Genomic DNA, 57,671 nt, shown 5'->3' on the forward strand with positions numbered 1-57,671 from the left:
TGGATTATCATCAACGAGTGCCCACACAGATTGATAGGTTTATATTGTTAAAGAGCGTTCTTCTTTGTGACTCACATCACTTCGGAAGAGGCGGTCATTTTAGCGATTTAAAGTTTAGTGTCAACCACTTTTTTCAAACTTTTTTTCAAGCAACTTGCTTGGCTAAAACACCTTACTGACTCTGCTCTGGACTCTTTCGAACCGTTGCCGTGTCAGTGAGGTCGCATTATAGAGATCGACATCACATTGGCAAGCCCTTTTTATGCTTTTTTTTGATTTTTTTATCATTTGGGTATTTTCTAATCACTAATGCCTATTTCTTCAACTCTTCTTGGCAAAAACACGGCTATATTAGGCGGTAAACATTTATTAAGGAGCAAAAATGTCTTCATTACGTAGCTACAAGGGAATCGCTCCATCAATTGGAGAGCGCGTCTATATAGATAGCAGTTCGGTATTGGTGGGTGATATTACCATTGGCAATGATTCTAGTATTTGGCCTTTAGTTGCCGCGCGTGGAGATGTGAACCACATTCATATCGGTGAACGCTCAAATGTTCAAGATGGCTCTGTTTTGCATGTGACGCATAAAAACCAACAAAACCCTGAGGGCTACCCTCTTGTTATTGGTAATGATGTAACTATTGGTCATAAAGTAATGTTGCATGGCTGCATTATTAAAGATCGTGTTTTAGTGGGGATGGGGGCGATTGTTCTCGACGGTGTAGTAATAGAAGAGGAAGTAATGATTGGTGCAGGCAGTTTAGTTCCACCTGGAAAAGTTTTGCAGAGTGGTTACCTCTATGTCGGTAGCCCAGTCAAACAAGCACGTCCTTTAAATGATAAAGAGCGTGCCTTTTTGCTGAAGTCTGCTGCCAATTATGTACAGAATAAAGAAGACTACTTACACCAGGTCGAAGATATCATCCAATAAGCTCAATCATTCCTTGAGCGTTATACTCTTCATCTTCTATTAGTTGTTCAGCCTGCTCTTCTATTTCGAATCGATTCTGTTCGAATACATCAAGAGCTTGCTGAGCGCCATTAATCGCTTGCTCGCTCAATTGACTTAAATAACTGACGCTAGCGACGCACTCAATTAAAGCACCAGACTGCTGAGCCGGAAACGTCACTGCATTAAGTTCTTCGTTCCAAGTTTGGATATCGGGAAAGAGAATCGACTGATTCATTACATACCTTCTAAATTTTTTCTAAGCTCGCGGAGAATTTGCTTTGTACCCGGTCTTAATCCACGCCACAACATAAAACTCTCAGATGCTTGCCCAACCAACATACCTAAACCATCGAATGCTTGAGTGACACCTTGTTGCTGCGCCCATTGGTTGAAAACGGTTTTCCCTTTGCCATACATCATGTCATACACACAGGTATGAGCAGCAAACACGCTCGATGAGATAGCTGGTAGTTCGCCACTTAAGCTTGCCGAGGTAGAATTAATAATAACGTCAAACGCTCCTTCAACCTCTTCCAAGGCAACAGCCTTAATCGCGCCAAACGGTTGAAACATCGTTTCTAGTTGCTGAGCTTTGCTCAAGGTTCGGTTAGTGATGAGTAGTTGTTGTGTTTTTTGGTCAAGCAGCGGCTTGAGTACGCCACGAGCTGCTCCACCCGCACCAATAACCAAAATACGAGCGTTTTCTAGTGGCACTTGATATTGCAAAAGATCTTGAACAAGTCCGGCACCATCGGTGTTGTCACCCAAAATAATACCATCATCAAGTTTCTTCAGTGTATTGACCGCACCAGCCAGTTCAGCTCGCTCAGTTAAGCGATCTGCAAATTGATAAGCCTCTTCTTTAAAAGGCACGGTGACATTACAGCCTCGTCCACCTTCTGCAAAAAAAGCAGCTGCTGCTTGATTAAAGCCATCAACGGGGGCCAGTTCAGCGGTATAGCTCATTGGTTGATTGGTTTGACGAGCAAACAGAGTATGAATAAATGGAGATTTGCTGTGTCCTATGGGGTTACCGAAAACAGCATAACGATCAATTTGTTGTGTCATATCCTTATCACCAAAAACAAAATAGGGTCTACATTGACCCTATCACTATCTATATAAGGAGGAAAGCGTTACCACTCTCTAGGTTTGAGGTAGTGCTCATAGAGTTTTGCTTCGGCTGATCCTGCCTCGGGTTGGTAACCATATTCCCAACGCGCCATCGGTGGCATTGACATTAAGATCGACTCTGTGCGCCCACCACTTTGTAAACCGAATAGTGTGCCTCGGTCAAAAACAAGGTTGAACTCGACGTAACGTCCACGTCTATACAGCTGGAACTGCCTTTCACGCATCCCGTAAGGCGTTGTCTTACGGCGATCAACGATTGGTAAGTATGCTTGTGTGTATCCTGCACCCACCGCTTTTATATAAGCAAAACATTGATCGAACTCCCATTGGTTTAAATCATCAAAGAACAAACCACCCACCCCACGGGTTTCATCACGATGCGGTAAATAGAAGTATTTATCACACCATGCTTTGTGCTCGCTATATACCTCTTCGCCAAAAGGAGAGCAGATCTCTTTGGCGGTGCTATGCCAATAGATGCAATCTTCTTCAAATGGGTAAAATGGCGTTAGGTCAAAACCACCACCAAACCACCAAATCGGTTCTTCACCTTCTTTTTCAGCAATAAAGAAACGCACATTGGCATGAGACGTCGGTACGTAGGGGTTATGCGGATGCATCACCAATGAAACCCCCATGGCTTCAAAGCTTCGTCCCGCCAACTCAGGGCGATGTGCCGTGGCTGACGCTGGCATTTCTTTTCCGCTGACATGGGAAAAATTCACTCCACCTTGCTCAAATACTGCCCCATTCGTCATCACGCGTGTTCTTCCGCCACCAGCCAATCGTTCACCGGGTTGACGTTGCCAAGCATCTTGTTCAAAACGGGCTTTTCCATCAGCCTGTTCTAATTGGGTACAAATATCGTCTTGTAACGACATTAAGAATTGCTTTACGGCTTGCTTATCGATTGCAACTGACATGGTTGGCTTCCTTTTATTGTTATCCTTGTCTAAGCACTTTTAGCGTCTTCGCATCGCGAATCTCACTCGGCTTATCTCGACCACTGGTTTCACCGTGTAAAATGGCAACCAATTTCCCACCGAGCTGCGCTTCAACTTCTTCTGTCGTCATGCAAGGTGGTAATCCGGTCAAATTGGCACTGGTAGAGGTCAGCGGTTTGGCAAACGCCAAACACATTTTTTGCACCAATGGATGATCGGTGACACGCACGGCGATGGTATCAAACTGACCGGATACCCAATGAGAGACTTTCTCACTCGCTGGCATGATCCATGTGTATGGACCCGGCCAAGATGCTTTAACCGTTTCAAGCTGCTCAGCAGTAAGTTGCGATTCATCAATATAAGGCAGCAGTTGTTGGTAACTGGCTGCTATCAAAATCAACCCTTTCTCTACCGGGCGCTGTTTAAGGGTTAGTAATTTTTGAATGGCTTGCGGGCTATCTGGATCACATCCAACACCGAATACCCCTTCTGTCGGGTAGGCAATAACCTCGCCTTGTTGTAATGCACTCAGAGCTTGCTCAAAGTTATCCACTCAAGTTTCCTTTCTGATTTCTATTAACATTTTGACTCAGTGTACTAACAATCTAGCGCGCTGACTAAAGCAATTTTTTTATAAATTGTATCAATTCAATTTTTCACCCGCGCAAACGTTTGCTTGAGGTCGAAATACTCGTATAATGCGGTCAAATTTACTTGCTAACCCCACAGGCAGCTTGAAGGAGTTTAAAATGAAAGTCGGAATTATCATGGGTTCAAAATCAGATTGGCCAACCATGAAACTTGCAGCAGAAATGCTCGACACATTTGGCGTGAGCTACGAAACCAAAGTAGTGTCTGCCCACCGAACCCCTCAACTGCTGGCTGACTACGCAACCTCTGCCAAAGAACGCGGACTGAAAGTCATTATCGCTGGTGCCGGTGGCGCAGCCCACTTACCAGGAATGGCCGCGGCTTTCACTAGCTTGCCAGTCTTAGGTGTGCCAGTTCAGTCGCGCGCTTTAAAAGGCATGGACTCGCTACTTTCTATTGTACAGATGCCAAAAGGTATTGCGGTAGGCACGTTAGCCATTGGTGAAGCTGGCGCCGCGAATGCGGGTATTCTTGCCGCGCAAATCATCGGTACTCACGATGAAGAAGTGATGGCAAAAGTCGAAGCATTTCGCGCTCAACAAACAGAAACCGTACTGGCAAACTCAAACCCAGCTGAGGAGTAATCCATGCATGTTTTGGTGTTAGGTGCAGGTCAACTGGCACGCATGATGTCGCTGGCAGGTGCACCACTGAATATTCAGTTATCAGCGTATGATGTGGGCAGCGGTAACATTGTTCATCCACTCACCCAAACGGTTTTGGGGCACGGTTTAGACAATGCGATTGCACAAGCGGATGTGATCACGGCTGAATTTGAACATATTCCGCACTCTATTCTCGATATCTGTCAGCAAAGCGGTAAGTTTTTTCCTGCAACAGAAGCCATTAAAGCCGGTGGCGATCGCCGTATTGAGAAGGCATTGCTCGATAATGCTGGCGTACGTAATGCGAAGTACGCGGTGATTAAAACCCGTGAAGATTTTGACTATGCCATAGAAAAAGTCGGCATTCCGATGGTGCTAAAAAGCGCCCTAGGCGGTTACGATGGCAAAGGACAGTGGCGTTTAAAAAATCGCGCTGACATCGACACGATCTGGCAAGAAATGGCAGAGTGCATCACCAGTAGCGATACCCAAGCGATTGTTGCTGAAGAGTTTGTGCCTTTCCAGCGCGAAGTCTCTCTTGTTGGTGCCCGAGCGAAGAATGGCACCATTGCGGTTTATCCTCTTGCTGAAAACGTTCATACCGATGGTGTACTTAGCCTATCAACAGCAATTGCCGACCAAAATCTACAGCAACAAGCTGAGCAGATGTTTAGCGCTGTGGCACAAAGCTTAGATTATGTAGGTGTACTTGCTCTGGAGTTTTTCGATGTCGACGGTGCTTTGTTGGTTAATGAGATTGCGCCACGAGTACACAATTCAGGGCACTGGACACAGCAAGGCGCTGAAACATGTCAATTTGAAAACCACTTACGCGCCGTATGTGGCTTACCGCTAGGTAGCACTAAGCTGGTTCGTGAAACGGCAATGATCAATATTCTTGGTGAAGATACATTACCGAAAGAACTACTGGAAATGGCAGGCTGTCATATTCATTGGTATGGCAAAGAAAAACGCGCCGGACGAAAAATGGGGCACATTAATGTCTGTGGTGATTACAGTGGTGAATTACAACGCCGACTCTGCGCACTTGCCAAAGTACTAGACGCACAAGCTTTCCCCGCCGTCGATGATTTTGCCAAAGGGTTTTCGGTGTAATGCCGCGAATTCACGCCAGCAGATAACAAAAAGCGACGTTAATAACGTCGCTTTTTTGATTCAATCACTGTTATTGAGATTGTGTATGGTGACATTTTCTATCTGCACATTGGCGCTTAGTACCACTCGCCAATGTTTTTTCCACTAACAACGGAAAATGGCAAACCTCGCACTGCCCAACAATAGGAGGTTGGTTAACAGCAAATTTGCATTTTGGGTAGTTATCGCAAGCATAGAACAACTTACCAAAACGGGTTTTCCGCTCAACCAAATGACCAGTCCGGCATTCAGGGCAAAGCACGTGCTCACTCTGTTGCGGCTCATTCTGCTCTAGTGACTCAATATGATGACACTGCGGATAATGGCTACAGCCAATAAACATACCGTAGCGACCTTGGCGCAACACCAACTCATTGCCACATTGTGGGCAAGGTACACCTAACTCTTTGATGATATGACCATCATTTTGGTGCAGTGGTTTAATGTAATCACACTCAGGATAGAGGCTACAGCCTAGAAATGGACCATGTTTGCCATGACGAAGCTGCAACTCACCCTCGCGCTGCTCATCCTGACATTTCGGGCAGGTTTGATGCTCAAGCGCGTGTTCATGGGCAGAAAACAGTTGTTGGTCTATTTTATTACTCATAGCACTTAATGAAGAAGACCTTGTTCATGGGTATATAACAGCTCTTCCATAAGCGTATAAGCGTTTTCATTACCTGGTACATTGAATAGCACCATCAATACAATCCATTTAAGATCTTCGAGTTCAAACTCACTGGTCTCTAAACCCATCACTCGATCAATCACCATTTCACGTGTTTCCGTTGTCAGTACACTGACTTGCTCCAAAAACATCAGAAAACCGCGGCATTCTAGATCAAGACGACGCATTTCTTGGGTTGTATAAATACGTGTCGACGCCGAGCTACTCACAGAAATTGCAGATTCAAGTTCACCTTGCTGCAATGCTGCCAGCTCTTCTAACCAGACAAGGGCTTTATAAATATCTTTTTGGTCAAACCCCGCTCGAAGCAATTCATCTTCAAGCTCATCTTGATTGACCTGTAACTCTGCATCGCTATGGATGTACGTTTCAAATAGATACATTAGGATATCCATCATCATAGCTAGCCCCTCCCCTTACGAATATAGCCACCGGAAACTGCAACAACATGCCCTAAAAGCTCAAGCTCTAAGAGCTGCATCATGACATCTTGCACTGGGATATGGGTCCTCTGTGCCAAAATATCAACAGGTGTCACTTCACTGCCTACGTTAGCTAGAAGCTTGGCAAATGGCAATTGTTCTTTCGGCTCATTTTCAAGCAGGCTTTCATTTTCTTGTTTGGGTCTTTGTCTATTAGACCAGCGCAGCAAGTTATCTATTTCATTAGTAATGTCTTCTATGCTTTGTACTAAACATGCTCCTTGCTGGATCAATTGATTACACCCCCTCGCTTGAGGTGAATGTATGGAACCAGGCAGAGCAAATACATCTCGTCCTTGCTCTGCTGCATAACGGGCGGTAATAAGAGAGCCACTTTTCTCTGTCGCCTCAACCACTAATACCCCTAAAGAGAGACCGCTTATAATTCGATTGCGACGCGGAAAATTGCTCGCTTTCGGCAATATTGCCGGATGAAACTCCGACACCAACGCCCCTTGCCGCTCAATTCGCCCAGCGAGCATTTTATGCCGAGCCGGATAAACCGTATTTAAGCCACACCCCAGCACTGCGACTGTACTGCCGTTCGCATTAAGGGCGCCATCATGGGCATAGCCATCAACCCCTAGGGCTAAACCACTAGTGACTACAATCTCCTGCTCTGCCAACGCCGCAGCGAACCGCTTGGCACTATTAAGCCCATCAATCGTGGCATGACGGCTACCGACAATGGCAACTTGCGGATAACTCAACGGGGCGAGATCGCCATTAACAAACAATACCGGTGGTGGGGAAACGACTTGTTTCAATAGCGGCGGGTAAGAACTGTCTTGCAGAGTAATAATATGATGAGTGGGCTTAGCCGCTTGCCATTCAAAACATTGCTCTATATAGGTTTGGTTCGATAGTTGATGGATAAAGCTTATCTGCTTTGGCGTGAGCCCATGTGCCTGTAAACGCAACTCATCCCACAGTACTATCTGTTCAGGAGTGGCTTTGCTCAGTAGCTTGTTCAGCCCTTTCACGCCTAATCTCGGAGTAAAATAGAGCGTTAGCCACGCACTTAATTGTTTGTTGTTCATGGACTTACGGGGGCTTGAACAATGGCATCTAACCCAACTGGCTGCTGGCTTTCGGTGATCAGCGCTAAGCTAAAATATTGATAGGGGCGTATCACCATCAAACTGCCAATACGAAAGTTCGGTAATTGAAGGTTATTTTCCTTTGCTTGTTGAATGAGTTGTGAATCACCCTCGAAAGCGGTGATCGGGCTCGCTTGTTGATAAAGCTCAAAGGTGCTGCCTTGAACTAACGCATCATCTGTACCTTGGTCAATCACAACCACTTGGTCCTTAGCCAAATATTGCCCGCCATCGACTGCACCCAGAATCTGTGCAGTCATTTCTGGCGGCGATGGCTGGGGGTAGAAGCGCGAATTTAATGGTGATGAAGCGGGATCGATGATAGGTAGAGCAATATCATCACGTAGAATCTCTTGTACTTGCTTCGTCACTTGTAAGCCGGAGATCTGCTGATCGCTAGAGTGCAACGTCGCCCAAGCCACTTGCTTTAATAGCACCACCTGATGCTCACCACGAGTATAAGTTTCGGTAGGATGGAAAATACCCCATTTCGATTGGTGTTGCTCACCCGTAATGTATAGCAGCTCATCACTGGCAAAAAAATGTTTACCATGGCTAGAACCAAGCACCCTTGCCTCCTGATCTAACTGTGTGCGAGTCATTAAACGATCAAATTCCAAGTAAGGCAGTAACAAGGAATCACGCACTACTGGCACGGCTTGTTTATCTAATACCCGCACCTTAGGGCTGAGCTTAACCATCGGCTTTAACGTCAATATTGGCTGACCATCTCGCCAAACTAAATTGAGCTTATCACCTGGGTAAATCAGGTGTGGGTTTTCAATGTACTCGTTGACCTGCCATAACCGTGGCCACAACCAAGGGCTGGCAAGGTACATCGCTGAGATATCCCAAAGGGTGTCACCTTTAACAACAATATAGGATTGCGGCGCACTTTTTTTGATATCGAGCGGAGAGTTAGCAAAAGAAATCAGAGGCAAAACAAGTACAAATAACGAGAGCATTGACTTAGGCAATATCCGATACATAACTCAATCCTTATGTTCATTTCTCGGAAAACCAGAGAGGAAAGGCGGTCACTTTATCGACAGAAAAGCGCGTCAAAAAGCGTATTGATGCTGTCATTTGAAGTATAAAATGTCTAGAATTGAGCCAACGAGGATTATCTCGATTCGGCACAAATCAATATTTCGAGTGTATATGTCTGTATTACAAGTATTAACATTCCCAGATGATCGCCTTCGCACTGTGGCAAAGCCCGTAGAAGCCGTGACTCCTGAGATTCAAAAAATCGTCGATGACATGATTGAAACCATGTATGACGAAGAAGGTATCGGTCTTGCTGCAACGCAAGTAGATGTTCACCAACGTATCGTGGTGATCGACATTTCAGAGACTCGTAATGAGCCTATGGTACTAATTAACCCTGAAATTATCGAAAAACGCGGCGAAGATGGCATTGAAGAAGGCTGTCTTTCTGTACCTGGTGCTCGCGCTCTTGTGCCACGCGCAGCAGAAGTGTCTGTGAAAGCGCTTAACCGTGACGGTGAAGCCTTCTCGTTTGAAGCCGATGACCTACTAGCTATCTGTGTTCAGCACGAGCTTGATCACCTAGAAGGTAAACTGTTTGTTGATTACCTATCGCCACTGAAGCGTAAGCGTATCCAAGACAAACTAGCTAAAATCAAACGTTTTAACGAGAAACAGTAAACTCAAAAGGAAGCGACCTTGAGCAAACCTTTACGTATTGTATTTGCAGGTACTCCGGACTTCGCCGCCCTTCATTTGGCGGCGTTGTTGTCTTCAGAGCACGAAGTTATTGCTGCATACACTAACCCTGATCGCCCTGCGGGTCGTGGGAAAAAACTCACTGCCAGTGCCGTTAAAAACCTAGCGGTTGAGCATAACGTTCCTGTTTATCAGCCAGAAAACTTTAAGTCTGATGAAGCAAAACAAGAACTTGCTGCGCTTAATGCAGACATCATGGTGGTGGTTGCCTACGGTCTACTATTGCCTCAAGTGGTACTCGACACCCCAAAACTGGGCTGCATCAATGTGCACGGCTCTATTTTACCTCGCTGGCGCGGCGCGGCACCGATTCAACGCTCAGTCTGGGCGGGTGATGCAGAAACGGGCGTCACTATCATGCAGATGGATATCGGTCTAGATACCGGTGATATGTTAAAAGTCGCCACTCTGCCAATCGAAGCGACCGATACGAGCACCTCAATGTATGCAAAACTGGCGGAACTTGGTCCTGTTGCGTTAGTTGAATGCCTTAATGACATCGCCGCTGGTACTGCGGTTGCCATTAAGCAAGATGACGAGCTAGCAAATTACGCAAAAAAACTCAGTAAAGAAGAAGCTCGCATTGAATGGAATGATGACGCAGCACACATTGAACGTTGTGTTCGTGCATTCAACCCATGGCCAATGAGTCATTTTGAAGTAGCTGAAAACAGCATCAAAGTATGGCAAAGCCGTGTCGCCGAGCAAAGCTGTGACAAGCCTGCCGGTACGATTATCCAAGCGGATAAAACCGGTATCTACGTTGCCACTGGTAACGGCGTATTGGTACTGGAACAACTGCAAGTTCCCGGTAAAAAAGCCATGTCAGTTCAAGATATTCTGAACTCACGTGCATCGTGGTTTGAAGTGGGTAGCCAGTTAAGTTAATTAACTCGTTGCAACACCATGACCAACGAATAATCACAGTCGATATGACTGTCAGTACATTTTAGGGGGCAGAGATGCTCCCATTTAATTTAAGGTATTCACCATGAATGTTCGCGCTGCTGCTGCAAACGTCCTATTCCAAGTGGTAGACAAAGGTCAGTCACTATCACACGCACTTCCTGCGGCTCAAAAAACTATTCGCCCACGCGATCACGCACTGCTTCAAGAGATTTGCTATGGCGCTCTGCGCTATCTGCCTCGTCTTGAGTCGATTGCTAATGAGTTGATGGAGAACCCCCTCAAGGGTAAGAAGCGTGTTTTCCACCACTTGATCTTAGTCGGCATTTACCAACTCAGCTTCATGCGCATTCCTTCACATGCTGCGGTAGCAGAAACGGTAGAGGGTACAGAAACTTTACGTGGTCCTAGCCTACGCGGTTTAATTAATGCGGTATTGCGTAACTACCTTCGCAACCAAGAAGAGTTGGACGCGTTTTCAGTCAGCCACAATGCTGGTAAGTATGGTCACCCAAGCTGGTTACTCAAGTTGCTGCAAGAGCACTACCCAGAGCAATGGGAAGACATTGTTGAAGCCAACAACAGCAAGGCACCAATGTGGTTGCGTGTTAACCGCCAACACCACACGCGCGACGAATACCTGGCACTTATGCAAGCCGCAGATATTGGTTGCAGCATACACGCTTATGCCGCCGATGCGATCAAGCTTGATTCACCTTGCGATGTCACTTTGCTACCAGGTTTTGATAAGGGTTGGGTATCAGTACAAGATGCCGCGGCACAGTTATCCGTTGATTACCTTACCCCTAAAGATGGCGAACTGATCTTAGATTGCTGCGCCGCTCCGGGTGGCAAAACCGCGCATATTTTAGAACACACCAGCGACACTGAGGTGGTTGCGATTGATAGTGACCCAACTCGTCTAAACCGTGTTCACGATAACCTTGAGCGCTTACAACTTAGAGCGGATGTCATTTGCGGTGACGCGCGTTACCCACAAGAGTGGTGGCAAGGCGAGCAATTTGATCGCATTCTACTGGATGCACCTTGTTCAGCGACTGGCGTTATTCGTCGTCACCCTGATATTAAATGGCTGCGTCGAGCGAATGACATTGAAGCACTAGCGGCACTACAAAGCGAAATTCTTGATGCGATGTGGCAACAGCTAAAACCAGGCGGTACGCTGGTTTACGCAACGTGCTCTATCACTCCTCAAGAGAACAAAATGCAAGTAATTGCCTTCCTTGAGCGCACCAAAGATGCACAGCTACAAGGCTCGGATATCGCTAACCCTGGTCGTCAAATTTTACCGGGCGAAGAAGATATGGATGGCTTCTACTACGCTGTAATGACAAAGAAAGCCTAGCTTTGTCATAAAAGTGAAACTTACTCTATGTAGGTTTCGCTTTTATTTTCAATAGATTGGAATATGCTCTATACCCAAAGAATAGGCATTAGTTTACCCACTAAACAATATTAAGCCTTGGGTATATCAGTAATAAGATGAGATAAGAATATGAAAATCATCATTCTTGGCGCAGGTCAGGTTGGCGGTACGTTGGCAGAAAACCTTGTCGGTGAAAACAACGACATCACCATCGTCGATAAAAACAGCGACCGACTGCGCGAGCTTCAAGATAAATATGATTTACGTGTTGTAAATGGACATGCAAGTCACCCTGATGTGCTGCGAGAAGCAGGTGCACAAGATGCTGACATGTTAGTGGCTGTCACCAATACCGATGAAACCAACATGGCTGCATGCCAAGTTGCTTTTTCGCTATTCAATACACCAAATCGTATTGCTCGTATTCGTTCCCCTCAATACCTTGCTGAAAAAGAAGCTTTATTCCAATCAGGCGCGGTACCCGTTGATCACCTGATAGCTCCAGAAGAATTAGTGACCAGCTATATTGAACGTTTGATCCAATACCCTGGTGCGCTTCAAGTGGTCAGTTTTGCGGAACAAAAAGTGAGTTTAGTAGCGGTAAAAGCCTACTACGGTGGTCCGTTGGTGGGTAATGCACTGTCTGCATTGCGTGAACATATGCCACACATCGATACTCGCGTGGCGGCAATCTTCCGTCAAGGTCGACCAATTCGCCCACAAGGTACCACAGTAATTGAAGCTGATGATGAAGTGTTCTTCGTCGCAGCAAGTAACCACATCCGCTCAGTGATGAGTGAACTACAGCGATTAGAAAAGCCTTACCGCCGCATTATGATTGTTGGTGGTGGTAACATTGGTGCCAGCCTAGCGAAACGCTTAGAGCAAAACTACAGCGTCAAACTGATTGAACGCAACTATCAACGTGCCGAGCAACTCTCTGAAGAACTAGAAAATACCATCGTTTTCTGTGGCGATGCTGCTGACCAAGAGTTGCTCACTGAAGAGAACATCGACCAAGTTGATGTTTTCATTGCGTTAACCAATGAAGATGAAACCAACATCATGTCTGCGATGTTGGCGAAACGCATGGGCGCAAAAAAGGTAATGGTACTGATCCAGCGCGGTGCTTATGTCGACTTAGTACAAGGTGGTGTCATTGATGTCGCTATCTCACCACAACAAGCGACGATTTCGGCACTACTTACTCACGTACGTCGTGCTGATATTGTCAACGTATCATCTCTACGTCGCGGCGCTGCCGAGGCGATCGAAGCGATTGCGCACGGCGATGAAACCACATCAAAAGTGGTTGGACGTCCGATTGGGGAAATCCGCTTACCACCAGGGACAACGATTGGTGCCATTGTACGTGGTGATGAAGTATTGATTGCCCATGACCGCACGGTTATCGAACAAGATGACCATGTCGTGATGTTCTTGGTAGATAAAAAATATGTGCCTGACGTTGAAGCTCTGTTCCAACCGAGCCCGTTCTTCCTCTAAGGCGTGATTTAAAATGGTTAATTTTCGTCCCGTACTGTTCGTTATAGGGTTAGTACTGTCTAAACTCGCCCTATTTATGTACGTGCCTACCCTAGTGGCATTCTTCTCTGGCACCTCTGGTTTTATTGAGTTTGGTCAGTCGCTTTTAATTACCCACATCGTCGCGTTTGCTTGTTTAACCGTGGGGCGCACCGCCACATTCAAACTGAGTGTGCGTGATATGTTTTTGATAACCAGCTTAGTTTGGACCATTGCCAGCGCCTTTGCGGCACTGCCCTTTGTGTTTATCAACCACATTAGCTTTACCGACGCCTACTTTGAAACCATGTCAGGTATTACGACTACGGGCTCAACCGTTCTTAGCGGTCTTGATAATATGGCGCCGAGCATTCTATTGTGGCGCTCCATTTTGCAATGGCTTGGCGGGATTGGTTTTATCGTGATGGCAGTAGCCATTCTACCCATGCTTAACGTCGGTGGTATGAAACTGTTCCAAACCGAATCGTCTGATTGGTCTGATAAAAGTAGCCCGCGAGCCAAAACCGTCGCCAAAAACATTGTTTTGGTTTACCTCACCTTAACCGGGCTGTGCATGCTGGGTTTCTTGCTCTCTGGCATGAACCTATTCGAGGCGATCAACCACTCATTTACCACGTTATCGACGGGGGGCTATTCTACCTCTGATAGCTCAATGAACCATTTTTCCCATGGTGCACACTGGAATGCGACGCTGTTTATGTTCTTAGGCGGCTTGCCCTTCTTGTTGTTTGTCTCGGCGCTCACCAAACGCAGACCAAGTATTTTAATCAAAGATGCGCAGGTCAGAGGCTTTCTTTACTTGGTGCTCGGTACAGGTGTGGTGATCAGCGCTTGGTTGGTGCTGCGTGATGGGTACACAATATTGGATGCGGCTCGAGTATCGCTGTTCAATATTGTCTCTGTGGTGACGACAACGGGGTTTGGTCTAGAAGATTTCACCGCATGGGGCGCGTTACCAGCCACATTGTTTGCCTTCTTATTGATGGTTGGCGCATGTTCAGGCTCAACCTCTGGCGGGATGAAAATCTTCCGTTTCCAGATCGCAATGACGCTGTTAAACAAACAAATCATGAAGCTGATTCACCCATCTGGCGTTTTCATTCAGCGTTACAACCAACGCCCAGTCAATGATGACATCGTGCGATCAGTGGTGGCGTTTTGCTTAACGTACTTCATTACCATCATTGCAGTAGCAGGGTGTTTAAGTGCACTCGGTCTTGATCCTGTCACCAGTATTTCAGGTTCTATTACCGCCGTTGCTAACGTCGGTCCGGGTATGGGTAGCATCATAGGTCCTACCGGTAATTTCTCACCTTTACCCGATGCTGCAAAATGGATTCTAAGCTTTGGTATGTTGATGGGAAGGCTAGAAATTTTGACGATTCTAGTACTGTTCTTCCCTGCCTTCTGGCGACGCTAATCAAGTGAACCATTTCACTAGATAGGCTGAACAAAATAGTAAATCGCAAAAAAATGACAGGCGCATCCTGCTAATACAAACCCATGCCAAATTGCATGATTGTATGGGATGCGCTTAGCAACATAGAAAATCACCCCAAGCGAATATATCAAACCGCCTACACCCAATAACGTTAAACCGCCCCACTCCAAATTCAATGCCAGTTGGTAAATCACCACCAGTGATAACCAACCCATCATCAAATAAGTCACCAAAGACAGACGTTTGAAGCGGTAGATAAATACCAACTTCATGATGATACCAATCAGCGCAATACTCCAAATCACAGCCATTAAGCCAATCGCTAATGGGGTGCGTAAACTCACTAATAGAAACGGCGTGTAACTGCCGGCAATCAATAAATAGATAGCGCAGTGATCGAAAGTTTTCAGCGCGCGCTTCGCGCGTTTATAAGGAATGGCATGATAAAGCGTTGAGGCGAGAAACAGCAAAATAATGCTGCCACCGTAAATACTCATACTGACTATCGTCAGTGAGTCAGCATTATGGTCAACCGCTTTGTGTAGAAGCAAGACCAAACCCACTATCCCTAGCAACATACCAATGGCATGCGTGATGGTGTTGGCGATCTCTTCTTTTACGCTGTATATGGTAGATTTTTCATCGGCTGACATAACAAGCTACTCGGGAATAAAAGATTTATTACGCCCGAGTATTACACATTAAGCTTACACGTGTAAGCTTAAATTATTGTCCATTTTGTTAGCAGGTGCTCTCTAAGTAAGCTAACACTTGTTGTCCGGCTTCTTGCGGTGAGGCGCTAAGCGGAATCGTCAACTCACGTTTTAACTGACCTACACCAAGCAATGACGCCAACATTCCTTTCGCACCTTCACGGTGTCGATCCACTTCAAACCACAACTTCAGTTGCTGCTCTTCTCGATAAGCCACCAGTTCTACTTCTCGCCAACGGCCATGATACGGACCTGTGGTGGGCACAAATTCAAACTCTTGAACAAATGGCAACGCAAAACCATCCACCGCTTCACATTCAACTTGGCGAATACGCATCCCTTGCGCTTCAAGTGCTGATAAAATGCCATCCATCAAAGGCTCTGGGCGCACGGTAAGAATATCGGTGTCAGAGGGGTCCTTGGCTAACGCAATATCAAGACCTGTGTCCAACCACACTTTTGAATCACCAATGGTAATCGGGGTATTCCACGGCACCTCCAACTCCACTTCAAAGTCACGAGTTTCACCAGGATGAATGGTGAAGGCATAAGGTAAGTTCCATTTCGCGAGTACGTAGCTTTGCGGTGCGCGGCGCTTATTGGTGGTTTCGTGCTGTGCTTTATCATGGTTCACAGGAACCTCTTTGATATAACGACAGCATAGCTTTAAATCAATATTGTCGATGGCTTGCTCGGTTGAGCCGCCATAAACATGAATAATCACATTGACCTTCTGACCAGGGTAGAGCACTTCTTGCTGTAAGACAGTATCAACTTGAGCAGAACCAATACCAAAACTGGCGAGGGTCTTCTTAAAAAATGACATTTCACTCCTCCTTGGAACCTGGCTTAGTTAAACCAAACTGATGATCTTTATGATGCTAATTGGTTTGCTTGTCTCAATGCTATAAACAATCTCATATAATTGTTCCTGCTACCACTGCTCACGATCGGCTTTTGACCAATTCAAGATTGGTCTTTGTTCACAAAAACACCATGTTTTCACCTTTATCCCTATAAATTGTAGTGACTTATACAGTTATTATAATGATTAGATATCGACCATTTTCCACCTGAGTGCTAACCTATTATTGATATGTTCTTCATATCATAATCCCTATTCAATCATTTGGATTGGCGAGAGCCAGAAGAGCCACACTTCAGCAATGAAGCTCAACTCATGGTTGAACAGGCCATTACATTGGCAATGGATATGCCTGGCAGTTAGGTAAATAGATGCGCCCAACAACAGTCAGGTTTTCGCACACTAACCGTAGTGCAATGCGTCGTCGCAGTGGTTTCACCAAAGCGTATGCCGCACCAAAACTTGCGCCAACAATGACTTTGGTAGAAAAGAGCACCATTTTGGTGAAAACTCCTAGCGAAGAAATTAAGGCGGCATAACAAAAAAGCGCAGTCACCCCTGCGCTTTTTTCTTGTCTTGAATTTCACTCATCACCACATAATCTTGATTGCTATTTCCCTACCGCATTTGTTACCTTTATCGACAAATCATTATAATTATTATGGAGAAAGTTGATGAATTGCCATCGCATTGAAGAATTGCTTGAGTTAATAGAGCCTGAATGGCAGAAAGATCAAGAGCTTAATCTGCTTCAGTTTATCGTTAAGTTAGCCAATGAAGCCGGCTACCAAGGTAAACTGGAAGAGTTGACCGATGATGTACTGATCTACCATCTAAAAATGCGCAATAGCGGTAAAGATGAGATGATCCCTGGTCTGAAAAAAGACCAAGAAGACGATTTTAAAACCGCTATCTTACGTGCTCGTGGCATCCTCAAGTAACGTTTAAAATGTCTATATAAAGCAGCCAATGGCTGCTTTTTTATTATCTGCGAGTTAAATCGCCTACAATCTCTCGTAATCATTCAGGAAAATATTGTTAAAGGTTGATAGCGTTAAAGAAATGATTTTGTTATTGGCTGTATACTTTCTCTTCTAATGATAATTCAAAAGCAATGTCTGAAGCACTAACCGCTCAAACAACACTTTAGTGATACATTTTGTAGAGCATGACTTAGTGACTTCGCATTTTAACATGAGCGCTACGACAGAAACTGCGCCATTGAAAGCCTAAAGGAAGCGAAATGAGTCAGGACAAAATTGACATCAAAGATGTGACTCCCAAAACCTATAACCCCAAGACCCATAAAGGACAAGGTGATCGATTTAACCCCAACAATCGAATCTATGTCCGTGAAAGTAAAGGTAAGTTCCAAAAGCTGCGTCGCTATGGTGGCTGGTTCTTATTGTTGCTCTTTGGTCTTGTTCCATGGGTTCCGTTTGGCGAGCGACAAGCCATTTTACTTGATATCGGTAGCCAGCAATTTAACTTTTTTGGTACCACACTCTACCCACAAGATCTGACGCTACTCGCCACTTTATTTGTGATTGCTGCCTTTGGCTTATTCTTTATAACCACCTTCCTCGGTCGGGTATGGTGTGGCTACTTATGCCCTCAAACAGTATGGACATTTATGTACATATGGTTTGAAGAAAAACTAGAAGGCAACGCCAACAAACGTCGCAAGCAAGATTCCAATAAGCTCACTGCCCAGTTGGCCATGCGTAAGACCTTAAAACACCTTGCTTGGATAGCCATCGCTCTAGCCACCGGTTTCACCTTCGTCGGGTACTTTGTACCCATCCGAGATCTGGTGGTGGATTTCTTCACCTTTGATGCCAGTTTTTGGCCTGTCTTCTGGGTGTTGTTTTTTGCGGTCTGTACTTACGGTAATGCTGGTTGGATGCGTTCAATCGTCTGTTTACACATGTGCCCTTACGCTCGTTTCCAATCGGCAATGTTTGATAAAGACACTTTTATTGTCGGCTACGATGTTGAACGCGGAGAATCTCGCGGTCCTCGCTCACGCAAGGCTGATCATAAAGCGCTTGGTTTAGGTGACTGCATTGACTGCAATCTCTGTGTGCAAGTATGCCCAACCGGTATTGATATCCGTGATGGCTTGCAATATGAATGCATTAACTGTGGGGCTTGTATTGATGTTTGTGATCAAACCATGGACCGAATGGGCTACCCAACCGGTCTGATCAACTACACCACTGAACACCGTCTCTCCGGTCATCAAACCAAAGTAATGCGACCGAAATTGATCGGTTATGGCATGGTATTGCTGGCTATCATTGGTCTGTTCTTTGCCCAAATTGCCACCGTTGATCCAGTGGGCATGAACGTGCTTCGTGATCGCTCCCAGCTCTCACGTGAAAACAGCTCAGGCGAAATCGAGAACACTTACACACTCAAAATCATCAACAAAACTCAGCAAAGTCAGTCTTATGACCTTAGTGTGACGGGCTTGGATGATGTCTCTTGGTACGGTAAACAAACCGTGCAAGTCGCCCCGGGTGAAGTATTAACCCTACCAATGAGCCTTGGGGTAAACCCTGAGAATCTCAGCTCTCCTGTTTCGACAATTCAGTTTATACTGTCTGACAGTGAACAGTTTACCGTTACGGTAGAAAGTAGGTTTATCAAACAGTTGTAACCTACTCAACCAACCAAGGATACGGAAAGGGCTCAGTAATGAGCCCTTTTATTTCTATGTCAGAGACAGCATTTAACTTCGAAGCGCTTACCCCAGACTTTATGTGGTACGCCTTAGAAAGTATTGGGATTCGCGCCGAATCAGGCTTTTTAGCGCTCAATAGTTACGAAAACCGCGTCTATCAATTTACTGATGAAGAACGCCAGCGCTACGTCGTAAAATTTTACCGCCCAGAACGTTGGAGCCAAGAACAGATCCAAGAGGAACACGATTTTACTCTTGAGCTAATTGAGTCTGAAATCCCAGTGGCTCCACCTTGTAAAATTAACGGTCAAACCTTGCATCAATACCAAGGTTACCTATTCGCGTTATTTGCCAGCGTCGGTGGGCGCCAATTTGAAGTGGATAACCTAGAGCAACTCGAAGGGGTCGGACGCTTTTTGGGTCGAATTCACAAGGTCGGCTCACGTCAGCCTTTTATTCATCGCCCAACGGTGAGTTTGGATGAGTACCTTTATCAACCACGTCAAATACTGCAGCAGTCAACCTTCATTCCAATGCATTTGGAAAACGCATTTTTTAATGACTTAGATTTACTGATCAAGCAGCTAGAACAGCACTGGCAAACACCGAATCAAATCTTACGTTTACATGGCGATTGTCATCCGGGCAATATTTTGTGGCGTGATGGTCCTATGTTTGTCGACTTAGATGACGCTCGCAACGGACCTGCAGTACAAGATTTATGGATGCTACTCAATGGTGATCGTGCCGATAAGCTGATGCAGTTGGATATTGTGCTTGAGGCTTACCAAGAATTTAGCGATTTCAATATGAGTGAATTGAAACTAATTGAGCCATTGCGCGGTCTACGTATGGTGCACTATATGGCATGGTTGGCAAAAAGATGGCAGGATCCCGCATTCCCAATTGCCTTCCCTTGGTTTAATGACCCAAAGTATTGGGAAAGTCAGGTATTGGCGTTTAAAGAACAGATTTCGGTTCTCAACGAACCACCACTATCACTGATGCCACAATGGTAAAGTTAGCGAAGCAACACATGGAGATAATAATGAAAAAGCTGTTTGCACTATTTACAACTTTAATGCTGAGCTTGTCGGTTCATGCCGCGCAATTTTCAGAAGGAGAGCACTACAAGGTTTTAGATCTTGAAGCATCGAAAAAACCGATTGTGACGGAATTCTTCTCTTTCTATTGCCCACACTGCAAAACATTTGAACCGATCATTCGCCAACTAAAAACGCAACTACCTGAAGGCGTAAAACTGCAAAAAGCACACGTATCATTGATGGGTGGCGCAATGGGCAAAGAGCTCAATAAAGCCTACGCAACCATGGTGGTACTGAAAATTGAAAACAAGATGGCACCTGTCATGTTTGACCGCATTCAAACCATGCGCAAACCACCAAAGAGCGCAGAAGAAGTTCGTCAAATTTTCCTTGATGAGGGCATTGATGCGAAGAAATTCGATGCGGCTTACAACGGCTTTGCCGTCGATTCAATGGCTCATCGTTTTGATAAGCAGTTCAAAGATAGCGGACTTTCTGGTGTCCCTGCCGTTATCGTCAACAACAAATACTTGGTGCAAGCTCAAACCATCAGTAGCATCGAAGAATACTTCGCTCTAGTGAATTACTTACTGACACTTAAATAGTTTCACAAAAGGAGCCTCGGCTCCTTTTTTTATGTCTACAAGACTCCACTTTACACATCATTTGCCACGTCTTATATCTACTCCGCCCCATTTATTGGATGGATGATCACAACCTCAACACACCGCAATAACCCCCTTTACTTATTTGCACTATAAACCATTCAATACATGAATTTTTTTACCCGCCATATTCCTTAGAAACATTCAAATAAAACAAATAATTAGCTTGTTATTAGTAAGCTTAGTAACCGCTTGCAACAGGTTGATAAAAAATAATTGATACGCCAAAGGAATAAATAAGGTTAAAATTCGCGCCGAATAAAAAATGATATGCAATTAAACCCACCCGCGGCTCGGACAATCGAGCAGAATAGGTCGATTCGTTAAGACTCCCTCTTACTGACTCAACACTTATACATGGGGGGAAGTTGCGAGGAGAACCTAGGAAAAATGAACGTAAAATACTCTCTGATTGCACTAGCACTAATTAGTGGCTCTGCGTCAGCTCAACTTGCTGAAACAGCTGGATTCGCTGGTGAAGTGTCACTAAGCACAGGTTTTTACTCTGTAGAGTCAAACCTAAACACTGACGATGACAACAAAGACCTAAATGTGACTAGCTCTGGTGCTCCAAACGAAGCTGTTACTGGTGGTCTACTACTACCACTAGGTAATCTAACTTACACATTTGGTAGCGATCTAAACCAACAGTTCTATGCGGGTACTTCTCGTGAAGATATCGCAACTGGTACGCTAGCATTTGAAATGGGCTACAAGTACAAGCTTGCGTCTGGCATGATCATCGATGCATCGATTCTACCAACCATCATGTCTGGTGAAGTATGGGCAGACCCATACCAAGCAACAAATCGTCAAACGACGGATGAAGATGGTAATGCATACCGCTTAAAACTTGAGAACATTGCAGGTTCTAAATTCTCTGTGGATATGGCGTACGCAACCAAAGACGTTGAAAACGACCGTGCTGGTTTTGAAGGTACAAATAATCCGGCAGAACGAAATGTACTTCGCCGCGATGCAGACACAATCTTCTTCAAGACTGACTACAAATACATGGTTGACCAAACCACCATGCTAAAACCACGTCTATCCTACATCAGCTCTGATGCCGATGGCGACGCGAACTCATTCACAGGCTACGGCGTAGAACTAAGCTACTTCAAGTTCCTAAACCGTCACCAGTTTGCACTAACTGCAGGCTTCAATACTCGTGATTACGACGCAGTAAACCCTGCATTTGATCAAACTCGTGAAGACGATGAAATGAGCCTATTCGCAGCTTACGAATACGCCAACTTCATGGATTGGCAAGATTGGTCGTTCATCTCGTTTGCTGGTTTCGGTAGCACCGATTCAAACATCGATTTCTACGACAAAACTGAATACATGATGTCTGTCGGTATGAGCTACAAGTTCTAATATCGATTTAAGACAAGAACCCACCCTTTGCGGTGGGTTTTTTTATACGGCTTGTGCATGCAGATGTTTGAGCAAGCGATCCATCGCGCGATAGCCCAAAGCTTCCGCCAAATGAGAACGCTGAATTCGATCTTCTCCCGCTAAATCTGCAATCGTGCGTGCGACCTTAATAATGCGATGATAAGCCCGTATCGACAAACCAAGCCGATGCAGCGCTTGCTCCAAAAACTGCGCATCACTCTTTTCCAGTCGGCAATCTTGTTCAATTTCTCGACTCCCCAGTAACGCATTGGCTTTACCACCTCGGGCTAACATTCGTTCCCTTGCCTGCTCTACCCGAAGCTTCACCACTGGCGTGGTTTCACCTCTATCACCGCCTTCCGCTAAAGTGCCTTTCGGCAGTGCGGGGATCTCCAATGACATATCAAAACGATCCAATAACGGCCCCGATAATCGGCTTAAATAGCGCAGCGCTGCTTGTGAGTTACCATTGGGTTTTGTCGCATCATAGTGACCACTTGGGCTAGGATTTAGTGCGCCAATCAACTGAAACCGAGCTGGAAAACGAGTTTTGCCTTGAGCTCGAGAGATAATAATCTCACCGGATTCTAGCGGCTCGCGCAAAGCATCCAACACCTTACGTTCAAACTCAGGCATCTCATCTAAAAACAACAAGCCGTTATGCGCCAACGAAATCTCCCCCGGTCTTGGTACTGAGCCACCACCAACTAATGCCGCCATCGAACTGGAGTGATGCGGAGAACGAAAGGGGCGCTGTTTCCAGTTGAACTGATTTATCTCTTGCTGAGTTAGTGATGCCACCGAAGCTGATGCCATTGCTTCTTCATCAGACATCGCGGGCAATAAGTCACTTAAACGAGACGCCAACATGGTTTTACCCGTACCGGGAGGACCTAAAAACAGCAGGTTGTGATGCCCCGCCGCGGCAATTTCCAATGCTCGCTTACCTTGCTGTTGGCCAATAATATCTTGCAGATCTCTGCTGAGCCCTATACTGGCAGCTCCCACTTGAGTTTGATGCAGCGCCAATTTTTGCTGCCCACAAAGATCGGCGCAAACATCGAGCAAACTGTTAGCAGATTTATGAATATCCTTCCCCACCAGTGCCGCTTGGTCACCATTACTTTGCGGTACCACCAAACTTCGCCCTTGATTTTGTACCACCAGCGCCGCGGGTAACACGCCTTTGACACCGCGCAACTCGCCAGACAATGCCAGTTCACCGATAAACTCTCGCTCCGTTAATGCGGTTAAAGGGATTTGCTCCGACGCAGCCAAAATACCCAGAGCGATAGGCAAATCAAACCGCCCCCCTTCTTTGGGTAAGTCAGCAGGTGCGAGATTGACGGTAATTCGTTTCGCCGGGAACTCAAATCGAGAATTGATGATCGCACTGCGCACCCTATCACGAGATTCCTTAACGGTTGTCTCTGGCAACCCCACTAAAGCAAACCCTGGCATACCATTACTAATATGTACCTCAACCGTCACCAAAGGTGCTTCCACACCAATCGATGCTCGGCTATAAACCACCGCTAACCCCATACATTCCCTTATTCAGTCGACTGTTCAAAGCGCTCATTTTTATGGCACCATTGTTATATAGCGTGATGAGTTGCTGAGATAATGTGAAAAAAGAATGAGTTTTTGCTTGTCAATTAACGGAAATATGTGATACCACTAGTGGTACAAACATCGACGTAGCATATTACGCAAACACAACGATTAAGAATTTATAATGAACTTGAACGCCCGCTTACATTCACTGATTACCCTGATTATCGTGGTCATTATCGGATCGCGCGGGGTCTAGTGGGCGAAAGATAGCCAAAAATTAGACAAACCCCCGCGCTGAAAAGTTCGGGGGTTTTTTTACAACCAATTTGAATATTTTTAGGTAGCACACTGCAAACAATTTAAAAACACAATCGCTCAACTTGAAGGATAACAAGCGAGCGACGACAGGAAGAATGGGAGTGCACATGAAGTGCCAGCAAGACAAGGAATGCTACACGAGTAGCGAAGGAGGCGGAGAATGACAGGTGCAGAACTAGTCGTTGCCGCATTGCAGCAACAAGGAATCAAAACAATATTTGGCTACCCAGGTGGCGCGATAATGCCCATCTATGATGCCCTCTATGACTGTGGGGTTGAACACATCCTCTGTCGCCATGAGCAAGGTGCAGCAATGGCCGCCATCGGCATGGCTCGCGCATCACAACAAGTGGCAGTTTGCATGGCAACCTCCGGACCTGGTGCCACCAACTTGGTTACCGGTCTTGCCGATGCGTTTATGGATTCCATCCCACTGGTTGCTATCACAGGTCAAGTTGCCAGTTCACACATCGGTACCGATGCTTTCCAAGAGATGGATGTGATCGGTATGTCTCTCTCTTGTACCAAACACAGCTATCTCGTCACTGATATTAATGATCTCGCCCCCACCTTAGCTGAAGCTTTTGAAGTCGCCAAAACTGGGCGCCCTGGTCCGGTTATTGTTGATATCGCCAAAGACGTACAACTTGCTCAAGCTCCCATCACCCAACTGCCATCGTTTACCCCTCCAGAGATGCCAGTGGCAAGCCAAGAAGCGGTAGCCAAGGCACAATCATTGCTGTCGTCGAGTTCGCGCCCAGTTTTGTATGTTGGTGGTGGGGTTCAGCTCGGTAATGCTACCGCATCAGTTCGCGAGTTCTTACGTTTAAACCCAATGCCAGTAGTGAGCACTCTAAAGGGGCTTGGCACCATTGAACGCCATGACCCACATTACCTAGGGATGTTAGGGATGCACGGCACCAAAGCGGCTAACTTGGTAGTTCAAGAATGTGACCTCTTGATTGCTGTTGGTGCGCGTTTTGATGATCGAGTCACGGGTAAATTAGACACTTTTGCACCCAATGCGAAAGTTATCCACATTGATATTGATGCTGCAGAAATCCACAAACTTCGCCAAGCGCACGCACCACTGCGCGGTGAAATCCCAACCATTCTTCCTCAACTTGAACTTGAGCATGATATTACGCCTTGGGTAAAACACAGTGAAAGCCTGCGCAGCGGTTTTAAATGGCGTTATGACCACCCAGGCGAGCTCATTTTTGCGCCTAAGTTGTTAAAGCAACTCTCTGATTTAATGCCTGACAGTTCGATTGTTTCGACTGATGTGGGGCAACACCAAATGTGGGCGGCGCAGCATATTCAGCCGCGTGAGCCACAAAATTTCATCACTTCCGCAGGCTTAGGCACCATGGGATTTGGGCTACCTGCCGCGATGGGGGCTGCCGTTGCTCGCCCTGATGATCAATCGATTCTAATCACGGGTGATGGCTCGTTCATGATGAACGTACAGGAACTGGGCACGCTCAAGCGTCGCCAAATTCCGGTAAAAATCGTACTACTGAATAACCAACGTTTGGGTATGGTTCGCCAATGGCAATCGCTGTTCTTTGATGGTCGCCACAGTGAAACCATTCTTGATGACAATCCTGATTTCATCACTTTAGCGAAAGCTTTTGATATTCCGGGTAAAACCATCACAAAGAAAGAAGAAGTAGAACCGGCTCTAAAAGAGATGCTGGCAAGCAAAACTTCTTACCTACTTCATGTCTTAATTGATGAAGAAGAGAACGTATGGCCGCTCGTTCCACCGGGTGCGTCCAATAGTGAAATGCTGGAGAACACCTAACATGGAAAGATATCTACTCGACATTAAAGCTGACGATAAACCGGTTTTGCTAGAGCGTGTTCTGCGTGTTGTTCGCCACCGTGGTTTTATCATCAAACAAGTTGCTGCGACACAGAACCATGAAAGCCACGTCGCGAGCGTTGAAATTATCGTAGATAGTGATCGCCCTATCTCGTTCATTACTAATCAAATAGAAAAACTCTGGGATGTTCGCACTGTTGACGTCACACAAATCGCCCGTGATGAACTACCAAATAACAACTTACAACAGAGAATCTGTGCATAAGGAAGGCAAGCAATGGCTACAAACACAGCAGACTACATTTGGTTCAACGGTGAAATGGTTCCTTGGGCGGAGGCAAACGTGCACGTGTTCACTCACGCAATGCATTACGGCACGTCCGTTTTTGAAGGGGTACGTTGCTATAACACCCCTAAAGGTCCGATTATTTTTCGTCACCACGAACACGCACAACGCCTAAAAAATTCAGCCAAAATCTACCGTTTCCCAATTCCATACACGGTAGAGCAGATCATGGAAGCGACGCGCGAAACCCTACGTAAAAACAAACTTGATAGTGCCTATATCCGCCCATTGGCATTTGTCGGCAATGTTGGCTTAGGCGTTTGTCCACCAGCCGACACAGAATTGGATTTAATTATTGCCGCTTTCCCTTGGGGTTCTTATCTCGGTGAAGAAGCACTAGAAAATGGCGTGGCAGCGATGATTTCAAGTTGGAATCGCTCAGCACCTAACACCATTCCAACCGCCGCAAAAGCGGGTGGTAACTACCTTTCTTCGCTACTGGTTGGCGGTGAAGCCCGTCGCCACGGTTACGCCGAAGGCATTGCGTTAAGTGTTGATGGGTATCTATCTGAAGGCGCCGGTGAAAATATCTTTGTGATCAAAGACGGTGTTATCGCCACGCCACCTGCAACTAGTGCCATCTTGCCTGGTATTACACGTGACTCAATCATGACACTGGCCCGCGAGATGGGCTATGAAGTCCGTGAAACCAATATTGCCCGTGAAGCACTTTACCTCGCCGATGAAATCTTTATGACTGGCACCGCAGCAGAAGTGGTTCCTGTTAGCTCAGTAGATCAAATTGAAGTTGGCTCAGGCAAACGTGGACCAATCACCAAGCAGATTCAAGAAGCCTACTTTGGGCTGTTTAACGGAACCACTGAAGATAAATGGGGATGGCTTGATTACGTCTACCCACAAGATGCAGCCAAGTAGTAGAGGAATAAGGATATGCCTAAATACCGTTCAGCCACCACCACCCACGGACGCAATATGGCTGGAGCACGCGCATTGTGGCGTGCCACTGGGGTAAAAGAAGAAGACTTCGGTAAACCGATCATTGCCGTGGTGAACTCGTTCACTCAGTTTGTACCGGGACACGTACATTTAAAAGATATGGGTCAACTGGTTGCCGGTGAAATTGAAAAAGCCGGTGGTATTGCCAAAGAATTCAATACCATCGCGGTTGATGATGGTATCGCCATGGGTCACGGCGGCATGCTCTATTCACTGCCATCACGTGAGTTGATCGCCGATTCGGTCGAGTACATGGTCAACGCCCACTGTGCCGATGCGATGGTATGCATCTCCAACTGTGACAAAATCACCCCAGGGATGATGATGGCAGCCATGCGCCTTAACATCCCGGTGATTTTTGTTTCAGGTGGTCCGATGGAAGCGGGTAAAACTAAGCTTTCTGACCAAATCATCAAACTCGACTTAGTCGATGCAATGATCCAAGGCGCCGATCCAACCATTTCCGATGAGCAAAGCGAGCAAGTTGAGCGTTCAGCATGCCCAACCTGTGGTTCATGTTCGGGGATGTTCACTGCCAACTCAATGAACTGTTTAACCGAAGCGCTTGGCTTATCTCAGCCGGGTAACGGTTCTATGCTTGCCACTCACGCTGATCGCGAACAGCTATTCATCAATGCCGGTAAACGTATTGTTGATTTGACTCGTCGTTACTACGAGCAAGATGATGAATCAGCCCTGCCTCGTAATATTGCTGACCGCGCTGCGTTTGAAAACGCGATGGCATTGGATATCGCGATGGGCGGTTCAAGCAACACTGTGCTGCACCTATTGGCTTCTGCACAAGAAGGTGAAATCGATTTTGATATGAACGACATTGACCAAATGTCTCGCCGAGTACCGCATCTGTGTAAAGTAGCGCCTTCGACGCCTAAATATCACATGGAAGATGTGCACCGTGCTGGTGGCGTCATGGCTATTTTAGGTGAACTTGATCGCGCTGGGTTACTCAACAACCAAACTCGCACCGTACTGGGTTTGAGTATGCAAGAGCAGCTCGCACAATACGACATTATGCAAACCGAAGACCAAGCCGTATTGGAGTTCTTCCGTGCAGGTCCCGCCGGTATTCGCACCACCAAAGCCTTCTCGCAAGATTGCCGTTGGGATCGCCTTGATGACGACCGCGTTGATGGCTGTATCCGCACCAAAGAGAACGCTTTTAGCCAAGAAGGTGGGCTGGCTGTACTGTCAGGCAATATCGCCATTGATGGGTGTATCGTTAAAACTGCTGGTGTGGACGAAGGTAGCCTGATCTTCCAAGGTCCTGCGGTTGTATTTGAAAGCCAAGATACCGCGGTTGATGGGATTCTCGGTGGCAAAGTAAAAGCGGGCGATGTGGTTGTGATCCGCTATGAAGGTCCGAAAGGCGGTCCTGGTATGCAAGAAATGCTCTATCCAACGACTTATCTCAAGTCGATGGGCTTAGGCAAAGCTTGTGCACTGCTTACCGATGGTCGCTTTTCTGGTGGTACTTCCGGTCTCTCTATTGGACACGTTTCGCCGGAAGCTGCCAGTGGCGGCGCGATTGGTTTAGTCAAAGATGGCGACATCATTGCAATTGATATCCCGAGCCGCAGCATCAGCTTGCAAGTCTCTGAGCAAGAGTTAACACAGCGTCGCGCCTCACAAGATGCACTCGGTTGGAAGCCGGTTGATCGCCAACGTGAAGTGTCGCTCGCACTGAAAGCTTATGCCAGCATGGCAACCAGTGCCGATAAAGGTGCGGTTCGCGACAAGAGCAAATTAGAGGGATAAGTGATGACGGAATCCTTCCCCAAACCGGGCCAACAACCGACTGGCGCAGATTATCTGCGTCAGGTTTTGCGCGCCCCCGTCTATGAAGTGGCGGTGGTTAGCCCATTTCAAGCAATGCCGAGGCTGTCAGCTCGCATTGGTAACCAAGTACAAATTAAGCGAGAAGACCGCCAACCAGTACACTCGTTTAAACTGCGCGGTGCCTACAACATGGTTTCAAGCTTATCCGAAGGGCAGAAAGCCGCAGGTGTTATCGCTGCCTCGGCGGGTAATCATGCCCAAGGCATGGCGCTATCGGGAACAAAGTTGGGTATCAAAACCACCATAGTGATGCCTAAAACTACCCCCGATATCAAAGTCGACGCGGTACGAGGTTTTGGCGGCAATGTGATATTGCATGGTAATAATTTTGATGAAGCCAAAGCCGAAGCCGAACGCCTTTCTATGGAATATGGCTATACCTTTGTCCCACCCTTTGATCACCCATTAGTGATTGCCGGCCAAGGCACCATTGGAATGGAAATGCTGCAGCAAAATGGGCACTTAGATTACATCTTCGTCCCTGTAGGCGGCGGTGGTCTGGCGGCAGGTGTGGCGGTATTGGTCAAACAGTTGATGCCGGAAATCAAAGTCATTGCGGTTGAGCCAGAAGACTCCGCCTGTTTAAAAGCGGCACTTGATGCCGGTGAGCCTGTGGTACTTGATCAAGTCAGCATGTTTGCTGATGGCGTAGCGGTAAAACGTATTGGTGAAGAGACCTTCCGCCTATGTCACCAATATATTGATGGTCACGTGACGGTTTCAAGTGATGAAATCTGCTCTGCTGTGAAAGATATCTTTGAAGATACTCGCGCCATTGCCGAACCATCCGGTGCGCTAGCACTTGCGGGATTAAAGAAGTTTGCAGATCAGCAACAGCTTCGAGGCAAGCAACTTGGTACGGTACTCTCTGGCGCGAATACTAACTTTCACGGACTACGTTATGTATCAGAACGCTGTGAGTTGGGTGAAAAACGTGAAGGCTTACTTGCCGTTACTATCCCAGAGCGTCAAGGCGCCTTCTTTGAATTCTGCAACCTAATTGGTGGTCGAGCAGTGACGGAGTTCAATTACCGTTATAACGACGATTCACTTGCCAACATTTTTGTTGGTGTGCGCCTCAATGGTGGACAAGAAGAATTGCAGCATATCATCCAAGATCTGCGTACAGGAGGTTACCCAGTCGTTGATCTGTCTGATGATGAAATGGCCAAACTACACGTGCGCTATATGATTGGCGGCAAACCGTCTAAGCCACTCAAAGAACGTTTATACAGTTTCGAGTTTCCAGAATACCCTGGTGCTCTACTTAAATTCTTGAGCACTCTAGGCACGCATTGGAACATTAGTTTGTTTAACTATCGTAACCACGGTGCCGATTACGGTCGTGTGTTGTGTGGTTTTGAACTTGATGATAGCGACCTAAGCCGTTTTTCTGCGCATTTACGCGAACTTGGTTACCAATGCAAAGATGAAACTGACAACCCGTCTTACCAATTTTTCTTATCTTCATTAAGCAGTACACAGATAACTCAAGAAACGTGATCGGTTTTAACCTTCCGCTCAGCAATAACAACAAAGCCAGTCACTCGACTGGCTTTGTTCTATGCTTAATACGTTGATTTTTAGCAGTTAATGCGTTTGATGCATAGATAAAATGCTAAAGTTTCATTTTTGTCATAGCACTAACACGACTACACTGTGTCGGTAAAATTTAGAATAACTAATTTGCTGCATCCAAGCGGAGATCCCTATGTTTAACGCTCTAATCCTAAATCAAGAAGACAAACGCACCATCGCTTCAATTGAACAAATCGATGAAGCACAACTACCTGAAGGCAACGTTCTTGTTGAAGTTGATTACTCATCACTGAACTACAAAGACGGTCTAGCGATTACTGGTAAAGGTAAAATCATTCGTAACTTCCCAATGGTTCCAGGTATTGATTTTGCCGGTAAAGTCATCAGCTCAGAAGATGCACGCTACCAAGCAGGCGATCAAGTAGTACTGACTGGCTGGGGCGTAGGTGAAAACCACTGGGGTGGTATGGCTCAACGTGCACGCTTAAATGCAGACTGGCTAGTTCCACTGCCTAAAGGGCTAGACAGCAAGAAAGCAATGATGGTGGGTACCGCTGGTTTCACTGCAATGCTTTGTGTTCAAGCACTACTGGATGCTGATGTAAAACCAGAAGCTGGTGAAGTGTTAGTGACTGGCGCAAGCGGCGGTGTAGGCTCAGTTGCAGTCGCTCTACTGGCGCAACTTGGCTACAAAGTGGCAGCAGTAACAGGTCGTGTTGAACAAAACGGTCCTCTGCTAGAGAAATTGGGTGCAAGCCGTATCATTGACCGCGTTGAGTTTGAAGAACCAGCACGCCCACTTGAAAAGCAAGTCTGGGCAGGTGCCGTGGATACCGTTGGTAGCAAAGTGCTATCTAAAGTATTGGCTCAAATGGATTACAACAGTGCAGTGGCTGCATGTGGTCTAGCGGGCGGTTTCGACCTTCCAACCACAGTGATGCCATTCATTCTACGCAATGTACGCCTACAGGGTGTTGATTCTGTAAACTGCCCTACCGAAAAACGTATTGCGGCATGGGAAAAACTGGTTGAGCTACTACCAGAAAGCTACTTCGAGCAAGCATGCACGGAAGTTGAATTGGCTGACGCACCAAAATACGCTGAAGACATTACTAACGGCCAAGTAACAGGTCGAGTTGTGATTAAGCTATAACACTTAGCTAAAATGATAAAGAGCCAGCATCGCTGGCTCTTTTTGTTCCGCATATATCTGCAGCTTCTAGTAGAACGCTAGTAATTAATCTAATCCCATATCTTCAATCCGCTTGGCAATCAGACGGCTACACTCTTCTCGCACAATGCCACGCAACCACTCTTGTGCCGGTGAATGCTCACAGCGAGGATGCCAAATCAATGAGTAATCAAATGGGGTAAATTGGAATGGAAGTGGCTTTACCACCAAGTCATATCGCTCTGACACCAAGTAGGCAAGATCGGCAGGTACGGTGATAATTAAAGGCATGGTATCGACAATCGCCAATGCGGCTTCGAGATGATACGCACGCATTACCATTCTGCGAGTTGGCAAATCAATTAAGGCTTGTTCAATCAAGGCTTTCACCCCATCACTGATTGCGATCATCGCGTGTGGGTAGCCTAAGTAGTCATCCAAACTCATCTCTTTGTTCGCTAAAGGATGGTGCTTTGAAAGCAAACAAAATACGCCTACCCGCCCAATCACTTCACTGCGCAGCGGCTCTACCGCACCAATCGGTCGGCAAATAGCCAGATCAGCACCTTCATAAGTAAGCTGATCAGCAAGGCGATCATGGTGCAATGGTAAGAAGTTAAGCGAGACCAAAGGGGCTTCTTGGTAAATCCTTGGTAGCGCAAACGGCAAGATGGTTTGCATGGCATAATCGGTTGTCGCGATCGTAAAAGTCTGTTCACAACTTTGTGGCTCAAACTCAGCCGGAGCGAGCAGCTGGCGCAAGGACTCTAAAGGCACACCAAGTTGAGCATCAATCTCCAACGCTTTTTCTGTTGGGATCAGTTGCTGCCCCTGTCGAGTAAACAGTGGATCGTTTAACAAGCTTCTCAACCGCCCAAGTACGCGGCTCATTGCGGACTGGCTTAAATTCAAACGCGTTGCCGCTTTACTGACGCTGCACTCCTCAATAAGTACTCGCAAAGCAACCAGCAAATTTAAGTCTCGGCGGTAAATATCTTCTAATTCCACGAACTTGTTTTCCCACGATGGTGATTGCCTAAGTGTACTACACCCAAGGGATGCAAAATGGTATGGCTCAGAAAATGACGCCAATCTCTTGAACAGTGGCACATTTTTGTCATTCAACGACCTTGTTTTGATAAAGATCGCTTTCCCCATTAGACACCGAATTTAAAACAATAGTTGGGGTATTACCTATAGCGCTGCAAGTAAATTTCAGGCAAAAAAATCCCGCCTTTCGGCGGGGAAGCCCAAGAAAACTGGGGATAGTGTCGGAATGTGTGATGTAGAAAGTATTACTTTCACATGCATTGGTCGGTTTGTACTCTCTCAAGAGCTTTGCCACTGGCGCATCTCAACTCAAATCCCTACAATTGAAGCCGAGCGACTTAACCATAGACAATCTCTCTTGGTTAGCTAAGTTACAGTTCAAGAGCACTTAACAAAATCCTCTCTGATTTGAGTTCAATCTCCTGTCGGTCACACAGATTTAAACTCACTTCGAAATAATTTTGTTACCAACTTGTTAATTAAATTATAACAAGATGATCATTTTGCCAAGTGATTATTGAATATTTTTTCTCCACTAGTATTATCAACCGCCTTACAAGGTAATGAAGTGATGACCATGACAATCAATCTAGAGCAGGCTACACATACGTTAGAGGCAGAAGGATTACGCTGCCCAGAGCCAGTAATGATGGTCAGGAAGACGATTCGTAACATGCAAGAAGGCGACGTACTGCTAGTAAAAGCCGATGATCCCTCGACAACTCGTGATATTCCAAGTTTTTGTCGCTTTATGGATCACCAACTGATTAGCGCACAAACAGAAACGCTACCGTATCAGTATCTAATTAGAAAAGGATTGAGTTAAGGCGACCCGTTTGTCTGCAATGATACGACAAACACTTCGATCCCCTTTCAATCTCTAGAATGGAAAACGGCTGCCAAGGCAGCCGTTTTGTTATTCGTCATATTCGAGGGTTCGTATTTCTGATTGCAGCTTATGAATTTGCTTTTGCATTGCTCGCATCTCATTGTGCATAGGAATGATATGAGCAACTCGAATCCAAGATTCGACGGTTAAACCCGCCAGAATAATTGCCCCCGCAACCATTGGCAGCCACATATCGGTCAGTGCCATACCCAGCAGGGTTAACACAAACCCGAAGGTGAATAGATAACTTTGATTTTTCGGGGCCATCCCCATGTATCGTGTCAACATACTCTTGCCCTCCACCAGTAATGGTTAAGATTAAAGTAACATGACAAACATGACACTTATATGTCATGGGTCACGCAATTTACCTATTTCGTACTACAACTTGAGCGGGATCGACTTCTGCTTACTATTGAAATTAAACCTGACTCACCACGCTATTAGTCACCGTTTTAGCGGCACAAAAAAAAGGCTCCAACCACAAGATTAGAGCCTTATTGCATCATGGTAAAATTAGCTACGAGGTTTTAAGTCCAACACGTGCAATAGACGCTCAGGCGTTCCTTCCCAAATCATTGGGCGACCTTTTGGATTGTCTTTTGTCCACCAGCCGGTAAAGCGCTTAGTGTTGTATTGGTAGAAGTTCGGTCCCGACAATACCGGTACAGTTACTTGGTTTTCCGCAATCAATTTTTGAATGCTATGCGCAATCTTACGCTGCTCTTGGCTATCCGCTGTTTTGTAAAAACTATCAAGCAGCGTATCTAGCTCAGCATTTTGCCAATGGTGCATCGCAAAGCGAGGCATACCTTCTGAAGCTTGTAGACGTGAGTGGTAACCACTATCCCAATATTTATGAGGCGTTGGACCGTGGAAGTAGTTGGTGTACGCAATATCGTAGTCTGCCGATATCATTCCCTTATTATAAATTGAGAAGTCAGGCGTACGCGCTTTAACTTTAATACCCACTTCATTAAGCTGCTCAGTCGCAAGCATTACGGTGTTATTAAAGTCGGTCCAACCTTGAGGTGATTGAATTGAAAGTTCAAACTCAGCCCCTGACGGAGACTCGACAAAACCATCGCCATTAATATCTTTATAGCCCGCTTGCGCTAGCAATGCTTTGGCCTTCTCCGGCGAGTAAGTCATAAATGGCTTGTACTTGTTATGTACCGCTTCATCAGACCAAGTTTCAAATGCATAACCTAGACCTGAAGCAAAGTCATTCAATACCGCGTTGCCATAGTTGGCAATATCAATCAAAGTTTGACGATCAAGCGCCATCGAGAATGCACGACGGAATTCAATATCCGTCAACACTTCATGTTTCACTTTATCTTTTGATTGGTAGTTAAACACAAATGCTTGTGTACCCGCCGGCGGGAACCAGTAGCCGTGATCCGGTGACGCTTTAAGGAACGTTTCATCAATATCTGGTACAAATGAGCCCGCCCAGTCAATGCGTGAGTTAATCAACTCACCCAATACTTGATCGTTGTGGTTCATTTGCGGAACACGTAGACAATCAACATCAAGGTTCGCGTCATCCCAGTAATGCGGGTTACGACACTGGACAAATAAGGTTGAGGTAAATTGTGGCAGTTCGGTAAATGGTCCTGTACCGACAGGGTTCGGGTTCATAAATACAGCAGGATCTTCAACTGAGTTCCATTGATGTTCAGGCACTACTGGTACTTGTACAATTTCATAGCTGATATTGGTGTTCACTTCCGTCAAATGGAAACGAACTTGGTATGGTCCCAGCTTCTCAACCGATTTAATTTTACTATTGATGCCGCGATCATCAATGCTTGAGTGCGCTTTCACCAAGTTGAATGTAAACACCACATCATCTGCATCAAACGTTTCACCATCAGACCATTTCACCCCTTCACGTAAATCAAAGGTAATGCTGAGCAAATCTTTGCTCAATTGATAGTTTGTCGCCAAACGAAACTCCGGCACATTCCCCTTCAACTCATTAAAAACTACCAAAGGTTCAAAAATAAAATCACGTGCCGTATGCAAGCGTGACACCGCATAAGGGTTGAAGTTACGAATGAGAGAAGCGTTATGGTTTGGAATGATAGTCACTTGCGACATCTTATCTAAATCTGCAGCCACTACAGACTGAGCAGACAGCGTTAATGCTGAAGCAATTACCGCAGAGAGTACTGTTGTTTTCATGATGTTACCTTATCAATGGACATGTACACAAAATAACCAGTTAAGGAACATGCATCAATATGAATAAAAGCCAATAAAAAACAGCAAGTTGAAGTATTGTTAACTCTAACTCCAAGTTTGACACTGTAGCGACGTTCTTTTATCTCTTTAGTCGTTGATATTGTCGATATCACTCGAAAACATATCGCGTAAATGTCGAAAAATTACAACAAAACGTTGAACTGTTACCTACCTGCAAAAGAAGTAGAAATGCGACCAAATTAAAACTCTACATTCGATCGCTACTCGATATTTTACCAACGACCAGCCATGTCGTTAAAGCAATGCCGCCACCAGCGCTAAACCAACAAACAACAATGACGTGATTTTACGAATAAGCGCCAAGGGTAATTTGTCTGCAGAAAGTTTCCCCATTAATACCACGGGAACATTCGCAATCATCATTCCTAGCGTGGTACCAACAATGACCATCCATAATTCATCTGCGTATTGAGCACCTAAAATCGACGTTGCGATTTGTGTTTTATCCCCAATTTCAGCAATGAAAAACGCCATAAAGCTAGTAACAAAAGCACTACGACCTGAATACGTTTCGCCCTCATCAAGCTTATCGGGTATCAACACCCAACCGGCCATTAATAGAAAACTTATTGTAATCAACCACTTCAAAATATTAGCGGAAAGGTAGTCAGCAATCACGACACCAAGCCAAGCTGCTAGCGCATGATTGACTAATGTGGCGAAGAAAATCGCGAGAATAATGGGAATGGGTTTTCGGTAACGGCTGGCTAATACCAACGACAAAAGCTGAGTTTTATCGCCGATCTCAGCGATCGCAACCGTAGTTAAAGATAGTACTAAAACGCTCACAACATGCTCATGTAGGGCGGGGGTTATTATTTTATAACCATAGACAAACCTCACGCCCCACCCGGTTCATGATGATTTGTCTAAGGTCTTGCTAAGCTCACCGCAGTTGGTAAACCTTGAACGCCATGGTGATTTTGCACCAATTATGTTGACGAACAAACTAACTCACTAGGCTGTGAATAAGTAAGCTACTCCCCAAAGACGGCGCAATTCTAATCAGAGCGATGTCTATCTGCAACCCTTCACTTGTAAGCAAAAATCACCCTTTCAATTCAATTTACCCAGATTAAAGATAAATATGCGCGTAATTAGGCAAACTTAACCATGATGGCTATGAAATAAGCAAGATTGCCTCTACTCCCATCTACAATATCTGGGTATACTTGATTGTTATTTTTTTTAATCATTCAGAAGAATCGCGCGAACCTGACTATGCAAAAATACGATATCAAAACCTTCCAGGGAATGATCCTCGCGCTGCAGGATTATTGGGCTCAAAATGGTTGTACGATTGTTCAACCGCTAGATATGGAAGTAGGTGCTGGCACCTCTCACCCAATGACATGTCTACGTGCACTTGGCCCAGAGCCAATGTCGACAGCTTATGTTCAACCTTCACGTCGTCCGACCGATGGTCGCTACGGTGAAAACCCGAACCGTCTGCAGCACTACTATCAATTCCAAGTAGCTCTTAAACCTTCTCCAGATAATATTCAGGAGTTGTACCTAGGCTCACTTGAAGTTCTTGGTATCGACCCACTTGTTCACGATATTCGTTTCGTAGAAGACAACTGGGAAAACCCAACGCTCGGCGCTTGGGGTTTAGGTTGGGAAGTTTGGCTTAACGGCATGGAAGTGACTCAGTTTACTTACTTCCAGCAAGTTGGTGGTCTTGAGTGCAAACCTGTAACAGGTGAAATCACTTATGGTATCGAACGTCTAGCAATGTATATTCAAGAAGTTGATTCAGTTTACGACTTGGTATGGAACGTTGCTCCAGATGGTTCAAACGTCACTTACGGCGATATCTTCCATCAAAATGAAGTTGAACAATCAACGTACAACTTTGAACACGCCGACGTCGATTTCCTATTTAGTTTCTTTGACCAATGTGAAAAAGAATCTAAAGCATTACTAGAGCTAGAGAAACCTCTACCTCTACCTGCTTACGAGCGCATTTTGAAAGCGGCACACGCCTTCAACCTATTAGACGCACGTAAAGCTATCTCAGTAACTGAGCGTCAACGTTACATCCTTCGTATCCGCAATCTGACTAAAGCAGTCGCAGAAGCGTACTACGCATCACGTGAAGCTCTTGGCTTCCCTATGTGTAAAAAGAACAACGAGGAGAAGTAATAATGGCAAAGAATTTTCTAATTGAACTAGGTACTGAAGAGCTTCCACCAACCGCCCTTCGTTCTCTAGCAGAAGCGTTTGCAGCAAATTTTGAAGCTGAGCTTAACGCGGCTGAACTGTCACACGACGGTGTGAAATGGTACGCAACGCCTCGTCGTCTTGCTCTTAAAGTCGCAAACTTAGCTGAAAGCCAAGCAGACAAAATCGTTGAAAAGCGTGGTCCTGCTGTTTCTGCTGCATTTGATGCTGAAGGTAATGCAACCAAAGCAGCTCAAGGTTGGGCTCGTGGTTGTGGCATTACGGTTGATCAAGCAGAGCGCATGGTTACCGATAAAGGTGAATGGCTACTGTTCAAACAAGCAGTAACGGGTCTTCCAGTTCAACAGCTTGTGGTTGATTTTGCAGCGAAAGCTTTAGCAAACCTACCAATCCCGAAAGCAATGCGTTGGGGTAGTTCAGAAATTCAATTTATCCGTCCAGTGAAAACACTGACGATCCTACTTGGTGACGAGCTAATCGAAGGTGAAATCCTAGGTATCAGTTCTGCACGTACCATTCGTGGTCACCGCTTCATGGGTGAGAAAGAGTTCACTATCGACTCTGCTGAGCAATATCCAGCAATCCTTGAAGAGCGTGGCAAAGTAATGGCGGATTACGATGCACGTAAAGCGATCATTCTAGCAGATTCACAAAAAGCAGCTGCGGCTGTTGGTGGTGTTGCAGATCTAGAAGATGACCTAGTTGAAGAAGTAACGTCTTTGGTTGAATGGCCAGTCGTACTAACCGCGAAGTTTGAAGAAGAGTTCCTAAAAGTGCCTTCTGAAGCCTTGGTTTACACCATGAAAGGTGACCAAAAATACTTCCCTGTTTATGATGAGAATAAGAAGCTACTACCAAACTTTATCTTCGTATCTAACATCGAGTCGAAAGAACCTCGTCATGTTATCGAAGGTAACGAGAAAGTGGTTCGTCCTCGTCTTGCTGATGCAGAGTTCTTCTTCAATACTGACCGTAAGAGCCCATTAATCGATCGTTTACCGCAACTAGAAACGGCGATTTTCCAAAAGCAACTTGGCACAATCAAAGACAAAACGGATCGCATCACTGAACTTGCTGGCTACATCGCTGAGCAAATTGGTGCTGACGTTGAAAAATCTAAGCGTGCTGGTTTGCTTGCAAAATGTGACCTAATGACATCAATGGTATTCGAGTTTACCGATACTCAAGGTGTTATGGGTATGCACTATGCAACGCATGATGGCGAAGATGAGCAAGTTGCATTGGCACTTTACGAGCAGTACATGCCTCGCTTTGCTGGTGATGACTTACCATCAAACGGTGTATCTTCTGCGGTAGCTATGGCTGACAAGCTAGACACCATCGTCGGCATCTTCGGTATTGGTCAAGCGCCTAAGGGCTCCGACCCATTTGCACTACGTCGTGCGTCTTTAGGTGTGCTACGTATCATCGTAGAAAACGGTTACAACCTAGACCTTGTTGATCTTATTGCGAAAGCAAAAGAGCTACTAGGCGATAAGCTAACCAACGAAAATGTTGAAACTGACGTTATTGATTTCATGCTAGGTCGTTTCCGTGCATGGTACCAAGATGCTGGTTTCAGTGTCGACATTATCCAAGCGGTATTGGCACGTCGTCCAACCAAACCTGCTGACTTTGACCAACGTGTTAAAGCAGTTTCTCACTTCCGTGAACTGGAAGCGGCTGAAGCGCTAGCTGCAGCGAATAAACGTGTAGGAAACATCCTGGCGAAATTCGATGGTGAACTGGCAGCTGAAATCGATCTAGCACTGCTACAAGAAGATGCAGAGAAGGTATTGGCACAAAGCGTTGAAGTAATGACAGAAGCGCTAGAGCCAGCATTTGCGACGGGTAACTATCAAGAAGCCCTAAGTAAATTAGCTGACCTACGTGAGCCAGTTGATGCATTCTTCGACAACGTAATGGTAATGGCTGAAGACGAAGCGTTGAAAAACAACCGTCTAACGCTACTAAATAACCTACGTAACCTATTCCTACAGATCGCTGATATCTCTTTACTGCAAAAATAAGCCACTGCCCAAGCAAGCTTAGCACTAACTAGAAATCTCGCGTTCCAACGCAATAGCCAAGCCCAGCTCGAAAGAGTTGGGCTTTATTTTTACCTAATTTCAATTTTGTGCTTTGCGTCTCATTGGCATTACGGTATGTTGAAACATTATTCGATTGGTCAGCAACACTCTGGCTCTGACTCATACACATGAAAGCAAACACAATGTATTAGGTTTAACAAAACATGCAATTCTCAAAATTTGGTGAAAAATTTAATCAGTACTCTGGTATCACGCAGTTAATGGATGATTTAAATGATGGGCTTCGCACACCAGGCGCCATCATGCTCGGTGGGGGAAACCCAGCCGCCATTCCTGCCATGCTCGACTACTTTCACCAAGCTAGTGAGAAAATGCTCGCCAATGGCGAGTTAGTTGCCGCCCTTGCCAACTACGATGGTCCGCAAGGCAAAGACTGTTTTGTTAAAGCGCTCGCTAAATTATTGAATGAGAAATACGGTTGGGACATCAGCGAAAAAAACATCAGCCTAACTAATGGCAGCCAAAGTGGCTTCTTTTATCTGTTCAACTTGCTGGCTGGCAAACAACCAGACGGTTCACATAAGAAAATACTGTTACCACTCGCACCAGAGTACATTGGTTACGGTGATGCGGGCATTGATGAAGATATTTTCATCTCCTACCGACCTGAAATAGAACTACTCGACAATGGATTGTTCAAATATCACGTTGATTTTGAACAACTTAAAGTAGATGACTCTATCGCCGCCATTTGTGCTTCACGCCCAACTAACCCAACTGGCAATGTGCTCACAGATCAAGAGATCCATAAGCTCGATAAACTGGCTCGCCAGCACAACATTCCACTGCTTATCGACAATGCGTATGGCTTACCATTCCCAAATATTGTCTTTGAAGAGGTTGAGCCATTTTGGAATGAAAACACCATCTTGTGTATGAGCCTATCCAAGTTAGGTTTACCCGGCGTACGTTGCGGCATTGTGATTGCCAATAAAAAAGTGACCGAAGCAATGGTCAATATGAATGGCATTATCAGCTTAGCACCCAGTAGCGTTGGCCCTGCATTTGCCAACCATATGATTGAGCACGACGACTTACTCAGGTTAAGTGATGATGTAATCAAACCATACTATAAGCAAAAAGCGTTACGCGCCGTTGAGTTGCTGCAACAAGCGATTACCGACCCACGTTTTAAGATTCATAAACCTGAAGGCGCTATCTTTTTATGGCTATGGTTTGATGAATTGCCAATTACTACCATGGAGTTGTATAAGCGCTTGAAAGCGCGTGGGGTATTAATTGTACCGGGCGAGTATTTCTTTATTGGTCAGGAAGATGACTGGGAACATGCACACCAATGCTTGCGAATGAATTACGTGCAAGATGATGAGATGATGCAAAAAGGTATTACGGTAATAGCTGAAGAAATTACTAAAGCCTACCAACAAGGCTAGTCACATAGCGAGTACACAAGCTACACTTCACCGTACCATCAAAAAGAGCGCTTATTAGCGCTCTTTCACTCACATCTATATAGCCTACAGTGTTGTTAAGTATGACGGGAATACTAACCTTCTAGTAGGTTATTGCCATTAATCGCGATTTTACGTGGTTGCATTGCCTCTGGAATTTCGCGTTCTAAATCGATATGTAACAAGCCATTTTCCATGCTCGCCCCAACGACTTTAACGTAATCCGCTAATTGGAATTTACGCTCAAAATCTCGCTCTGCAATACCTTGATATACATAGGTTCTACCCTCTTCTACCTTACGCTCACCTTTTACGATCAGCATATTTTCTTTTTGAGTCAGATCGAGTTGCTCTTCAGCAAAGCCAGCCACCGCCATAGTAATACGGAAGTTGTGCTCATCTTTTTGCTCAATATTGTATGGAGGGTAACCGCCAGAGGTGTTTTTCGCTGATGACGCTTCCATCATATCAAATAGACGATCGAAGCCAATTGCGCTGCGGTATAAAGGAGTGAAATCTACAGTTCTCATAATGCTATCCTCTTAGTAAGCAATAGTCTTAGCCGCGAGAGTATTGAATCGATTAACGACCCTATCTGTATTACAGATCAACGACTAAGGGATCCTCATCCATTCCTCTGACTTTCAGTTAAAGTACGGGGACATGGTGATGAGTCAAATCAAATTGTCAGCGGCACTCGTTATCCTCTGCTGAGCGATACGTTGCCAACCAGTTCCAAGGTCCAATCATTGGCATCCTCTTCATTACTAGATATGCGGACTGACCAAATCCCTTTCAAGGGATTTGCAGAAAATAATTTAAGCCCTTTATTTTTGCCCCCCTTAAACGCAAAAAAGCACCGCCCAAAGGCAGTGCTTTTAAATTAAATCAGATATATTTAATTGCTTCGAGGCTAAGTTATTTCGCATTAGTTCAAGCAAGGCGCACGCAGCATACAAGTGTATGTGAGTACGCCGAACGCAGAAATCATGCGAAATAACGACGCATCAATGTGATTAAACGTCTAGGTTAGCGACTTTAAGTGCGTTCTCTTCGATGAAGTGACGACGCGGCTCAACTTGATCACCCATTAGCGTAGTGAACAATTGGTCAGCACCAACAGCATCTTCGATCGTTACTTGCATCATACGACGAGTTTCTGGGTCCATGGTTGTTTCCCATAGCTGATCTGGGTTCATCTCACCTAGACCTTTGTAGCGCTGCAGGCTTAGACCACGACGTGACTCTTTGATTAGCCAATCAAGAGCATCGACAAAGCTTGCGACTGGTTGAGTACGCTCACCACGTTTAATGTAAGCACCCTCTTCAATCAGACCATCTAATGCTTCTGATAGATCCGCTAACTTACCGTACTCTTTCGAGTTCAGTAGATCAGCACTTAGTGCGTACTCATAAGTCACACCGTGGGTACGAACCACAATCTTAGGCAGGTGAAGACCTAGCTCTGCGTGTTGCTCTACTTCAAAGTTGTATTGGCTTGCACCGACTTCTTTGGCATTAAGCTGATCAACCAGTTTCTGAGTCCAAGCTTCAACGGTTGCTGCATCTTGGCACTGCTCTGTGGTAATACGAGAAATGTACAGTAACTCATGCACTAGAGCGCGTGGGTAACGACGGCTCATACGATCCACCAGCTTGATGGTCGCATTGTATTGCTGAACAAGCTTCTCTAATGCTTCACCTGCAAGTGCTGGTGCTTCTGCGTTAACATGAAGAGCGGCATTATCTAGCGCCAAAGAGACTTGGTACTGGTTCATCGCATCTTCATCTTTGATGTACTGCTCTTGCTTACCTTTCTTCACTTTGTAAAGTGGTGGCTGAGCAATGTACACATAGCCACGCTCAATCAGCTCTGGCATTTGACGGTAGAAGAAGGTCAATAGTAGCGTACGAATGTGCGAACCATCGACGTCAGCATCCGTCATGATGATGATGTTGTGGTAACGCAGTTTGTCTGGGTTGTACTCGTCACGACCGATACCACAACCTAACGCTGTGATTAGGGTTGCTACTTCTTGTGAAGACAGCATTTTATCGAAACGTGCTTTCTCAACGTTTAGGATTTTACCTTTTAGTGGAAGAATCGCTTGGTTCTTACGGTTACGCCCCTGCTTGGCTGAACCGCCAGCAGAGTCCCCTTCCACAATGTAGAGTTCAGACAGTGCAGGATCTTTTTCCTGACAGTCTGCAAGTTTGCCTGGTAGGCCCGCTAGATCAAGCGCGCCTTTACGACGAGTCATTTCACGAGCTTTACGCGCCGCTTCACGAGCACGTGCTGCATCGATGATTTTTGAACAAACCATCTTCGCTTCAGTTGGGTTTTCCGCTAGGAATTCAGACAGTTTCTCACCCATCGCAGACTCAACCGCAGATTTCACTTCAGATGAAACCAACTTGTCTTTAGTTTGGCTTGAGAATTTTGGATCAGGCACTTTTACTGAAACAACCGCCGTTAGACCTTCACGCGCATCATCACCTGAAGTCGAAGTTTTCGCTTTCTTAGAGAAACCTTCTTTATCCATAAAGGTGTTTAGCGTACGAGTTAGTGCTGCACGGAAACCGGCTAGGTGAGTACCACCATCGCGTTGTGGAATGTTGTTGGTGAAACAGTAGATGTTTTCTTGGAAACCATCGTTCCACTGCATTGCCACTTCGACACAAGTACCATCTTCACGCTCAGTGTTGAAGTGGAATACTTTCTCATGAATTGGCGTTTTGTTGGTGTTCAAGTGAGTAACGAACGCTTGGATACCACCTTCATACATGAAGTGGTCGCTTTTATCTTCTTCGCGCTCATCTGATAGTTTGATAGAAACACCAGAGTTTAGGAATGATAATTCACGCAGACGTTTTGCTAGGATGTCGTAGTGGAACTCAACGTTAGTAAACGTTAGATCACTTGGCCAGAAGCGAATCATAGTACCGGTTTTATCAGTATCGCCTACAACCGCTAGTGGTGCTTGTGGCTCACCATGGCAGTATGTTTGCGTATGAACATGACCACCGCGGTTAATTGTAAGTTCTACTTTTTCAGACAGTGCGTTAACTACTGAAACACCTACACCGTGTAGACCACCCGATACTTTGTATGAGTTGTCATCAAATTTACCACCCGCGTGCAGAACCGTCATGATGACTTCGGCTGCCGACACTTTCTCTTCCGGGTGCATTTCAGTTGGAATACCACGACCATCATCACTAACAGAAACAGAGTTATCCTCATGGATTGTCACAATGATGTCTTTACAGTGACCTGCCAACGCTTCATCAATTGAGTTATCCACCACCTCAAAGACCATGTGGTGAAGACCGGTACCGTCGTCCGTGTCGCCGATGTACATACCTGGGCGCTTACGAACAGCGTCCAGACCCTTCAGTACTTTAATACTCGATGAATCGTAATTTTCAGACATGAGTTATCTTCCGCTATTTATAGTTGCTCTATTGTGCCATGTTCCACATGGAACATCTTGCCTTTATCGTCGTACATATCGGCAATTTGACCCTCAGTAATAGAGCTTACAAAAACTTGAGCCCCCGTCTCCTTCAAGCAGTCTGCTAGACGCTTGCGACGTTGACTATCTAATTCCGATGCAAAGTCATCAATTAGGTAAATGCATTGCTTGCCGGTCATTTCGGTAAGGTGTTGCCCTTGCGCCACGCGCAGTGCACACACCATCAGTTTTAACTGACCACGTGAAAGGACATCTTCTACGGGTGTACCGTTCACTTTTATGCGCAAGTTCGCTTTGTTAGGACCGCTAAAGGTATAACCTAACGCTTGATCGCGCTCGAAGTTATTCTCGAGGATATCTTGATAAGGCGTGTCCTTATCCCACCCTCGATAATACTTCAATTGGATATCAAATTCTGGCAAAAACGTGCGACAGATTTGTTCTGCTTTGACGCTCATTTGTTCAACGTAGAGTGCACGCCATTGACTAATATTTTCAGCCAAACGTGCCATTTCTTGATCCCAGTAGCTAAGCTCTCGATAGCTGCGGGCCGTTTTTAACAACGCATTACGTTGTTTATTCAGACGTCGAAATCGCCCCCATGCATCATAAAAAGCCGACTCGGTATGAAACACACCCCAATCGATAAATGCGCGGCGATGTTTGGGCCCATCCGTCAACAAATCAAACCCTTCCGGGTGAAGAAGTTGCAATGGTAACACTTGAGCAAGTTGCGCTAACTTTTGCCCAGATTGACCGCCTATTTTAACCTCTGTTGTACCATCGCGCTGCTTATTAATACCAATAGGTAGCTCAAATTGATCCGAGTTCAAAAAACGGCCATGTACAAACAGCTCGTCACATTCATTTTGGATCACTCGTCCAGTTAAGTTGCTCTTAAATGAACGACCATGGCCCAGTAAATAAATGGCTTCAAGCACGCTAGTCTTACCGCTACCGTTAGGTCCGATAAGAAAGTTAAAGCCTGCTGATAAATGAATATCACAGGCTTTAATGTTGCGAAACTGCTTAATAATAAGGCGAGAAAGCGGCATGCTAAAGTCGGATTGGCATCACCACGTAAAGTGCACTATCGTCATCGGCATTCTCGATTAACGCACTCGCATTGGCATCTGACATTGATATACGCACTTTTTCACAGCGTAGCGTGTTAAGTACATCCAATACATAGCTTACGTTAAAGCCAATCTCGATCGCATCACCTTCAAAGCTCACATCCAACATCTCTTCCGCTTCTTCTTGCTCAGGGTTGTTGGCAGTAATGCGCATTTCGTTATCCGCAAGGTTAACGCGCACACCACGGAACTTCTCATTGGAAAGAATCGCAGCACGTGAAAATGCTTGGCGCAATTCATCACAATTGGTTTCCAGCGTTTTACTGGTACTTTGCGGCATTACGCGGCGGTAGTCAGGGAATCGACCGTCTACCAACTTAGAGGTGAAAACAAAGTTATTCACTTCCGCACGCACGTTTGAGCTGCCAATTTGCAGCACTACTGGCTGCTCTGGTGCATCCAATAGTTTAACTAATTCTTGTACGCCTTTACGCGGAACAATAATTTGTTTGTTGGCAAATTCTGCACCCAGTTGAACCAGAGATACCGCCATACGGTGACCATCGGTCGATACGCTACGTAGGGTTGTGCCGTCAATTTCAAACAACATACCGTTAAGGTAGTAACGCACATCTTGGTTCGCCATAGAGAATTGAGTTTTCTCAATCAAACCACGCAATTCAGCTTGAGTCAGTGACACTTCTACTTCACTTTGCCAATCTTCAATGTTTGGAAAATCATTGGCAGGCAAGGTAGCTAAAGAGAAACGACTACGACCAGAGCGCACTTGCACGCGATCACCTTCTAAAACAAAAGTAATCACAGCGTCATCCGGCAGACCACGACAAATATCGAGGAATTTACGAGATGGTACGGTAATGCTACCCGCTTCAAAATCACCCTCAAGGGTGACGCGGCTGATCAGTTCGACTTCCAAATCTGTTGCGGTCATTGATAAGGTGTTTTCTTCAACCTTAAGCAGTAAGTTACCTAAAATAGGCAACGTAGGTCGTCCGCCTAAAGCGCCCGACACTTGCTGAAGTGGCTTAATTAAATGACTGCGTTCGATGGAAAATTTCATAATGCGCTCTTACTTGAATTCTTGATGGCGTTTCGATCAGTTGCTAATACTAGCAACTGTTAAGAATACAGCGAATTAAGAAGAAAGGGTACGAATCAAATTCGAGTAATCTTCTTTGATGTCGTGGCTCTCTTCACGCAATTGCTGGATCTTACGACATGCATGCAATACGGTTGTGTGGTCACGACCACCAAACGCATCGCCAATTTCAGGCAAGCTATGGTTTGTCAGCTCTTTTGCCAGTGCCATTGCCAATTGGCGAGGACGAGCAACCGAGCGAGAGCGGCGTTTAGACAATAAGTCAGCCACTTTGATTTTGTAGTATTCGGCAACCGTTTTCTGAATGTTGTCGATGGTCACTAGCTTTTCTTGTAATGCTAATAAGTCGCGTAATGCTTCACGAACAAAGTCGATAGTGATAGGACGACCAGTAAAATTGGCATTCGCTATAACACGGTTCAATGCGCCTTCAAGCTCACGAACATTTGAACGTAGACGTTTCGCAATAAAGAACGCCACTTCATCAGCAAGATGAATTTGGTGATCTTCTGCTTTCTTCATCAAGATAGCTACGCGAGTCTCTAATTCAGGCGGTTCGATCGCAACCGTTAAGCCCCAACCAAAGCGTGATTTTAGGCGATCTTCAACACCGTTGATCTCTTTTGGATAACGATCTGAAGTTAGGATGATCTGTTGATTACCTTCAAGCAGTGCGTTGAAAGTATGGAAAAATTCTTCTTGAGAGCGCTCTTTATTAGCAAAAAATTGAATGTCATCGATAAGCAATGCATCCACACTACGGTAGTAGCGTTTAAACTCTTCAATCGCGTTGTTTTGCAGCGCTTTTACCATATCTTGCACAAAACGCTCAGAGTGCATGTAAACCACTTTCGCGTTTGGCTTATTGTCGACAATGGCATTACCCACAGCGTGCAGAAGGTGCGTTTTACCTAAACCCGTACCACCATACAAAAACAATGGATTGTATGCGGCTCCTGGATTATCAGCCACTTGGCGTGCAGCAGCCAAACCCAGTTGGTTCGACTTACCTTCAACGAAGTTATTAAATTTGTGTTTCGGATTCACATTCGAGCGGTGATTTATGTTTGCCATCGCCTGTGCATCATCATCCCACGTCTTATGTACCGGCTTACGCGCTTGCAGCTGTGCTGGCGCTGAAGATTCAGCTGCTACATCTGCTGGTGTACGTTTTGGTGCCGGTGTCGGCGCGACGATGCGACGGCTCCCTACTTCAAAACGTAAATTGGGAATATCGTTACCACAATACTCTTGCAGTAGACGATTGATGCTATTGAGATACTTATCGCGAACCCAATCCAGAACAAAACGGTTAGGTGCAAACAAAGTGAGTGTATTGTCATTAAGCTCCGCCTGTAACGGACGTACCCACATACTAAATTCTGTAGCTGGTAGTTCTTCTTGAAGCTGTTGCAAACATTGCAACCAAAGCGAAGATGACACAGGAACCCCACTCGAGATAATTGATCGGAAAAGAGGAGCGATTTTACCTGTTGATAACCAAGATCTCCAGCAATTGATCGATGATCCAGTGAATAAGATCTAAGTTATTCACAATTTCCTGGTAATTATTCGACGGATCATCACACCTAATCCCTTTTTTACCCACAAATTGATCCACATTTGCCCTTTTTTACACAGATCCTGCTTTTGGTGATAACTCTGTGAATGGCGTTTATTTTTTACCTGCTTATCCACAACGTTGGATCATCCCTGAACTGTCATCAATTTTACTGCTCAATTAATAAACTTATTACTAAGCCGTCTAGGTTATCGCTCTTAGTTATTTATCTAAATTAAATCTCGTATGTAGTATTCGAAACCATAAATTTATGAGGATGTAATATGAAAAACTGGATAAAAACAACAATTGCGACCATCGCCCTTTCGACTGCGGCTATCCAAGCTTCGGCTGAAACCATGATTGATGAAGTTAAGGTTGGTATGTCTGGCCGTTACTTCCCATTTACTTTTGTTGAAAAAGACAAACTGCAGGGGTTTGAAGTTGACCTTTGGGATGAGATAGGTAAACGCAATGGCTACCAAGTTGAGTATGTCACGGCCAGTTTTTCAGGATTATTTGGTCTGCTTGAAACCGGACGCATTGATACCATTTCTAACCAAATCACTATTACCGATGCGCGCAAAGCAAAATACTTGTTTGCTGACCCATACGTAGTGGATGGTGCACAAATTACGGTTCGTAAAGGCAATAACACCATTCAGTCAATCGACGATCTAGCAGGTAAAACCGTGGCGGTAAACCTAGGTTCAAACTTTGAGCAACTGCTGCGCCAATACGATAAAGACTCGCAGATCAATATTAAGACTTACGACACCGGTATTGAACACGATGTCGCGCTTGGTCGAGCAGACGCTTTTGTTATGGATCGACTGTCGGCATTGGAACTGATCAAAAAAACCGGTCTACCATTAGAGCTCGCAGGTGAACCGTTTGAGACTATTCAAAATGCTTGGCCATTTGTGAATAACGCGCGTGGTCAACAACTGCAAACTGAAGTCAACAAAGCGCTGGGTGAGATGCGCGCAGATGGCACATTAGCGACCATCTCTGAAAAATGGTTTGGTGCCGACATTACTCACTAGATTCATCAACCACTTGTCGTAACTGTAAAGGTGGAATGGTATTCCACCTTTTCTTTTCTGGATAATATTTATGGGATTCGATTTTAATTACATGCTGGAGCTGATGCCGATTCTGCTTAAGTATCTTGGCACCACCATGGAAATGGCGACATGGGGATTAGTGTTTTCACTGATTTTATCCGTCATATTAGCCAATATTCGCGTATTTCGTATCCCAGTACTGGATCAACTCAGCCAGCTCTACATCAGCTTTTTCCGTGGCACGCCATTATTAGTACAGCTATTCCTGCTCTATTACGGTCTACCTCAAGTTTTCCCTATTATGGTCGGAATCGATGCCTTTAGTGCCGCAGTGATCGGTTTAACCTTACACTTTGCTGCCTACATGGCAGAGAGCATTCGCGCCGCCATTATCGGCATTGACCGAAGCCAAATGGAAGCAAGCTTGTCGGTAGGTATGACAAAAACTCAAGCGATGCGCCGAATTATTCTTCCACAAGCTACCCGTGTCGCGCTGCCTTCTTTAATGAACTATTTCATCGACATGATTAAGTCTACATCGCTGGCATTTACACTAGGTGTGGCAGAAATCATGGCCAAGGCACAAATGGAAGCTTCATCCAGTTTCCGTTTTTTCGAAGCGTTCTTAGCTGTCGCTCTGATTTATTGGGGAGTCGTCGTCATTCTCACTCGGGTACAAATTTGGGCTGAAGCGAAGTTAAACAAGGCATATCAACGATGATCAAACTGAACAATATTCATAAACGCTTTGGCGAAACCGAAGTATTAAAAGGCATTGATCTTACGATTAAAAAAGGTGAGATCATCGTTATCATTGGCTCTAGTGGTACGGGTAAATCAACGCTACTGCGCTGTGTCAATTTTCTTGAGCAAGCCGATCAAGGCATTATTACCATTGATGATGTGTCGGTTGATAGTGAGAAACACACTCAAGCTGAAGTGCTCGCCTTACGTCGTAAAACCGGTTTTGTTTTTCAAAACTACGCGCTTTTTGCTCATATGACCGCGAGGCAAAACATCGCTGAAGGTTTGATTACGGTACGAGGTTGGAAAAAATCCGATGCTTTAGCCCGTGCACAGCAAATCTTAGACGACATAGGGCTAAGCGATAAAGGCGACAGCTACCCAGCCGCATTATCTGGCGGGCAACAACAACGAGTTGGCATTGGTCGTGCGATGGCGCTGCAGCCAGAATTATTGTTATTTGATGAGCCGACCTCAGCACTGGATCCTGAATGGGTTGGTGAAGTACTGAATTTGATGAAACAGTTAGCTAACCAACATCAAACCATGCTGGTGGTCACTCATGAAATGCAATTTGCCAAGGAGGTTGCCGATCGGGTGATCTTCATGGCTGAGGGAAATATCGTTGAACAAGGATCGCCAGAGGCTATTTTTAACCATCCACGCGATCCAAAACTGAAAAAATTCCTCAATCAAGTAGGAATTGAGTAAAGATCCAGCATAAGGATCGTATGATCCTTGAGATTTTGCTCACACTACGTATAATCGCCCGACGCGGAATTTCACACACATGAGTCGTTGACACAATTTGTGAGTGTGATTACAATTCCGCCTCTTTGTTGAGAGGCGTCGGTTGTCCTCTGTATATATAAAGAAGACTACACGCCCACGCCGGGTTAACTAAAGAACCTAAAACTACTGATCAGTAAGGTAATTATCATGAAACGCACTTTTCAACCTACAGTTCTAAAGCGCAAGCGTACTCACGGCTTCCGTGCACGCATGGCAACTAAGAACGGTCGTAAAGTAATTAATGCACGTCGTGCTAAAGGCCGTGCGCGCCTGTCAAAATAATCATTAGTTTATTTTGAATACGTACGCGTTCAATCGGGAGTTACGTTTGTTAACTCCCGAGCATTATAAAAAAGTCTTCCAGCAAGCTCACCGAGCAGGCTCACCTCACTTCACCATCATTGCACGCAATAATGACCTATCTCATCCTAGACTAGGTTTAGCCGTTCCGAAAAAGCAAATCAAAACTGCTGTCGGTCGTAACCGCTTCAAGCGTCTTGCACGTGAAAGCTTCCGCAACAATCAACATAACCTTCCAAATAAAGATTTTGTTGTTATTGCGAAGAAAAGCGCACAAGATTTAACCAATGATGAAATGTTCCAATTGTTTGATAAGCTATGGCAACGACTGTCTCGCCCATCACGTGGCTAGCAATCGGAGTAGTCCGACTTTATCAAGGTCTTATTAGTCCGCTTATCGGACCACGGTGTCGTTTTCACCCAACATGCTCAACTTACGCTGTAGAAGCACTGAAAGCTCACGGTTTTGTAAAAGGATGTTGGTTATCTAGCAAACGTCTATTAAAATGCCACCCTCTAAATGAAGGGGGCTTTGACCCCGTTCCACCAGTTCAAAAACAAGACAGAGATAAATAACGATGGATTCTCAACGTAATATCCTGTTAATCGCATTGGCTTTGGTCTCCTTCCTACTTTACCAGCAATGGAATGTAGCTAAGAATCCAGCTCCTCAAGCGATTGAACAGGCTCAATCAAGCAGTTCCCTACCTGCACCATCTTTTGCCGATGAGCTTGACCCTGCGCCATCTCAGCAGGCAACAGCGAAAGCGATTACTGTAACAACGGATGTATTAACTCTGTCTATTGATACGGTTGGTGGTGATATTGTTCAGGCAGACCTTAACAAATACAGTGCTGAACTAGATTCAACTGCGTTATTTGAACTACTTAAGAATGAAGCTGGTCACCAGTTCATTGCACAAAGTGGTCTTGTGGGTCCACAAGGTATTGACCTTAGCAGCACAAACCGCCCTCATTACGCCGTTAGCGCAGACAGCTTCAAACTAGCTGAAGGTCAAGATGAACTACGCGTTCCTATGACTTACGCTGCAAATGGCATTGAGTACACTAAAACGTTCATTCTAAAACGTGGCAGCTACGCTGTTGACGTTGAATACGATGTAGTGAACAACTCTGGTAACAACGCGACTTTCGGTATGTACGCTCACCTACGTCAAAACGTAATGGATGACGGCGGCAGCATCACGATGCCAACATACCGCGGTGGTGCATACTCTACAGAAGATACCAAGTACAAAAAATACAGCTTCGATGATATGCAAGATCGCAACCTGTCTATCAACCTGACTGATGGTCAAGGTTGGGCAGCGATGATCCAGCACTACTTCGCAACAGCTTGGATTCCTCGTGATGAACCAGGTACTAACCTATACACTCGCGTAATTGGCAACCTAGCGGACATCGGTGTTCGTATGCCAAACAAAACAATCGCGAATGGCGAAAACGCTGAAATGACAGCAACACTATGGGTAGGTCCAAAACTTCAAGACCAAATGGCTGAAGTAGCACCAAACCTAGACCTAGTTGTCGATTACGGTTGGTTATGGTTTATCGCTAAACCTCTACACTGGTTGCTATCAACGATTCATGGTTTCGTTGGCAACTGGGGTGTAGCTATCATGCTACTAACATTTGTTGTTCGTGGTGCGATGTACCCGCTAACAAAAGCTCAGTACACCTCAATGGCTAAAATGCGCATGCTACAACCTAAGTTGGCAGCAATGCGTGAGCGTATTGGCGATGACCGCCAGCGTATGAGCCAAGAAATGATGGAACTGTACAAGAAAGAGAAAGTAAACCCGTTAGGCGGTTGTTTACCTCTGATTCTACAGATGCCTATCTTCATTGCTCTATACTGGGCACTTATGGAGTCGGTTGAGCTACGTCACTCACCATTCTTCGGTTGGATTCACGACTTATCAGCGCAAGACCCATACTACATCTTGCCACTACTGATGGGTGCGTCGATGTTCATGATTCAAAAAATGAGCCCAACAACAGTTACAGACCCTATGCAGCAGAAGATCATGACCTTTATGCCGGTTATGTTTACCTTCTTCTTCCTGTTCTTCCCATCAGGTCTGGTTCTGTACTGGTTGGTATCAAACATCGTTACACTTATCCAGCAGTCACTGATTTACAAGTCTCTGGAAAAGAAAGGCTTACACACTAAGTAAGTTCTAATCCAAAACAAAGGCGACCAAAAGGTCGCCTTTTTTATTGCAGCTGATTACAATTCAGCTAATCGCATTATTTAGGCTCCATTGAGCCGTTCAATCATAGGCACACTTTATGACTACAGATACCATTGTCGCCCAAGCTACTGCGCCCGGTCGTGGCGGTGTCGGTATTATTCGCGTTTCAGGTCCTCTTGCGGAAAAAGTTGCGCTCGAAGTGACAGGTAAAACGCTTCGCCCTCGTTACGCAGAATATTTGCCATTTTGTGACGATGCAGGCAACCAGCTAGACCAAGGCATTGCGCTCTATTTCCCGAACCCACACTCTTTTACTGGTGAGGATGTCCTTGAGCTACAAGGACACGGTGGTCCCGTGGTTATGGACATGCTTATCAAACGAATCCTAAAAGTGGATGGGATCCGCACTGCACGCCCTGGTGAGTTCTCAGAACGTGCCTTCTTGAACGACAAACTCGACCTTGCCCAAGCTGAAGCCATTGCCGATTTAATTGACGCCAGTTCTGAAGAAGCGGCTAAATCAGCATTGCAATCGCTACAAGGTGCGTTCTCTCAACGTATTAATACTCTGGTTGATTCACTGATCCATCTGCGAATTTACGTTGAAGCGGCGATTGATTTTCCCGAAGAAGAGATCGACTTCTTGGCCGATGGTAAAGTGTCTGCTGATCTGCAAGCTATCATCGACAACCTAGCGGCAGTACGCAAAGAAGCCAACCAAGGCGCTATTATGCGTGAAGGGATGAAGGTAGTGATTGCTGGTCGTCCGAATGCAGGTAAATCAAGCCTACTCAATGCTCTATCAGGTAAAGAGTCTGCCATCGTCACTGATATCGCAGGGACAACGCGTGACGTACTGCGTGAGCACATCCATATTGACGGTATGCCACTGCATATTATTGATACTGCAGGTCTGCGCGACGCCTCCGATGAAGTTGAAAAAATTGGTATTGAACGGGCTTGGGATGAAATAGCCCAAGCAGACCGAGTTCTATTTATGGTTGATGGCACCACAACAGGTGCAACCGATCCAAAAGAAATTTGGCCTGATTTTGTCGATCGATTACCTGACAGCATTGGCATGACAGTGATCCGCAATAAAGCGGATCAAACAGGTGAAGACCTGGGTATCTGCCATGTCAATTCCCCAACCTTGATCCGCTTATCAGCAAAAACGGGTGAAGGCGTTGATGCTCTACGTAACCACTTGAAAGAGTGTATGGGTTTTGCTGGTGGGCATGAAGGTGGCTTTATGGCCCGTCGCCGCCACCTTGAGGCGCTTGAGCGTGCCTCTGAGCACCTCGACATTGGTCAGCAACAACTAGAAGGCTACATGGCGGGAGAAATCCTTGCAGAAGAGCTGCGCATTGCTCAGCAACATCTGAATGAGATAACCGGTGAGTTTAGCTCTGATGACTTACTCGGTCGCATCTTCTCTTCTTTCTGTATTGGAAAATAATTAACGACAACGCGCACCTAGAGTGCGCGTTTTTCTTTTCTACATTGTGCATTGTCTGAATGCATTCGCAATCGTAAGGAACCAAAAGAGCATGATTCACATCATCACAGGCAGCACCTTAGGCGGCGCAGAATATGTGGGCGATCATCTAAGTGATCTGTTGCTGGAAAAAGGGCTAAAAACGACTATCCATAATCAACCAAAACTAGATGAGATCTCCACACAAGGTACTTGGTTGATCGTCACTTCAACCCATGGCGCTGGGGATTACCCTGACAATATTCGACCTTTCATTCAATCACTACAAACGACACCACCGAACATGGCTGAAGTGAAATATGCCGTCATTGCCATTGGTGATTCTAGCTACGATACCTTTTGCGCAGCGGGTAAACACGCCTACGAACTACTAGAAGACATTGGTGGCACGCCAATCAGCGACTGTTTTACTGTCGATATACTCGCACATTCAGTACCAGAAGAGGCTGTTGAAGAGTGGTTGATTGAGCAAATTGACCGATTTTGATAGATCAATGGATGGTATTAGGTCAGCTAAGCTGGCCTTTTTTTTGTCCTGTGGATAGAGTCGCTCGTTAAAAGAGTGACTGATCGAACAAAAAACAAGCAGTTGAACTGTGTATAACTATACGTTTATCCGGTGATTAACCTATAGTTATCCCAATAACAACTTTGATCGTTTCAGACCCCTGTGTATAACTAGCCATTTTGATCCCAGGTAATCCTCGATCTGATCAAGGTAAGATCACATGATATGATCCGAAGAAGATCCATGATCTTGTTGATCATTTATTAGTTATCCACAGAGATCGTCGATCCTAATAATAGATCTAATAAAAGATCATATATATAGATCTTATATATATTAACTTTGCACTGCTAAATTTAAAAAGCACAAAGCGTTTTTCTCTCTACTAGAAAGCAGGTAGAATATCGCTCTTTTTTATCTGTCCGACTTTTCTTGAATACCAGAGGTCAGTTCATGCTTTATCACGAAAACTTTGACGTCATTGTTGTTGGTGGCGGTCATGCAGGAACGGAAGCCGCACTCGCATCTGCGCGTACAGGGCAAAAAACCCTCTTATTGACTCATAACATTGACACGCTAGGACAAATGTCTTGTAACCCTGCCATTGGTGGCATCGGTAAAGGGCATTTAGTAAAAGAAGTGGATGCTATGGGTGGCTTAATGGCTCAAGCCATTGATCATTCTGGTATTCAATTTCGTACATTGAATGCTTCTAAAGGTCCAGCAGTACGTGCGACACGTGCGCAAGCTGACCGAGCGCTATACAAAGCCTTTGTTCGCGATGTTTTAGAAAACACACCTAACTTAACGCTGTTCCAACAAGCGGTAGACGATCTGATTGTTGAAAATGATCAAGCCGTAGGTGTTGTGACGCAAATGGGGCTTAAATTCCGCGCCAAAGCCGTTGTATTGACCGTTGGCACCTTCCTTGGTGGCAAGATCCATATTGGTATGGAAAGTTCATCAGGTGGCCGCGCAGGCGATCCTCCATCGATCGCACTTGCTCATCGACTGCGTGAACTGCCATTACGTGTTGATCGTCTAAAAACCGGTACTCCACCGCGTATCGATGCACGTAGTGTGGATTTTTCGGTACTAGAAGCACAGCATGGTGATAACCCAACTCCTGTTTTCTCATTCATGGGTAACCGTAGCCAGCATCCGCGTCAGATCCCGTGTTTTATCACTCATACCAATGAGCGTACTCACGATGTGATCCGCAACAACCTTGATCGTAGCCCTATGTACGCCGGCGTGATTGAAGGTATTGGTCCACGCTACTGCCCATCAATTGAAGATAAGGTGATGCGTTTTGCTGATAAAAATAGCCACCAAATCTTTATTGAGCCAGAAGGTTTAACCACCACAGAATTATATCCGAATGGTATCTCCACCAGCTTGCCGTTTGATGTCCAAGTGCAAATCGTTCGCTCAATGAAAGGTTTTGAGAACGCGCATATTGTTCGTCCTGGTTATGCCATTGAGTACGATTTCTTCGATCCACGCGATTTGAAGCAAACCTACGAAAATAAATTTATCTCTGGTCTGTTCTTTGCAGGTCAGATTAACGGTACTACCGGTTACGAAGAAGCGGCAGCGCAAGGTTTAATGGCCGGTCTTAACGCTAGCTTATTCAGCCAAGACAAAGAAGGCTGGAGCCCTCGACGTGACCAAGCATACGTGGGTGTGTTGATTGACG

The 57,671-nt window shown here is 45.5% G+C and carries 54 protein-coding genes (1 of these 54 running past the window's edge); 34 read left to right on the top strand and 20 right to left on the bottom strand.

The genetic code is table 11. The features are described from left to right. The first annotated feature begins 382 nt into the window (after positions 1 to 382). A complete protein-coding gene (locus H2O73_RS17285) occupies positions 383 to 934 on the top strand; it encodes a gamma carbonic anhydrase family protein (protein ID WP_182110180.1) in 552 nt (183 codons plus the stop codon). Here H2O73_RS17285 and H2O73_RS17290 read toward each other — a convergent pair. The 4 genes from H2O73_RS17290 to tsaC form a co-directional block, all read right to left on the bottom strand. After that, positions 924 to 1,190 carry a DUF1488 family protein gene (locus H2O73_RS17290; protein ID WP_182110181.1) on the bottom strand — a complete coding sequence of 89 codons (267 nt, stop codon included), beginning with the start codon at positions 1,188 to 1,190 and terminating at the stop codon, positions 924 to 926. The genes H2O73_RS17285 and H2O73_RS17290 overlap by 11 nt on opposite strands. Further along, positions 1,190 to 2,023, bottom strand: coding sequence for a shikimate dehydrogenase (gene aroE / locus H2O73_RS17295; RefSeq protein ID WP_182110182.1), 834 nt, complete (start codon positions 2,021 to 2,023; stop codon positions 1,190 to 1,192). The genes H2O73_RS17290 and aroE overlap by 1 nt, the downstream gene beginning before the upstream one ends. 68 nt (positions 2,024 to 2,091) lie before the next feature. Continuing rightward, entirely contained in the window at positions 2,092 to 3,012 is a 921-nt protein-coding gene (hemF, locus tag H2O73_RS17300; RefSeq protein ID WP_182110183.1) for an oxygen-dependent coproporphyrinogen oxidase, read from the bottom strand. A 19-nt stretch (positions 3,013 to 3,031) separates the two neighbouring features. Then, positions 3,032 to 3,589, bottom strand: a complete 558-nt coding sequence (gene tsaC, locus H2O73_RS17305) for an L-threonylcarbamoyladenylate synthase type 1 TsaC (RefSeq protein WP_182110184.1) — start codon at positions 3,587 to 3,589, stop codon at positions 3,032 to 3,034. A gap of 196 nt (positions 3,590 to 3,785) precedes the next feature. Here tsaC and purE point away from each other — a divergent pair, with 196 nt between their 5' ends. Together purE and H2O73_RS17315 are read left to right on the top strand one after the other, a co-directional pair. After that, positions 3,786 to 4,271 carry a 5-(carboxyamino)imidazole ribonucleotide mutase gene (purE, locus tag H2O73_RS17310; RefSeq protein WP_182110185.1) on the top strand — a complete coding sequence of 162 codons (486 nt, stop codon included), beginning with the start codon at positions 3,786 to 3,788 and terminating at the stop codon, positions 4,269 to 4,271. A 3-nt stretch (positions 4,272 to 4,274) separates the two neighbouring features. Further along, positions 4,275 to 5,408 carry a 5-(carboxyamino)imidazole ribonucleotide synthase gene (locus tag H2O73_RS17315; RefSeq protein ID WP_182110186.1) on the top strand — a complete coding sequence of 378 codons (1,134 nt, stop codon included), beginning with the start codon at positions 4,275 to 4,277 and terminating at the stop codon, positions 5,406 to 5,408. Positions 5,409 to 5,478: 70 nt separating this feature from the next. On the opposite strand, the gene H2O73_RS17320 is transcribed toward H2O73_RS17315, so the two are convergent. Genes H2O73_RS17320 through H2O73_RS17335 form a run of 4 tightly spaced genes read right to left on the bottom strand, consistent with a single transcriptional unit; the run spans position 5,479 to position 8,709 of the window. Continuing rightward, entirely contained in the window at positions 5,479 to 6,057 is a 579-nt protein-coding gene (locus H2O73_RS17320; RefSeq protein ID WP_182110187.1) for a DNA topoisomerase family protein, read from the bottom strand. A 5-nt stretch (positions 6,058 to 6,062) separates the two neighbouring features. Continuing rightward, positions 6,063 to 6,539 carry a DUF494 family protein gene (locus tag H2O73_RS17325; protein WP_281364249.1) on the bottom strand — a complete coding sequence of 159 codons (477 nt, stop codon included), beginning with the start codon at positions 6,537 to 6,539 and terminating at the stop codon, positions 6,063 to 6,065. A 2-nt stretch (positions 6,540 to 6,541) separates the two neighbouring features. Further along, positions 6,542 to 7,660 (bottom strand): DNA-processing protein DprA, encoded by a 1,119-nt coding sequence (dprA, locus tag H2O73_RS17330; RefSeq protein ID WP_182110188.1) that lies wholly within the window; start codon positions 7,658 to 7,660, stop codon positions 6,542 to 6,544. Next, positions 7,657 to 8,709 (bottom strand): LysM peptidoglycan-binding domain-containing protein, encoded by a 1,053-nt coding sequence (locus H2O73_RS17335; protein ID WP_182110189.1) that lies wholly within the window; start codon positions 8,707 to 8,709, stop codon positions 7,657 to 7,659. Before H2O73_RS17335 ends, dprA begins: the two co-directional genes overlap by 4 nt. A 172-nt stretch (positions 8,710 to 8,881) precedes the next feature. Between H2O73_RS17335 and def the strand changes: the two genes are divergently transcribed. The 5 genes from def (at position 8,882) to H2O73_RS17360 (ending at position 14,727) form a co-directional block, all read left to right on the top strand. Continuing rightward, positions 8,882 to 9,391, top strand: a complete 510-nt coding sequence (gene def, locus H2O73_RS17340) for a peptide deformylase (protein WP_220457648.1) — start codon at positions 8,882 to 8,884, stop codon at positions 9,389 to 9,391. 18 nt (positions 9,392 to 9,409) lie between these two features. Beyond that, positions 9,410 to 10,357: a methionyl-tRNA formyltransferase gene (gene fmt, locus H2O73_RS17345; RefSeq protein ID WP_182110191.1), complete on the top strand. Its 948-nt coding sequence runs from the start codon at positions 9,410 to 9,412 to the stop codon at positions 10,355 to 10,357. A 103-nt stretch (positions 10,358 to 10,460) separates the two neighbouring features. After that, positions 10,461 to 11,741: a 16S rRNA (cytosine(967)-C(5))-methyltransferase RsmB gene (gene rsmB / locus H2O73_RS17350; protein WP_182110192.1), complete on the top strand. Its 1,281-nt coding sequence runs from the start codon at positions 10,461 to 10,463 to the stop codon at positions 11,739 to 11,741. A gap of 150 nt (positions 11,742 to 11,891) precedes the next feature. After that, the gene (trkA, locus tag H2O73_RS17355) at positions 11,892 to 13,268 is read left to right on the top strand and encodes a Trk system potassium transporter TrkA (protein WP_182110193.1); all 1,377 of its coding nucleotides are present in this window, start codon (positions 11,892 to 11,894) and stop codon (positions 13,266 to 13,268) included. Positions 13,269 to 13,281: 13 nt separating this feature from the next. Beyond that, a complete protein-coding gene (locus H2O73_RS17360) occupies positions 13,282 to 14,727 on the top strand; it encodes a TrkH family potassium uptake protein (protein ID WP_182110194.1) in 1,446 nt (481 codons plus the stop codon). Between the two features lie 17 nt (positions 14,728 to 14,744). Here H2O73_RS17360 and trhA read toward each other — a convergent pair whose 3' ends face one another. Then, a complete protein-coding gene (gene trhA / locus H2O73_RS17365; protein ID WP_182110195.1) occupies positions 14,745 to 15,401 on the bottom strand; it encodes a PAQR family membrane homeostasis protein TrhA in 657 nt (218 codons plus the stop codon). A gap of 88 nt (positions 15,402 to 15,489) precedes the next feature. After that, on the bottom strand, positions 15,490 to 16,287 hold the full coding sequence (locus tag H2O73_RS17370) for a sporulation protein (protein WP_182110196.1): 798 nt from the start codon (positions 16,285 to 16,287) through the stop codon (positions 15,490 to 15,492). Between the two features lie 410 nt (positions 16,288 to 16,697). On the opposite strand from H2O73_RS17370, the gene H2O73_RS17375 reads away from it, so the two are divergent. From H2O73_RS17375 to H2O73_RS17400, 6 genes are all read left to right on the top strand, one after another. Further along, complete coding sequence (locus tag H2O73_RS17375) at positions 16,698 to 16,865, top strand: hypothetical protein (protein ID WP_182110197.1); 168 nt, start codon at positions 16,698 to 16,700, stop codon at positions 16,863 to 16,865. A 135-nt stretch (positions 16,866 to 17,000) separates the two neighbouring features. Continuing rightward, positions 17,001 to 17,267: a YihD family protein gene (locus H2O73_RS17380; protein ID WP_182110198.1), complete on the top strand. Its 267-nt coding sequence runs from the start codon at positions 17,001 to 17,003 to the stop codon at positions 17,265 to 17,267. 302 nt (positions 17,268 to 17,569) lie between these two features. Then, on the top strand, positions 17,570 to 18,988 hold the full coding sequence (gene ccoG / locus H2O73_RS17385; RefSeq protein ID WP_182110199.1) for a cytochrome c oxidase accessory protein CcoG: 1,419 nt from the start codon (positions 17,570 to 17,572) through the stop codon (positions 18,986 to 18,988). 56 nt (positions 18,989 to 19,044) lie between these two features. Continuing rightward, positions 19,045 to 20,031, top strand: coding sequence for a serine/threonine protein kinase (locus tag H2O73_RS17390; protein ID WP_182110253.1), 987 nt, complete (start codon positions 19,045 to 19,047; stop codon positions 20,029 to 20,031). A gap of 29 nt (positions 20,032 to 20,060) precedes the next feature. Next, the gene (locus H2O73_RS17395) at positions 20,061 to 20,663 is read left to right on the top strand and encodes a thiol:disulfide interchange protein DsbA/DsbL (protein WP_182110200.1); all 603 of its coding nucleotides are present in this window, start codon (positions 20,061 to 20,063) and stop codon (positions 20,661 to 20,663) included. 450 nt (positions 20,664 to 21,113) lie between these two features. After that, entirely contained in the window at positions 21,114 to 22,103 is a 990-nt protein-coding gene (locus H2O73_RS17400) for a DUF2860 domain-containing protein (RefSeq protein WP_182110201.1), read from the top strand. 42 nt (positions 22,104 to 22,145) lie between these two features. Here the strand turns inward: H2O73_RS17400 and H2O73_RS17405 are convergent, their stop codons facing one another. Next, positions 22,146 to 23,669 (bottom strand): YifB family Mg chelatase-like AAA ATPase, encoded by a 1,524-nt coding sequence (locus H2O73_RS17405; RefSeq protein ID WP_182110202.1) that lies wholly within the window; start codon positions 23,667 to 23,669, stop codon positions 22,146 to 22,148. A gap of 490 nt (positions 23,670 to 24,159) precedes the next feature. Between H2O73_RS17405 and ilvG the strand changes: the two genes are divergently transcribed. The 6 genes from ilvG (at position 24,160) to acuI (ending at position 31,679) form a co-directional block, all read left to right on the top strand. Next, the gene (gene ilvG / locus H2O73_RS17410) at positions 24,160 to 25,806 is read left to right on the top strand and encodes an acetolactate synthase 2 catalytic subunit (RefSeq protein ID WP_182110203.1); all 1,647 of its coding nucleotides are present in this window, start codon (positions 24,160 to 24,162) and stop codon (positions 25,804 to 25,806) included. A gap of 1 nt (position 25,807) precedes the next feature. After that, positions 25,808 to 26,092 (top strand): acetolactate synthase 2 small subunit, encoded by a 285-nt coding sequence (ilvM, locus tag H2O73_RS17415; protein WP_182110204.1) that lies wholly within the window; start codon positions 25,808 to 25,810, stop codon positions 26,090 to 26,092. A gap of 12 nt (positions 26,093 to 26,104) precedes the next feature. Continuing rightward, positions 26,105 to 27,049 carry a branched-chain-amino-acid transaminase gene (gene ilvE / locus H2O73_RS17420; RefSeq protein ID WP_182110205.1) on the top strand — a complete coding sequence of 315 codons (945 nt, stop codon included), beginning with the start codon at positions 26,105 to 26,107 and terminating at the stop codon, positions 27,047 to 27,049. A 15-nt stretch (positions 27,050 to 27,064) separates the two neighbouring features. After that, positions 27,065 to 28,906 (top strand): dihydroxy-acid dehydratase, encoded by a 1,842-nt coding sequence (ilvD, locus tag H2O73_RS17425; protein ID WP_182110206.1) that lies wholly within the window; start codon positions 27,065 to 27,067, stop codon positions 28,904 to 28,906. Positions 28,907 to 28,909: 3 nt separating this feature from the next. Further along, entirely contained in the window at positions 28,910 to 30,490 is a 1,581-nt protein-coding gene (gene ilvA / locus H2O73_RS17430) for a threonine ammonia-lyase, biosynthetic (RefSeq protein WP_182110207.1), read from the top strand. A 208-nt stretch (positions 30,491 to 30,698) separates the two neighbouring features. Further along, complete coding sequence (acuI, locus tag H2O73_RS17435) at positions 30,699 to 31,679, top strand: acrylyl-CoA reductase (NADPH) (RefSeq protein WP_182110208.1); 981 nt, start codon at positions 30,699 to 30,701, stop codon at positions 31,677 to 31,679. An 84-nt stretch (positions 31,680 to 31,763) separates the two neighbouring features. Here the strand turns inward: acuI and H2O73_RS17440 are convergent, their stop codons facing one another. Beyond that, positions 31,764 to 32,705 (bottom strand): LysR family transcriptional regulator, encoded by a 942-nt coding sequence (locus tag H2O73_RS17440; RefSeq protein ID WP_182110209.1) that lies wholly within the window; start codon positions 32,703 to 32,705, stop codon positions 31,764 to 31,766. A 619-nt stretch (positions 32,706 to 33,324) separates the two neighbouring features. Between H2O73_RS17440 and tusA the strand changes: the two genes are divergently transcribed. After that, a complete protein-coding gene (gene tusA, locus H2O73_RS17445) occupies positions 33,325 to 33,573 on the top strand; it encodes a sulfurtransferase TusA (RefSeq protein ID WP_182110210.1) in 249 nt (82 codons plus the stop codon). A 90-nt stretch (positions 33,574 to 33,663) separates the two neighbouring features. Here tusA and H2O73_RS17450 read toward each other — a convergent pair whose 3' ends face one another. The 3 genes from H2O73_RS17450 to H2O73_RS17460 all read right to left on the bottom strand — a co-directional run bounded on the left by H2O73_RS17450 (position 33,664) and on the right by H2O73_RS17460 (position 36,696). After that, positions 33,664 to 33,924 carry a hypothetical protein gene (locus H2O73_RS17450; RefSeq protein WP_182110211.1) on the bottom strand — a complete coding sequence of 87 codons (261 nt, stop codon included), beginning with the start codon at positions 33,922 to 33,924 and terminating at the stop codon, positions 33,664 to 33,666. Between the two features lie 228 nt (positions 33,925 to 34,152). Continuing rightward, complete coding sequence (locus H2O73_RS17455) at positions 34,153 to 35,826, bottom strand: ABC transporter substrate-binding protein (RefSeq protein ID WP_182110212.1); 1,674 nt, start codon at positions 35,824 to 35,826, stop codon at positions 34,153 to 34,155. Positions 35,827 to 36,141: 315 nt separating this feature from the next. Continuing rightward, on the bottom strand, positions 36,142 to 36,696 hold the full coding sequence (locus H2O73_RS17460) for a TMEM165/GDT1 family protein (protein ID WP_182110213.1): 555 nt from the start codon (positions 36,694 to 36,696) through the stop codon (positions 36,142 to 36,144). Between the two features lie 432 nt (positions 36,697 to 37,128). On the opposite strand from H2O73_RS17460, the gene glyQ reads away from it, so the two are divergent. From glyQ to H2O73_RS17475, 3 genes are all read left to right on the top strand, one after another. Then, positions 37,129 to 38,052, top strand: a complete 924-nt coding sequence (glyQ, locus tag H2O73_RS17465) for a glycine--tRNA ligase subunit alpha (protein WP_182110214.1) — start codon at positions 37,129 to 37,131, stop codon at positions 38,050 to 38,052. Positions 38,053 to 38,054: 2 nt separating this feature from the next. Continuing rightward, the gene (glyS, locus tag H2O73_RS17470) at positions 38,055 to 40,121 is read left to right on the top strand and encodes a glycine--tRNA ligase subunit beta (protein ID WP_182110215.1); all 2,067 of its coding nucleotides are present in this window, start codon (positions 38,055 to 38,057) and stop codon (positions 40,119 to 40,121) included. Between the two features lie 224 nt (positions 40,122 to 40,345). Beyond that, positions 40,346 to 41,596, top strand: coding sequence for a valine--pyruvate transaminase (locus tag H2O73_RS17475; protein WP_182110216.1), 1,251 nt, complete (start codon positions 40,346 to 40,348; stop codon positions 41,594 to 41,596). Between the two features lie 113 nt (positions 41,597 to 41,709). On the opposite strand, the gene H2O73_RS17480 is transcribed toward H2O73_RS17475, so the two are convergent. The 5 genes from H2O73_RS17480 to dnaA all read right to left on the bottom strand — a co-directional run bounded on the left by H2O73_RS17480 (position 41,710) and on the right by dnaA (position 48,729). Beyond that, complete coding sequence (locus H2O73_RS17480; RefSeq protein ID WP_182110217.1) at positions 41,710 to 42,144, bottom strand: Hsp20 family protein; 435 nt, start codon at positions 42,142 to 42,144, stop codon at positions 41,710 to 41,712. A gap of 486 nt (positions 42,145 to 42,630) precedes the next feature. Then, positions 42,631 to 45,048, bottom strand: a complete 2,418-nt coding sequence (gene gyrB / locus H2O73_RS17485; RefSeq protein ID WP_182110218.1) for a DNA topoisomerase (ATP-hydrolyzing) subunit B — start codon at positions 45,046 to 45,048, stop codon at positions 42,631 to 42,633. Positions 45,049 to 45,065: 17 nt separating this feature from the next. Further along, positions 45,066 to 46,145, bottom strand: coding sequence for a DNA replication/repair protein RecF (gene recF, locus H2O73_RS17490; RefSeq protein ID WP_182110219.1), 1,080 nt, complete (start codon positions 46,143 to 46,145; stop codon positions 45,066 to 45,068). A 1-nt stretch (position 46,146) separates the two neighbouring features. Beyond that, positions 46,147 to 47,247, bottom strand: a complete 1,101-nt coding sequence (dnaN, locus tag H2O73_RS17495) for a DNA polymerase III subunit beta (RefSeq protein WP_182110220.1) — start codon at positions 47,245 to 47,247, stop codon at positions 46,147 to 46,149. Between the two features lie 75 nt (positions 47,248 to 47,322). Continuing rightward, entirely contained in the window at positions 47,323 to 48,729 is a 1,407-nt protein-coding gene (gene dnaA / locus H2O73_RS17500) for a chromosomal replication initiator protein DnaA (RefSeq protein ID WP_182110221.1), read from the bottom strand. A 402-nt stretch (positions 48,730 to 49,131) separates the two neighbouring features. Here dnaA and H2O73_RS17505 point away from each other — a divergent pair, with 402 nt between their 5' ends. The 10 genes from H2O73_RS17505 to mnmG all read left to right on the top strand — a co-directional run. After that, positions 49,132 to 49,893 carry an amino acid ABC transporter substrate-binding protein gene (locus H2O73_RS17505; RefSeq protein ID WP_182110222.1) on the top strand — a complete coding sequence of 254 codons (762 nt, stop codon included), beginning with the start codon at positions 49,132 to 49,134 and terminating at the stop codon, positions 49,891 to 49,893. A gap of 70 nt (positions 49,894 to 49,963) precedes the next feature. Beyond that, positions 49,964 to 50,635 carry an amino acid ABC transporter permease gene (locus H2O73_RS17510; protein WP_182110223.1) on the top strand — a complete coding sequence of 224 codons (672 nt, stop codon included), beginning with the start codon at positions 49,964 to 49,966 and terminating at the stop codon, positions 50,633 to 50,635. Continuing rightward, positions 50,632 to 51,369 (top strand): amino acid ABC transporter ATP-binding protein, encoded by a 738-nt coding sequence (locus H2O73_RS17515; RefSeq protein ID WP_182110224.1) that lies wholly within the window; start codon positions 50,632 to 50,634, stop codon positions 51,367 to 51,369. The genes H2O73_RS17510 and H2O73_RS17515 overlap by 4 nt, the downstream gene beginning before the upstream one ends. Before the next feature lie 228 nt (positions 51,370 to 51,597). Further along, positions 51,598 to 51,732, top strand: coding sequence for a 50S ribosomal protein L34 (rpmH, locus tag H2O73_RS17520; RefSeq protein WP_005378825.1), 135 nt, complete (start codon positions 51,598 to 51,600; stop codon positions 51,730 to 51,732). Between the two features lie 46 nt (positions 51,733 to 51,778). Next, positions 51,779 to 52,102, top strand: a complete 324-nt coding sequence (gene rnpA, locus H2O73_RS17525) for a ribonuclease P protein component (RefSeq protein ID WP_246335962.1) — start codon at positions 51,779 to 51,781, stop codon at positions 52,100 to 52,102. Beyond that, entirely contained in the window at positions 52,069 to 52,326 is a 258-nt protein-coding gene (gene yidD / locus H2O73_RS17530; protein ID WP_182110226.1) for a membrane protein insertion efficiency factor YidD, read from the top strand. Before rnpA ends, yidD begins: the two co-directional genes overlap by 34 nt. Positions 52,327 to 52,328: 2 nt before the next feature. Further along, positions 52,329 to 53,948 (top strand): membrane protein insertase YidC, encoded by a 1,620-nt coding sequence (yidC, locus tag H2O73_RS17535; RefSeq protein WP_182110227.1) that lies wholly within the window; start codon positions 52,329 to 52,331, stop codon positions 53,946 to 53,948. A gap of 115 nt (positions 53,949 to 54,063) precedes the next feature. Continuing rightward, positions 54,064 to 55,425: a tRNA uridine-5-carboxymethylaminomethyl(34) synthesis GTPase MnmE gene (gene mnmE / locus H2O73_RS17540; RefSeq protein WP_182110228.1), complete on the top strand. Its 1,362-nt coding sequence runs from the start codon at positions 54,064 to 54,066 to the stop codon at positions 55,423 to 55,425. A 91-nt stretch (positions 55,426 to 55,516) separates the two neighbouring features. After that, positions 55,517 to 55,951 carry an FMN-binding protein MioC gene (mioC, locus tag H2O73_RS17545; protein WP_182110229.1) on the top strand — a complete coding sequence of 145 codons (435 nt, stop codon included), beginning with the start codon at positions 55,517 to 55,519 and terminating at the stop codon, positions 55,949 to 55,951. A gap of 474 nt (positions 55,952 to 56,425) precedes the next feature. Next, positions 56,426 to 57,671, top strand: the 5' portion of a protein-coding gene (gene mnmG, locus H2O73_RS17550) for a tRNA uridine-5-carboxymethylaminomethyl(34) synthesis enzyme MnmG (protein WP_182110230.1). The gene runs 650 nt beyond the window's last position; only the first 1,246 of its 1,896 coding nucleotides appear in the window; it begins with the start codon at positions 56,426 to 56,428; the stop codon falls past the right edge of the window.

Source organism: Vibrio marinisediminis, assembly GCF_014050145.1.
Taxonomy (GTDB): Bacteria; Pseudomonadota; Gammaproteobacteria; order Enterobacterales; family Vibrionaceae; genus Vibrio; species Vibrio marinisediminis.

Excerpts from the sequence above, each read along its gene's own strand:
- H2O73_RS17285 (WP_182110180.1), top strand. The coding sequence starts at position 383 with ATGTCTTCATTACGTAGCTACAAGGGAATCGCTCCATCAATTGGAGAG.
- H2O73_RS17290 (WP_182110181.1), bottom strand. The coding sequence starts at position 1,190 with ATGAATCAGTCGATTCTCTTTCCCGATATCCAAACTTGGAACGAAGAA.
- aroE (WP_182110182.1), bottom strand. The coding sequence starts at position 2,023 with ATGACACAACAAATTGATCGTTATGCTGTTTTCGGTAACCCCATAGGA.
- hemF (WP_182110183.1), bottom strand. The coding sequence starts at position 3,012 with ATGTCAGTTGCAATCGATAAGCAAGCCGTAAAGCAATTCTTAATGTCG.
- purE (WP_182110185.1), top strand. The coding sequence starts at position 3,786 with ATGAAAGTCGGAATTATCATGGGTTCAAAATCAGATTGGCCAACCATG.
- H2O73_RS17315 (WP_182110186.1), top strand. The coding sequence starts at position 4,275 with ATGCATGTTTTGGTGTTAGGTGCAGGTCAACTGGCACGCATGATGTCG.
- H2O73_RS17320 (WP_182110187.1), bottom strand. The coding sequence starts at position 6,057 with ATGAGTAATAAAATAGACCAACAACTGTTTTCTGCCCATGAACACGCG.
- H2O73_RS17325 (WP_281364249.1), bottom strand. The coding sequence starts at position 6,539 with ATGATGATGGATATCCTAATGTATCTATTTGAAACGTACATCCATAGC.
- dprA (WP_182110188.1), bottom strand. The coding sequence starts at position 7,660 with ATGAACAACAAACAATTAAGTGCGTGGCTAACGCTCTATTTTACTCCG.
- H2O73_RS17335 (WP_182110189.1), bottom strand. The coding sequence starts at position 8,709 with ATGTATCGGATATTGCCTAAGTCAATGCTCTCGTTATTTGTACTTGTT.
- def (WP_220457648.1), top strand. The coding sequence starts at position 8,882 with ATGTCTGTATTACAAGTATTAACATTCCCAGATGATCGCCTTCGCACT.
- rsmB (WP_182110192.1), top strand. The coding sequence starts at position 10,461 with ATGAATGTTCGCGCTGCTGCTGCAAACGTCCTATTCCAAGTGGTAGAC.
- trkA (WP_182110193.1), top strand. The coding sequence starts at position 11,892 with ATGAAAATCATCATTCTTGGCGCAGGTCAGGTTGGCGGTACGTTGGCA.
- H2O73_RS17360 (WP_182110194.1), top strand. The coding sequence starts at position 13,282 with ATGGTTAATTTTCGTCCCGTACTGTTCGTTATAGGGTTAGTACTGTCT.
- trhA (WP_182110195.1), bottom strand. The coding sequence starts at position 15,401 with ATGTCAGCCGATGAAAAATCTACCATATACAGCGTAAAAGAAGAGATC.
- H2O73_RS17370 (WP_182110196.1), bottom strand. The coding sequence starts at position 16,287 with ATGTCATTTTTTAAGAAGACCCTCGCCAGTTTTGGTATTGGTTCTGCT.
- H2O73_RS17375 (WP_182110197.1), top strand. The coding sequence starts at position 16,698 with ATGCGCCCAACAACAGTCAGGTTTTCGCACACTAACCGTAGTGCAATG.
- H2O73_RS17380 (WP_182110198.1), top strand. The coding sequence starts at position 17,001 with ATGAATTGCCATCGCATTGAAGAATTGCTTGAGTTAATAGAGCCTGAA.
- ccoG (WP_182110199.1), top strand. The coding sequence starts at position 17,570 with ATGAGTCAGGACAAAATTGACATCAAAGATGTGACTCCCAAAACCTAT.
- H2O73_RS17390 (WP_182110253.1), top strand. The coding sequence starts at position 19,045 with ATGTCAGAGACAGCATTTAACTTCGAAGCGCTTACCCCAGACTTTATG.
- H2O73_RS17395 (WP_182110200.1), top strand. The coding sequence starts at position 20,061 with ATGAAAAAGCTGTTTGCACTATTTACAACTTTAATGCTGAGCTTGTCG.
- H2O73_RS17400 (WP_182110201.1), top strand. The coding sequence starts at position 21,114 with ATGAACGTAAAATACTCTCTGATTGCACTAGCACTAATTAGTGGCTCT.
- H2O73_RS17405 (WP_182110202.1), bottom strand. The coding sequence starts at position 23,669 with ATGGGGTTAGCGGTGGTTTATAGCCGAGCATCGATTGGTGTGGAAGCA.
- ilvG (WP_182110203.1), top strand. The coding sequence starts at position 24,160 with ATGACAGGTGCAGAACTAGTCGTTGCCGCATTGCAGCAACAAGGAATC.
- ilvM (WP_182110204.1), top strand. The coding sequence starts at position 25,808 with ATGGAAAGATATCTACTCGACATTAAAGCTGACGATAAACCGGTTTTG.
- ilvE (WP_182110205.1), top strand. The coding sequence starts at position 26,105 with ATGGCTACAAACACAGCAGACTACATTTGGTTCAACGGTGAAATGGTT.
- ilvD (WP_182110206.1), top strand. The coding sequence starts at position 27,065 with ATGCCTAAATACCGTTCAGCCACCACCACCCACGGACGCAATATGGCT.
- ilvA (WP_182110207.1), top strand. The coding sequence starts at position 28,910 with ATGACGGAATCCTTCCCCAAACCGGGCCAACAACCGACTGGCGCAGAT.
- acuI (WP_182110208.1), top strand. The coding sequence starts at position 30,699 with ATGTTTAACGCTCTAATCCTAAATCAAGAAGACAAACGCACCATCGCT.
- tusA (WP_182110210.1), top strand. The coding sequence starts at position 33,325 with ATGACAATCAATCTAGAGCAGGCTACACATACGTTAGAGGCAGAAGGA.
- H2O73_RS17450 (WP_182110211.1), bottom strand. The coding sequence starts at position 33,924 with ATGTTGACACGATACATGGGGATGGCCCCGAAAAATCAAAGTTATCTA.
- H2O73_RS17455 (WP_182110212.1), bottom strand. The coding sequence starts at position 35,826 with ATGAAAACAACAGTACTCTCTGCGGTAATTGCTTCAGCATTAACGCTG.
- glyQ (WP_182110214.1), top strand. The coding sequence starts at position 37,129 with ATGCAAAAATACGATATCAAAACCTTCCAGGGAATGATCCTCGCGCTG.
- glyS (WP_182110215.1), top strand. The coding sequence starts at position 38,055 with ATGGCAAAGAATTTTCTAATTGAACTAGGTACTGAAGAGCTTCCACCA.
- H2O73_RS17475 (WP_182110216.1), top strand. The coding sequence starts at position 40,346 with ATGCAATTCTCAAAATTTGGTGAAAAATTTAATCAGTACTCTGGTATC.
- H2O73_RS17480 (WP_182110217.1), bottom strand. The coding sequence starts at position 42,144 with ATGAGAACTGTAGATTTCACTCCTTTATACCGCAGCGCAATTGGCTTC.
- gyrB (WP_182110218.1), bottom strand. The coding sequence starts at position 45,048 with ATGTCTGAAAATTACGATTCATCGAGTATTAAAGTACTGAAGGGTCTG.
- recF (WP_182110219.1), bottom strand. The coding sequence starts at position 46,145 with ATGCCGCTTTCTCGCCTTATTATTAAGCAGTTTCGCAACATTAAAGCC.
- dnaN (WP_182110220.1), bottom strand. The coding sequence starts at position 47,247 with ATGAAATTTTCCATCGAACGCAGTCATTTAATTAAGCCACTTCAGCAA.
- H2O73_RS17505 (WP_182110222.1), top strand. The coding sequence starts at position 49,132 with ATGAAAAACTGGATAAAAACAACAATTGCGACCATCGCCCTTTCGACT.
- H2O73_RS17510 (WP_182110223.1), top strand. The coding sequence starts at position 49,964 with ATGGGATTCGATTTTAATTACATGCTGGAGCTGATGCCGATTCTGCTT.
- H2O73_RS17515 (WP_182110224.1), top strand. The coding sequence starts at position 50,632 with ATGATCAAACTGAACAATATTCATAAACGCTTTGGCGAAACCGAAGTA.
- rpmH (WP_005378825.1), top strand. The coding sequence starts at position 51,598 with ATGAAACGCACTTTTCAACCTACAGTTCTAAAGCGCAAGCGTACTCAC.
- yidD (WP_182110226.1), top strand. The coding sequence starts at position 52,069 with ATGGCAACGACTGTCTCGCCCATCACGTGGCTAGCAATCGGAGTAGTC.
- yidC (WP_182110227.1), top strand. The coding sequence starts at position 52,329 with ATGGATTCTCAACGTAATATCCTGTTAATCGCATTGGCTTTGGTCTCC.
- mnmE (WP_182110228.1), top strand. The coding sequence starts at position 54,064 with ATGACTACAGATACCATTGTCGCCCAAGCTACTGCGCCCGGTCGTGGC.
- mioC (WP_182110229.1), top strand. The coding sequence starts at position 55,517 with ATGATTCACATCATCACAGGCAGCACCTTAGGCGGCGCAGAATATGTG.